The organism is Massilia mucilaginosa, from assembly GCF_011682145.1.
In the GTDB taxonomy this organism is placed as follows: domain Bacteria; phylum Pseudomonadota; class Gammaproteobacteria; order Burkholderiales; family Burkholderiaceae_D; genus Telluria_A; species Telluria_A mucilaginosa.
In genome coordinates, this window is sequence record NZ_WHJH01000017.1 from 56,537 (window position 1) to 114,207 (window position 57,671).

Annotated in this window: 49 protein-coding genes (2 of these 49 running past the window's edge); 17 read left to right on the forward strand and 32 right to left on the reverse strand. The window is 64.9% G+C overall.

Annotated features, from left to right (window positions below; translation table 11 throughout):
* From F2P45_RS15940 to fghA, 3 genes are all read left to right on the forward strand, one after another.
* Window positions 1-152 carry the 3' portion of a chromate transporter gene (locus F2P45_RS15940; protein ID WP_166876874.1) on the forward strand. It extends 424 nt beyond the left edge of the window, so 152 of the gene's 576 nt are visible here — the last part of the coding sequence; the start codon falls outside the window, past its left edge; it ends in the stop codon at window positions 150-152.
* Window positions 149-742, forward strand: coding sequence for a chromate transporter (locus F2P45_RS15945; RefSeq protein ID WP_166876877.1), 594 nt, complete (start codon window positions 149-151; stop codon window positions 740-742). The genes F2P45_RS15940 and F2P45_RS15945 overlap by 4 nt, the downstream gene beginning before the upstream one ends.
* 93 nt (window positions 743-835) lie before the next feature.
* Window positions 836-1,675 carry an S-formylglutathione hydrolase gene (gene fghA, locus F2P45_RS15950; RefSeq protein ID WP_166876879.1) on the forward strand — a complete coding sequence of 280 codons (840 nt, stop codon included), beginning with the start codon at window positions 836-838 and terminating at the stop codon, window positions 1,673-1,675.
* Window positions 1,676-1,756: 81 nt separating this feature from the next.
* Here fghA and F2P45_RS15955 read toward each other — a convergent pair whose 3' ends face one another.
* Complete coding sequence (locus F2P45_RS15955; RefSeq protein ID WP_166876883.1) at window positions 1,757-2,335, reverse strand: HdeD family acid-resistance protein; 579 nt, start codon at window positions 2,333-2,335, stop codon at window positions 1,757-1,759.
* Between the two features lie 198 nt (window positions 2,336-2,533).
* Between F2P45_RS15955 and F2P45_RS15960 the strand changes: the two genes are divergently transcribed.
* Window positions 2,534-3,247 carry a phosphoribosyltransferase gene (locus F2P45_RS15960; protein ID WP_166876886.1) on the forward strand — a complete coding sequence of 238 codons (714 nt, stop codon included), beginning with the start codon at window positions 2,534-2,536 and terminating at the stop codon, window positions 3,245-3,247.
* A 113-nt stretch (window positions 3,248-3,360) separates the two neighbouring features.
* Window positions 3,361-4,347 (forward strand): SRPBCC family protein, encoded by a 987-nt coding sequence (locus F2P45_RS15965; protein ID WP_166876888.1) that lies wholly within the window; start codon window positions 3,361-3,363, stop codon window positions 4,345-4,347.
* 453 nt (window positions 4,348-4,800) lie between these two features.
* Here the strand turns inward: F2P45_RS15965 and F2P45_RS15970 are convergent, their stop codons facing one another.
* The 3 genes from F2P45_RS15970 to F2P45_RS15980 form a co-directional block, all read right to left on the reverse strand.
* Window positions 4,801-5,160, reverse strand: a complete 360-nt coding sequence (locus F2P45_RS15970; RefSeq protein WP_166876891.1) for a hypothetical protein — start codon at window positions 5,158-5,160, stop codon at window positions 4,801-4,803.
* A gap of 56 nt (window positions 5,161-5,216) precedes the next feature.
* Window positions 5,217-8,195: a putative bifunctional diguanylate cyclase/phosphodiesterase gene (locus F2P45_RS15975; RefSeq protein ID WP_229505107.1), complete on the reverse strand. Its 2,979-nt coding sequence runs from the start codon at window positions 8,193-8,195 to the stop codon at window positions 5,217-5,219.
* A gap of 103 nt (window positions 8,196-8,298) precedes the next feature.
* Complete coding sequence (locus F2P45_RS15980; protein ID WP_166876895.1) at window positions 8,299-9,096, reverse strand: hypothetical protein; 798 nt, start codon at window positions 9,094-9,096, stop codon at window positions 8,299-8,301.
* A gap of 200 nt (window positions 9,097-9,296) precedes the next feature.
* On the opposite strand from F2P45_RS15980, the gene F2P45_RS15985 reads away from it, so the two are divergent.
* On the forward strand, window positions 9,297-9,641 hold the full coding sequence (locus F2P45_RS15985; protein WP_166876897.1) for a zinc ribbon domain-containing protein YjdM: 345 nt from the start codon (window positions 9,297-9,299) through the stop codon (window positions 9,639-9,641).
* Between the two features lie 68 nt (window positions 9,642-9,709).
* Here F2P45_RS15985 and F2P45_RS15990 read toward each other — a convergent pair whose 3' ends face one another.
* The 8 genes from F2P45_RS15990 to F2P45_RS16025 all read right to left on the reverse strand — a co-directional run bounded on the left by F2P45_RS15990 (window position 9,710) and on the right by F2P45_RS16025 (window position 21,090).
* A complete protein-coding gene (locus F2P45_RS15990; protein ID WP_166876902.1) occupies window positions 9,710-10,738 on the reverse strand; it encodes a DUF3667 domain-containing protein in 1,029 nt (342 codons plus the stop codon).
* Window positions 10,739-10,812: 74 nt separating this feature from the next.
* A complete protein-coding gene (locus F2P45_RS15995) occupies window positions 10,813-13,515 on the reverse strand; it encodes a nitrate reductase (protein ID WP_166876905.1) in 2,703 nt (900 codons plus the stop codon).
* A 14-nt stretch (window positions 13,516-13,529) separates the two neighbouring features.
* Window positions 13,530-14,780, reverse strand: a complete 1,251-nt coding sequence (locus F2P45_RS16000) for an NAD(P)/FAD-dependent oxidoreductase (protein WP_166876907.1) — start codon at window positions 14,778-14,780, stop codon at window positions 13,530-13,532.
* Window positions 14,777-15,124, reverse strand: coding sequence for a nitrite reductase small subunit NirD (nirD, locus tag F2P45_RS16005; protein WP_166876910.1), 348 nt, complete (start codon window positions 15,122-15,124; stop codon window positions 14,777-14,779). Before nirD ends, F2P45_RS16000 begins: the two co-directional genes overlap by 4 nt.
* Window positions 15,125-15,134: 10 nt before the next feature.
* Window positions 15,135-17,669 (reverse strand): nitrite reductase large subunit NirB, encoded by a 2,535-nt coding sequence (gene nirB, locus F2P45_RS16010; protein WP_166876913.1) that lies wholly within the window; start codon window positions 17,667-17,669, stop codon window positions 15,135-15,137.
* An 11-nt stretch (window positions 17,670-17,680) separates the two neighbouring features.
* Entirely contained in the window at window positions 17,681-19,000 is a 1,320-nt protein-coding gene (locus tag F2P45_RS16015; protein WP_166876916.1) for an MFS transporter, read from the reverse strand.
* Between the two features lie 269 nt (window positions 19,001-19,269).
* Window positions 19,270-20,412, reverse strand: a complete 1,143-nt coding sequence (locus tag F2P45_RS16020; RefSeq protein ID WP_166876918.1) for a CmpA/NrtA family ABC transporter substrate-binding protein — start codon at window positions 20,410-20,412, stop codon at window positions 19,270-19,272.
* Between the two features lie 30 nt (window positions 20,413-20,442).
* Window positions 20,443-21,090 carry an ANTAR domain-containing response regulator gene (locus F2P45_RS16025; RefSeq protein ID WP_166876921.1) on the reverse strand — a complete coding sequence of 216 codons (648 nt, stop codon included), beginning with the start codon at window positions 21,088-21,090 and terminating at the stop codon, window positions 20,443-20,445.
* 171 nt (window positions 21,091-21,261) lie between these two features.
* Here F2P45_RS16025 and F2P45_RS16030 point away from each other — a divergent pair, with 171 nt between their 5' ends.
* Window positions 21,262-21,768 (forward strand): SixA phosphatase family protein, encoded by a 507-nt coding sequence (locus tag F2P45_RS16030; RefSeq protein ID WP_166876924.1) that lies wholly within the window; start codon window positions 21,262-21,264, stop codon window positions 21,766-21,768.
* Window positions 21,769-21,820: 52 nt separating this feature from the next.
* Here F2P45_RS16030 and F2P45_RS16035 read toward each other — a convergent pair whose 3' ends face one another.
* From F2P45_RS16035 to F2P45_RS16050, 4 genes are all read right to left on the reverse strand, one after another.
* A complete protein-coding gene (locus tag F2P45_RS16035; RefSeq protein WP_223164759.1) occupies window positions 21,821-22,276 on the reverse strand; it encodes a hypothetical protein in 456 nt (151 codons plus the stop codon).
* 496 nt (window positions 22,277-22,772) lie between these two features.
* Window positions 22,773-23,675 carry an AraC family transcriptional regulator gene (locus tag F2P45_RS16040; RefSeq protein WP_166876930.1) on the reverse strand — a complete coding sequence of 301 codons (903 nt, stop codon included), beginning with the start codon at window positions 23,673-23,675 and terminating at the stop codon, window positions 22,773-22,775.
* 154 nt (window positions 23,676-23,829) lie between these two features.
* Window positions 23,830-24,672, reverse strand: a complete 843-nt coding sequence (locus F2P45_RS16045; RefSeq protein WP_166876933.1) for a universal stress protein — start codon at window positions 24,670-24,672, stop codon at window positions 23,830-23,832.
* Between the two features lie 143 nt (window positions 24,673-24,815).
* The gene (locus tag F2P45_RS16050; RefSeq protein WP_166876936.1) at window positions 24,816-25,925 is read right to left on the reverse strand and encodes a porin; all 1,110 of its coding nucleotides are present in this window, start codon (window positions 25,923-25,925) and stop codon (window positions 24,816-24,818) included.
* A gap of 47 nt (window positions 25,926-25,972) precedes the next feature.
* Between F2P45_RS16050 and F2P45_RS16055 the strand changes: the two genes are divergently transcribed.
* The 4 genes from F2P45_RS16055 (at window position 25,973) to eutC (ending at window position 30,333) form a co-directional block, all read left to right on the forward strand.
* Complete coding sequence (locus tag F2P45_RS16055) at window positions 25,973-26,806, forward strand: DUF2059 domain-containing protein (RefSeq protein WP_166876939.1); 834 nt, start codon at window positions 25,973-25,975, stop codon at window positions 26,804-26,806.
* 60 nt (window positions 26,807-26,866) lie between these two features.
* A complete protein-coding gene (locus F2P45_RS16060) occupies window positions 26,867-28,084 on the forward strand; it encodes a metal-dependent hydrolase (protein ID WP_166876942.1) in 1,218 nt (405 codons plus the stop codon).
* Window positions 28,085-28,159: 75 nt separating this feature from the next.
* Complete coding sequence (locus tag F2P45_RS16065; RefSeq protein ID WP_166877023.1) at window positions 28,160-29,530, forward strand: ethanolamine ammonia-lyase subunit EutB; 1,371 nt, start codon at window positions 28,160-28,162, stop codon at window positions 29,528-29,530.
* Window positions 29,527-30,333: an ethanolamine ammonia-lyase subunit EutC gene (gene eutC / locus F2P45_RS16070; protein ID WP_166876945.1), complete on the forward strand. Its 807-nt coding sequence runs from the start codon at window positions 29,527-29,529 to the stop codon at window positions 30,331-30,333. Before F2P45_RS16065 ends, eutC begins: the two co-directional genes overlap by 4 nt.
* Window positions 30,334-30,453: 120 nt before the next feature.
* Here the strand turns inward: eutC and F2P45_RS16075 are convergent, their stop codons facing one another.
* Window positions 30,454-31,791, reverse strand: a complete 1,338-nt coding sequence (locus tag F2P45_RS16075) for a trypsin-like peptidase domain-containing protein (RefSeq protein ID WP_166876948.1) — start codon at window positions 31,789-31,791, stop codon at window positions 30,454-30,456.
* Between the two features lie 127 nt (window positions 31,792-31,918).
* The gene (locus tag F2P45_RS16080) at window positions 31,919-34,342 is read right to left on the reverse strand and encodes a transglycosylase domain-containing protein (RefSeq protein WP_370663264.1); all 2,424 of its coding nucleotides are present in this window, start codon (window positions 34,340-34,342) and stop codon (window positions 31,919-31,921) included.
* Window positions 34,343-34,612: 270 nt separating this feature from the next.
* Here F2P45_RS16080 and F2P45_RS16085 point away from each other — a divergent pair, with 270 nt between their 5' ends.
* Window positions 34,613-35,113 carry a hemerythrin domain-containing protein gene (locus tag F2P45_RS16085; protein ID WP_166876951.1) on the forward strand — a complete coding sequence of 167 codons (501 nt, stop codon included), beginning with the start codon at window positions 34,613-34,615 and terminating at the stop codon, window positions 35,111-35,113.
* Window positions 35,114-35,229: 116 nt separating this feature from the next.
* On the opposite strand, the gene F2P45_RS16090 is transcribed toward F2P45_RS16085, so the two are convergent.
* Window positions 35,230-37,326 carry a carbohydrate-binding protein gene (locus tag F2P45_RS16090; protein ID WP_229505108.1) on the reverse strand — a complete coding sequence of 699 codons (2,097 nt, stop codon included), beginning with the start codon at window positions 37,324-37,326 and terminating at the stop codon, window positions 35,230-35,232.
* Between the two features lie 419 nt (window positions 37,327-37,745).
* Between F2P45_RS16090 and F2P45_RS16095 the strand changes: the two genes are divergently transcribed.
* Window positions 37,746-38,273: a KGG domain-containing protein gene (locus F2P45_RS16095; RefSeq protein ID WP_166876954.1), complete on the forward strand. Its 528-nt coding sequence runs from the start codon at window positions 37,746-37,748 to the stop codon at window positions 38,271-38,273.
* Between the two features lie 151 nt (window positions 38,274-38,424).
* Here F2P45_RS16095 and F2P45_RS16100 read toward each other — a convergent pair whose 3' ends face one another.
* From F2P45_RS16100 to modA, 5 genes are all read right to left on the reverse strand, one after another.
* Window positions 38,425-40,401: a helicase-related protein gene (locus F2P45_RS16100; RefSeq protein ID WP_166876956.1), complete on the reverse strand. Its 1,977-nt coding sequence runs from the start codon at window positions 40,399-40,401 to the stop codon at window positions 38,425-38,427.
* A 146-nt stretch (window positions 40,402-40,547) separates the two neighbouring features.
* Window positions 40,548-40,934, reverse strand: a complete 387-nt coding sequence (locus F2P45_RS16105) for a winged helix-turn-helix domain-containing protein (RefSeq protein WP_166876959.1) — start codon at window positions 40,932-40,934, stop codon at window positions 40,548-40,550.
* A gap of 14 nt (window positions 40,935-40,948) precedes the next feature.
* On the reverse strand, window positions 40,949-42,019 hold the full coding sequence (gene modC, locus F2P45_RS16110) for a molybdenum ABC transporter ATP-binding protein (RefSeq protein WP_166876961.1): 1,071 nt from the start codon (window positions 42,017-42,019) through the stop codon (window positions 40,949-40,951).
* Window positions 42,020-42,051: 32 nt separating this feature from the next.
* Window positions 42,052-42,726 (reverse strand): molybdate ABC transporter permease subunit, encoded by a 675-nt coding sequence (gene modB / locus F2P45_RS16115; protein ID WP_166876963.1) that lies wholly within the window; start codon window positions 42,724-42,726, stop codon window positions 42,052-42,054.
* A 6-nt stretch (window positions 42,727-42,732) separates the two neighbouring features.
* The gene (modA, locus tag F2P45_RS16120; protein ID WP_166876966.1) at window positions 42,733-43,476 is read right to left on the reverse strand and encodes a molybdate ABC transporter substrate-binding protein; all 744 of its coding nucleotides are present in this window, start codon (window positions 43,474-43,476) and stop codon (window positions 42,733-42,735) included.
* Between the two features lie 272 nt (window positions 43,477-43,748).
* Here modA and F2P45_RS16125 point away from each other — a divergent pair, with 272 nt between their 5' ends.
* Window positions 43,749-45,419 carry a methyl-accepting chemotaxis protein gene (locus tag F2P45_RS16125; protein ID WP_166876969.1) on the forward strand — a complete coding sequence of 557 codons (1,671 nt, stop codon included), beginning with the start codon at window positions 43,749-43,751 and terminating at the stop codon, window positions 45,417-45,419.
* A 41-nt stretch (window positions 45,420-45,460) separates the two neighbouring features.
* Here F2P45_RS16125 and F2P45_RS16130 read toward each other — a convergent pair whose 3' ends face one another.
* The 5 genes from F2P45_RS16130 to F2P45_RS16150 all read right to left on the reverse strand — a co-directional run bounded on the left by F2P45_RS16130 (window position 45,461) and on the right by F2P45_RS16150 (window position 50,516).
* Window positions 45,461-45,877: a DUF1801 domain-containing protein gene (locus F2P45_RS16130; RefSeq protein WP_166876972.1), complete on the reverse strand. Its 417-nt coding sequence runs from the start codon at window positions 45,875-45,877 to the stop codon at window positions 45,461-45,463.
* A gap of 42 nt (window positions 45,878-45,919) precedes the next feature.
* Window positions 45,920-46,501 carry a hemerythrin domain-containing protein gene (locus F2P45_RS16135; RefSeq protein ID WP_229505109.1) on the reverse strand — a complete coding sequence of 194 codons (582 nt, stop codon included), beginning with the start codon at window positions 46,499-46,501 and terminating at the stop codon, window positions 45,920-45,922.
* 109 nt (window positions 46,502-46,610) lie between these two features.
* Window positions 46,611-47,996 carry a GH1 family beta-glucosidase gene (locus F2P45_RS16140; RefSeq protein WP_166876975.1) on the reverse strand — a complete coding sequence of 462 codons (1,386 nt, stop codon included), beginning with the start codon at window positions 47,994-47,996 and terminating at the stop codon, window positions 46,611-46,613.
* 182 nt (window positions 47,997-48,178) lie between these two features.
* Complete coding sequence (locus F2P45_RS16145; protein WP_166876978.1) at window positions 48,179-49,201, reverse strand: LacI family DNA-binding transcriptional regulator; 1,023 nt, start codon at window positions 49,199-49,201, stop codon at window positions 48,179-48,181.
* A gap of 82 nt (window positions 49,202-49,283) precedes the next feature.
* Window positions 49,284-50,516 (reverse strand): ABC transporter substrate-binding protein, encoded by a 1,233-nt coding sequence (locus F2P45_RS16150; RefSeq protein WP_188130161.1) that lies wholly within the window; start codon window positions 50,514-50,516, stop codon window positions 49,284-49,286.
* Between the two features lie 159 nt (window positions 50,517-50,675).
* Between F2P45_RS16150 and F2P45_RS16155 the strand changes: the two genes are divergently transcribed.
* Together F2P45_RS16155 and F2P45_RS16160 are read left to right on the forward strand one after the other, a co-directional pair.
* Window positions 50,676-51,368 carry a DUF6445 family protein gene (locus F2P45_RS16155; protein WP_166876981.1) on the forward strand — a complete coding sequence of 231 codons (693 nt, stop codon included), beginning with the start codon at window positions 50,676-50,678 and terminating at the stop codon, window positions 51,366-51,368.
* A 181-nt stretch (window positions 51,369-51,549) separates the two neighbouring features.
* A complete protein-coding gene (locus F2P45_RS16160; protein WP_166876984.1) occupies window positions 51,550-52,095 on the forward strand; it encodes an outer membrane beta-barrel protein in 546 nt (181 codons plus the stop codon).
* A 53-nt stretch (window positions 52,096-52,148) separates the two neighbouring features.
* On the opposite strand, the gene F2P45_RS16165 is transcribed toward F2P45_RS16160, so the two are convergent.
* Complete coding sequence (locus F2P45_RS16165; protein WP_166876987.1) at window positions 52,149-53,669, reverse strand: tryptophan halogenase family protein; 1,521 nt, start codon at window positions 53,667-53,669, stop codon at window positions 52,149-52,151.
* Between the two features lie 149 nt (window positions 53,670-53,818).
* Window positions 53,819-56,470 (reverse strand): TonB-dependent receptor, encoded by a 2,652-nt coding sequence (locus F2P45_RS16170; protein WP_166876990.1) that lies wholly within the window; start codon window positions 56,468-56,470, stop codon window positions 53,819-53,821.
* Window positions 56,471-56,871: 401 nt separating this feature from the next.
* On the opposite strand from F2P45_RS16170, the gene F2P45_RS16175 reads away from it, so the two are divergent.
* Window positions 56,872-57,483, forward strand: a complete 612-nt coding sequence (locus F2P45_RS16175; RefSeq protein ID WP_166876993.1) for a DUF2314 domain-containing protein — start codon at window positions 56,872-56,874, stop codon at window positions 57,481-57,483.
* Here F2P45_RS16175 and F2P45_RS16180 read toward each other — a convergent pair.
* Window positions 57,446-57,671, reverse strand: the 3' portion of a protein-coding gene (locus tag F2P45_RS16180; RefSeq protein ID WP_166876996.1) for a hypothetical protein. The gene runs 1,013 nt beyond the window's last position; only the last 226 of its 1,239 coding nucleotides appear in the window; its start codon lies off the right edge, out of view — the gene reads right to left on this strand; the stop codon is at window positions 57,446-57,448. The genes F2P45_RS16175 and F2P45_RS16180 overlap by 38 nt on opposite strands.

The following is a 57,671-nucleotide window of genomic DNA, read 5'->3' on the forward strand; positions in this document are numbered from 1 at the left end:
TGTCCAAAAATCCGATGCCGCAACTGTGGTGCTGGACCCTGTGCGCCATCGGCTTCGTGCTGGTGGCGCTGGTGCGGGTGCCGCTGATGTTTGTGCTGTTCGGCGTGGGCGGGCTCGCCTGCTTTCTGACCTACCGCCGGATCCGGCCATGAGCGCGCCGGAGATCGTGCCGCAGATCGTGCTCAGCTGGAGCGACTGGCTCAGCCTGTTCGGACACTACCTGATGCTCTCGCTGATGTCGGTCGGCGGCGCCATTTCGACCACCTCGGAGATGCATCGCTACCTGGTCGAACAGCATCACTGGCTGACCCAGGCGCAATTCAACAATGCCATCGCACTGGCCCAGGCCGCGCCGGGGCCGAACGTGCTGTTCGTCGCCCTGATGGGCTGGCAAGTCGGCATGAACGCCGGCAGCACCGGCGCCGCCTTCCTGGGCGTGGCGGTGACCATGTTCGGCATCTTGCTGCCGTCAACCGTGCTGACCTGGTTCGCGGCGCAATGGGGCCATCGCAACCGCGACTTGCGGGCCGTGCGCGCGTTCAAGCAAGGCATGGCGCCGGTCGTCATCGCGCTGTTGCTGTCGACCAGCTGGATCCTCGGCAGCGCCAGCCAGCGCTTCGCCACCGACTGGCCGCTGTGGCTGCTCACCGTGGCGAGCGGGCTGCTGATCTGGCGCACCAGGCTCCATTTGCTGTGGATTCTGGCCGGCGGCGCCGTGCTCGGCTGGCTGCAAGTGGTGTAAGGCCATTCAAGCGGGCCAGCCAGAGCCGCCGGCGCGGCAAACTTGCACGCAACAAGGCATACTTGCGCCATCATTCACCACTTGGACGGACCGATGCTCGAACTTTTATCAGAACACGCCTGTTTTGGCGGCGTACAACGCTTTTACCGCCACGAATCGACGGCGACCGGCCTGCCGATGCGTTTTTCCGCCTTCATCCCGGCGCTACCGAACGGCCAGAAACTGCCCGCACTGTTTTACCTGGCCGGCCTCACGTGCACCGAAGAGACCCTTGCGACCAAGGCCGGCGCCCAGCGCGTGGCGGCGCAGGAAGGCCTGATCCTGATCGGGCCGGACACCAGTCCGCGCGGCGCCAACATTGCCGGCGAAACCGATGCGTGGGACTTCGGGGCCGGCGCAGGTTTCTACCTGGACGCCACCGAAGCACCGTGGAGCAAGCATTACCGCATGTTCAGCTACCTGCTCGAACTGCACGCGCTGGTGGTCGCCGAACTGCCGGTCAACCCGGCCAAGGTCGGCATCTTCGGGCACTCGATGGGCGGCCACGGCGCCCTGGTCACGGCGCTGAAACGCCCGGACCTGTTTCGCTCGGTCTCGGCATTCGCACCGATTGCCGCCCCCACCCTCTGCCCGTGGGGCGAAAAAGCGTTCAGCGGCTATCTCGGCGCCGACCGCGACAGCTGGAAGCAATACGATGCCAGCGAACTGATGCTGGCGATGGAAGCGCCCTTCCCCGGCGGCATTCTGATTGACCAGGGCCTGGCCGACAAGTTCCTGGAACAGCAACTGCATCCGGACGCCTTTGAGGCAGCCTGCGCCAAAGCACGCCAGCCGCTCGAACTGCGCCGGCACGCCGGCTACGATCATGGCTACTACTTCATCTCCACCTTCATGGAAGACCATCTGCGCTTCCATCGGGCGCAGTTGGGCTAAAGGCCAGGGCCACCCGCAGCGAGGCTTTGCGCGCGCGACGATTGGCAGGGCGCGCGCCATGCCTGCCGCGTACGTTCATCGCTAGACCGTTCCCGCCGCCGGGCTGCTGCGTCCCGCATTGTTGCGCGACCAGGTGCGCACGCGCACGGACAAGGCTACCAGCAACACACCGGTAAAGATGGCATACACCCCGATCATGGTGGCCAGCATGAGGGCGCCGGCACCGAGCGGAAACAACAGGACGATCAGGCCGAACGCGATCGACACCACGCCGCTGAGCAGCAACAGCCACTCGCCGCGCATGTACTTGCGCACGCGAATGGCGATGACGATGTCGATCACGCCGCTGACCACGGCATGGGCCCCCATCAGGAGGATCAGCGTGAGCACGGTGATGGCCGGGTTGAACGTGGCGAGCACGCCGACGGCCAGGCTGACGACGCCGAGCAGAAACAGCATCCACCAGTGCCGATCGTCGCTGCGGTATTTAATGGCGCCGAATATCCAGACCGCGCCGCCCAGCAGCGCAAACGCGGCGAACAGGGCTGTCAGGGTCAGCAGCGTGAGCGCCGGCCACGCGATGGCAAGCACGCCGAACACCATCGCGATGGCGCCGCGCGCAGCGAGCAGCCACCAGTTGCGCAGTAAGGTTTCTTTCATGAGATCTCTCCTCCCTGCTGAATCAGACAGCGTGTGCACGGTTTTGATCTGCGCGCAGGTGCATGCCTTGCGCCAGATCAATCGTGCGCCATAAAAGACTCAGGAAATGCGCACGGTCGCTGTCACCGGCCTTCAAAAAGAACGTCATCTTTTGTCGAAATTCGTGCAACCGAAACGCCGTCCATCTGTCGAAGAAGTATGGCTACCTTCCGACGCTTCAAAAACCGCATGCAGGCCGGCAAGCTTCTGTCACAGGCGCTGACGCGCTACGCCGCTTGCGACGACGCGCTGGTGCTGGCCTTGCCGCGCGGCGGCGTTCCGGTCGGTTTTGCCGTTGCGCGCGCACTCGGCATTGCGCTCGACGTGCTGCTGGTTCGCAAGCTCGGCCTGCCCGGCCACGAAGAATATGCCATGGGCGCGGTGGCCAGCGGCGGCATCCGCGTACTCAATATGGCGGCCATCCGGACGCACCGGGTCGGCACGGCGCAGGTCGACGCCGTCTGCGAACGCGAACTGCGCGAGATCGCGCGGCGCTCCCGCCAGTACCGTGGCGGGCGTGCCGAACCCGATCTGGCGGCCCGGACCGTCATCCTGGTCGACGATGGCCTGGCCACCGGCGCCACCATGCGCGCAGCGGCCCGGGCGGCGCGCCTGCGCGTGGCGCGGCGCATCGTGGTCGCCGTGCCGGTCGGCGCGCCGGACAGCTGCGCCGCGCTCGCTGCGCAGGTCGACCAACTTGTCTGCCTGAGCCAGCCGTCCGATTTCCGCGCGGTCGGCCAGTGGTACCGCGAATTCGACCAGACCGGCGACGAGGAAGTGCAAGACCTGCTGGCCATCGCCTGGGACCTCGAAAAACCGCAGCGAGCGGCGTCAGTTTCGTCCGAGACGCGGAGCCGTACGGAGGTACGGTGAGCATCGGAGGGCGAAAATGACGCCGCGCAGTAGGTTTTTCGAGGTCCCCGCCTGGCGCGACCAGGCGCGCGAGCTCAGCTTTCATCCACCAACGCAAGCGAACGGAGAACACCATGAAACAGACGTCCGAACACGATCTTCACCTCGTTAAATGGCTGGGCGGCGCGGCGCTCGGCGCGCTCGCCATGTACATGATGGACCCGGACCGGGGCGCGCCGCGGCGGGCGCTCTCGGGGGCGAAGCTGCGCGACCTGGGCCGGCAGAGCGGCGACATGCTCGAAAAAGTCGTGCACGGCGTCAGCGAGCGCATGGGCGCCGGCAATACCGCGCCGGGCGGCGCCGATGGCGCGGGAACTGCGGATACCGGCCAGCGCCAGACGGAGTCCGCCACGGCAATGACGAGCGACAAGGACAGCCGCCGTTCCTTCACCACGCAGTCGCTGTGGCCGTCGTCGCCGCGCAATGCCGCCATGCTCGGTGGCGGCACGCTCGGCCTGGCCGGCATGCTGACCCGGCGCATGCCGCTTGCCATGGTCATGGGCATCGCTGGCGCGGCGCTGCTGATGCGTTCCATGAGCAAGGGCGCCCTGCCCGGGCTGTCGCGCCAGCAAGGGGGCAGCGGCATGGTCGATATCGTCAAGACCGTCAGCATCGACGCCGCCCCCGAGCAGGTGTACGACCTGTGGGCGAGCTACGACAACTTCCCGCGCTTCATGGCGAATGTGGCCGAGGTGCGCGACCTCGGCAACCGGCGCTCGCACTGGGTGGTCAAGGGTCCGGCGGGCAGCCAGTTCAGCTTTGATGCCGTGCTGACCGAGCAGGTGCGGCCACGCCGCCTGGCCTGGCGCAGCGAGCCCGGCGCGCAAGTCGGGCAAACGGGCTCGGTCCAGTTCGAACCGTCGCGCGGCGGCACGCTGGCCACGGTGCGCCTGTCGTACCGCCCCCCGGCCGGGGCTGTTGGCCAGGCGGTGGCAACGCTGTTCGGCGGCGACCCGGAACACGAGCTTGAAGAAGACCTCGGCCGCATGAAGCAACTGCTGGAAGGCACGCCAATGTCGCGCACGGGCGATTCGTCCGCAACGATGTCGACGGCTCGGTAGCGCCGCCGGTGAACGGGCGCCGCCATCCGGGAAATCGGATGCGGCGTTCCGGCCGTCGCGCCGATGCGGGAACGATCGTCATCGTCGAGCCACGCACGCCTGCTCCGTACGTCAGGAGAGCAGGCGTGGCGGGAACGAACCCGCAAGCAGCGCGAGCGGGATGATGAGCTTTTTGATTCGAAATTTCTTTTCACTTCAGGGTAGAAAATCAGACGGCGCCGACCACGGCCATCAGCAACGGTATGGCGATCAGGGTTCCGTAAATTCTCGCGTGGATGGCTGAAACAAAGGCAGGTGTGCATGCCGTTTCGAAGCACGACAGTGTGACGATCGATGCGATACTTGACTAGGTAATGAATCCTTCATTACCTTATTACAACCCTCGCCAGCATTGTCGCTGGTGATGCAGGCGCTGCGCGTCAGCCAGCCTGGACGCCGGAATAGCGGCGCGCGCTAAAGACCAGGCTGATGCGGCCTGGTCGGATCCGCAGCGGACAAGCGATTCGGATCGCGCGCGCCGAAACCGGCCATGATGGCGCACGCGCGCGCCGCCGTGGCCGCGTCGTTCGCATCGACCACCAGCATGCATTGCGCGCGCTGGACCGGGTTGGCGTCGTTGCTGTCGTAGACGTGCTGTTCGCTTTCGCTCGGCGTATTGCCAACGTAAAAATTGCCTTCCACCGGCCCCGCTTCGTCGTTATGCACCTTGAGCTCCAGCGCACTGGCGTCGAAGCCGTCGGCCAGCAAGGCGGCGCGTGCCTCCTCCGCCCTGTCGACGTCGTCAAATATTCCCAATACCGCATGTTCGAACATCGCGCGTTCCTCCTTGTGGATGTTGATCGGGTTCGACCCGCGCGCGGCCGGACAGTTCAGTGCAAACCGGTCACTTGCGCTTTCTCGGCTATTGCCGCCTGCGCGGGCGCCTTGCTTGGCGTGCCCAGCGCGCCGACAAGCAGGTTCAATTCTTCGTCGACGATAAAGCCGGCGGCCGAGCTGACGGTGAGCAAGATATCCGGCGCCATCGACGATGCGATCACAAAACCTTGCACGTAGTCCACTCCAATATCGGCCAGGGTCTGCACCGTGGCGCGATCTTCGGCCCATTCGGCAATCGTCTTCATGCCCAGGTTGACCGCCAGCTTGACGATCGCCTCGACAATGGCCACATCGGCCGGATGCGCATTCATATTGACGATAAAGTTGCCATCGATCTTGAGGATGTCTGCCGGCAGCTCCTTGAGGTAGGCGAAGGAAGTATAGCCCGCCCCGAAATCGTCGAGCGCCACCTTGACGCCGAAGTTGCGCACCTGCTCGATGAAACGGCGCGTGTTGTTCAGGTCGTGCAAGGCGACGCTTTCGGTGATTTCCATGCACAGCCGGCTGGCGGCGTCGCGGTGGCGGCGCAGGATGTCGATGGTGTCCTGGATGAAGCGTTCGTCGTTGAGCGAGGCGCCCGACAGGTTCATGCACACGAACTGGGTATTGACCAGCATGTCGGCATTGCGCTCAATCCAGCTCAAGGTGGTCGACAGCACCCAGCGGTCGATCGTGCCCATGCGCCCGCTCTTCTCGGCGGCGGCGATGATGGGTCCGGCCGCCAGCAAGGTACCGTCCGCTTCGCGCATGCGCAGCAAGACCTCGAAGTTCATGGAATCGTAGGGCATCTTGAGCGACATGATCGGCTGCATTTCGAGCACCATGCAGGCGGTCACGTAGTTGGCCGAGAGGCGCTCGACCAGGTTCAGCTCGGCCTCGCGCTCGATGAAGGCGGACGAGTTGCGTTCGTACACCACCAAGCCGTCGCGGTGGCCGCTCTTGGCTTCGCGGCAGGCGCGGTCGGCGGTCGAAACGGCGTCTTTCATTTGCATGCCGGGCTGCACCTCGATCAGCCCGATCGAGCCGCGCACATGAAAAGCCTTGTCGCCCACGCGGTACGGCGTGTTGCCGATGCGCCCGACCAGGCAGCGGCAGATCAGCGCGGCCACGCGAATCGAGGTTTCCGGCATGATGATCACGAATTCGTCGCCGCCCACGCGGCCGATGCGCTGGTCGCCGCTGAGCACGGCGCCGATGCGTTCGCACACTTGCTTGAGGACTTCATCTCCGGCCACGTGGCCGAACAGGTCGTTGATCAGCTTGAAACGGTCGAGGTCGAGATACGCCAGGGTCATCGGCTTGAAGCAGGCTTGCTCGAACACGCGCTCGATGCCGCGCCGGTTGTAGACCTTGGTCAGCGCATCGTTGTTGGCCATGAAGCGCAATTGCTCGGTGGCTTTGTGCTGCTCGGTCGTATCCTGCAGCACGCCTTCGATCTTGCCGCGCGCCAGGGTCGCGCGCACCAGGAAGCAATGCGCGCCGCTGCGGTCTTCGATGCGCAGCTCGGCATCGGGCTGATCCTGTACCAGGCCGAACAAGGTGCCCCAGACGCCGTCGGCGAAGAATTGCTGGAAGTTCTTGCCGGCGATGATGGCCGCGTCGGTGCCGAGCATGCGGTGCATGGTGGGGTTGGCGCTGAGGAACTGCCCGTCCAGGTCGAGCGTGAACAGGCCGACCGGCATGGCTTCGTAGGTATGCTGCAATTCGGCCTGGGCGGCGATGCGCTGTTCGGTTTCCTGGCGCATCTGTTCGGCCACCGCCAGCGCGGCCAGCAGGCTAGACGCGAGCGCGGCCGTGACGCTGTTGACCAGGCCGGTCAAATCGCGTACGCCGAGCGCGGCCGCGATTACTTCCGCCAGGCCCGACAGCATGGTCACCGCGAACGAGGCGGCGAACCAGAACGCCACCCGCATGTGCGACTGCCCCATCACGTTGACCAGGCCGAACGTCATCAGCACCAGTCCATACGCCACGAAGCCCCACATGACGGGCAGAAAAATATGGTAAGGCAAGAGCAGCGACAGCGCCAGCAGCGGCAGGCAGCACCATTCGGCAAAGCGCAGCGGCGTGCGGTAGCGGGTGTTGGCCAGCCGCTCGCGGAACAGGGTCTGGTACAGGGTCAGGGTCGAGATCGCATACAGGGCGATGGTCAGGGCACGGCTCGGCAACAGCCAGCGGTCCGGCACGACCTGCCCCAGCCATTGGATATCCCAGCCGGCCGAGAGCGCACCCATGCGCAGGTTCAGGATCAGCCAGCCGGCCAGCAGCACGTACAGGGCCTGGCGGTTGATCAGCGCGGTCGTGAGCACGAACAGGGTCAGCACGATCATGCCGCCGTCGAGCAGGCCCGACTTGCGGTGAAATTGCTGCACCGCCAGGGCCAGGTTGTCCGCCTGCCATTGCGTCGCGGACAGCCGGGCCGGGCCGATCAGCACGGCGCGGCACAGCAGGCGCGCAGGTCCCTGTGCCTGCGGCAATGCGGCTTGCGAGGCAGCGGGCGCCGCCGCCAGGGTCAGCGCAAACCCGGCCCGCAGCGGCGCCACGGTGCCGGTCGATGCGGAACGGGTGGAACTTCCCAGCGAACCCAGGGTCGCGCCATCCCAGCAAGCGATCTCGGTCATGTGACGCGAAGGAAATTCGATCACCGTTCCCGCCTGCGGGTCGGCAAGCATGCTGAACCAGAGCGGATCGGGCGACATGCGCGTTTCGCGCGCGAGCACTTCCGGCAAGCCGGTCACCTGCGCCAGCGCCTGCCGCGGCGCGAGCGTGGCGTCGGCGTGCGCCATGACGCGCAGCGCCAGCGGCCGGCCCTCGACGCTGCGGTACTGGTTGTTCCAGAACACCAGCGCCAGCAGCGACAGCAGCGCGATGGCGAGCGGAACCAGGTAGAAAGACAGCACGCGCAAGGACGCTTCGAGAGCGTGCTGGACGCGGTCGCGTGGCGCTTGGGACAGGGAAGTCGGCATTGACATGGGCGGCATCCGGCTACACAACTGGCGCCGCCATGCAATGCTCTTGGGCGGCAATTATGTCAAAGCATACATCGTTACTCTCGCGCCGTCACAGTTTGATTGACTACGCGGCGAGCCCAACAACAACCGCACCTGCGGCCTGCTGACTGCGCGGCAAGCCATGTTTCCAAGCAGCAGGAACATGGCGGCCGAGATCGATATCCGGGTGGCGCGTATGGCAAAAGAAATCGAGCAAGGGATGGCGTGCCGCTTCCCAGCGTTCCTGGCCGCTCGCGATGTCGAAGTACATGATTCGGTGCGGCATGTTGCCGACGTGGCGCAGGAGCACCGGGTCGCGGCTGGCGAACACATCGGTGAACAGCAGTTGTTCGTACTGGCGGTCGATGGGGGCGCGGCCGCTGACTACCGCCGTGTCCACGCCGTTGTGCTCGCAATGCTCGAAGCAAGCCTTGATCAGCGCCAGTTTCACCTGGCGCCCGATGCGTCCTTCCACGATGCCGAGGCGGGTCACTTCGGCCAGCCGCTGCGACGCCAGCCACAGCGGCAGGTCGACCGATTCTTCCACATGCAGCGCCTGGCGGAAATTGGTCTGGATGCGCACACTGCCCAGCGCGCTGCCGTCTTGCTTCGATTCGGCCAGCAGGATCACGGTGTCGTCGTCATGGTCGGCCGCTTCGGGCTGCTCCAGCGAACGGGCGAACTCCGGCAGATGGCGCGCGTAAGCGGCCTGGCGCACGGCCACCGCCTTGCGCAGGTCGGCCTCGGTGCGCACCGGGCGCACGGTAAAAGGCAGCAACTCGATCGTCACTGGCGCGCCCACGCCGGCCCGGTCGGCAACCATCCTCGCCGGACGGCGGGTGCTGTTCAGGTGCATGCTGCTCAGAGAGATATTCGGTACCATGTGATGCTCCTCGTTCTATCGGGAATTTTTCAATGCTCTGAGGCAATTATCAGAGTATTCATCCGAATTGAAACCTTAAGAAGAACCATGTTTGCACCACTGTTTACCAAGAGCATTGTTTCTACTCAACATGCAACTGTTCGTACAGCTAGGCCAGCCTGTATACTCATCGTCTTTCAAGCAACTTCAGGACGATTCCTATGAGCGCACTTCCCCCCTGCCCTAAATGCAATTCAGAATTTACTTATGAAGACGGCAGCAATCTCGTCTGCCCGGAGTGCGCCCACGAATGGAGCGCGCAGGAAGGTGCGGCGGCGGCCGATGAGGGGCCGAAGGTTTATCGCGATGCTGCGGGTAATGTGTTGCAGGACGGCGACACTGTGAGCGTCATCAAGGATTTGAAGCTCAAGGGATCGGGCGGCACGGTCAAGATGGGCACCAAGGTCAAGAATATCCGCCTGGTCGACAGCGACCACGACATCGACTGCAAGATCGACGGTTTCGGCGCCATGAGCCTGAAGTCGGAGTTCGTCAAGAAGGTGTAACTCAGGCTGCCGGTCGCCGCCGCATATCACGCCGGCGACATTGTCTCACTCGATGCTTGCGGCCTTGTTCATGCGACACTCAACAGCAGAATCAAGGCCATGTAAAGCAAGAACACCACGCCCGCCATGCACAACAGCGCCACGGTACGCCACAAGGCCTCGCCACGGCTGAGCGCATAGGCGCCGCGTAGTTGCAGGAACATGTGGACCGGCGGCACGAAAAACAGGACGGCGCCCGCCACAACGCCCGAACCGGCAGCCCCGATCACGAACACCAGCGCAAACATGAGCGCCATGAACGACAGCGAGTACAGCGAAAACACCGCATGGTCGTACATCGTCACGCCGCGCCGCCAGAAGAACAGCAGCCACAGGAAGGGCAGCGAGATCGGCACCAGCAGGAACGAAAACTTGGCGCCGCTGCTTTTGAGCTTATACATCGTCAACGCCGGATTCTCGGCTGCATGCTTGACGGCGGCGTCAAGCGCCGGCCAAGGGGTTTTAATGGTGAACTTGTTTGATGAAAACCAGCGACGTTCGCTTCCGGCACCGCCGGTTTGGTCGAATAGCTCCAGCAGTTTCTCCGCGCCGGCCAACTCGGCTTTGGCTTCCGCCTGCCCGCCTTCGCCGACAGCGCGCAGCGCCGCCTTTGCCTGCTCCACCTCGCGAACGAACTCGGCACGCGCTTCGGCCTTCGATGCGGGGTCCGAGATGTTCACGCGCGTCGGCCCGCTGCTGAGCGATGCCACAAAAAACAGGAAGAACACCAGGAACAAGAACAAGGCCAGCGGCGACACGAAGCGGGTGCGCTGGCCATCGATGTAGCGACGCGTCAGCTCGCCCGGCCTGGCGACCAGCATGGGCAGCGTGCGCCAGCCCTTGGCATCGAAGTGCAAAATGCCGTGCAACACCTCTTCGCCCAGATGCAGCAAGGACTTGTGCACGTGCGAATGCTGCCCGCACAGATGGCAGAACGGGCCTGTCAGCGCAGCGCGGCAGTTGGCGCACGTACTCGCATGCGCATCGTGTCCGCCGTGCCCGTGCTTGCCCGTTCCCGCCACGCCCAAGGCGCTTGCCGCTTCCATTTCCATCGCCATCGTGGTGTTCCCGCAGGTAAATTTGTTTTATGCGGGCAATAATATCATTCACATCACAAGCGCAGACAAGAATTTCAGGCAGCCTCTCGTGCCCTCGTCTGCATTAACAACACTTTGATTTCAGGCACGCACGAGCCGCAATTGCCGCCCGCTTTCAGGCAGGCCGTCACTTCCGGCACCGTCTTCAGGTCGCGCGCGACGATCGCCTCGCAAATCGTATTGCGCCCGACGCCAAAGCAGGAACACACGGTCGGCCCGGTGTCCGCGCGCATGCCGAGCGCCTGCCCGGCCAGCAGCCCGGCCCGGTCCAGCTGGGTGAGCGACTCGCTGGCGAACAGGCTGGCCAGCCAGGCGCGCGCCGGCAGGTCGGTACGCGGCGACAGGAAAATGCACTGTTCGATGCGCTCGCCCACCACGTGCACGGCGCGGTACACGCCATCGCTGGCGTCTTCGTAATCGAGCCAGTCGGCATCGTCAGTCACGCCGAGCAGCGCGCGTGCCCAGGCGGCGCGCTCGCGCAACTGGCCGCGCCCTGCCATTTCGTAGCGCGCAAAGCCGCGTCCCTGCACCCGCGTCCAGTGCGCGACCTGGTCCAGCGCCAGCTCGCCGCGGCTCAACACGAAGGCGTGCCACGCCACCCCGAAGCGCTCCACCTGCACCGGCGTATGTTTGAATTCCGGCTCGCCCGACACCGGATCGACTGCCGGATTGACCAGGGTGCCCACGCGCGCGTCGGACGCGGTCTGGCCGTTCCAGTGAATCGGCACGAACACCGATCCACGCGCGATGCCGCCGCCGTGCTGCACGCGCGCCACCATCGCGCCCCACTGGCTCGATACGCGCGCCAGCTCCCCTTCGCGCACGCCGTACAGCAGCGCGTCCTGCGGATGCATGTCGATGAAGGCTTCGGCCGTATGGTCGGCCAGGCGCGGCGCGCGGCCGGTGCGGCTCATGGTGTGCCACTGGTCGCGCACCCGGCCCGTGTTGAGCACCAGCGGATATTCGGGATCGACCGCGTTGACCGGCGCGCGCGGCGCGGTGGCGATGAAGCGCGCCTTGCCGTCGGCGTGGGCGAAACGGCGGTCGGCGAACAGGCGCGCGCTGCCCTCGAACGCGCCATCGACGCCGCGCCGCACCGGCCACTGCACCGCTTCGAGCGTGTCGTATTCCTGGGCCTTCAAGCTGCACAGGCCGGCCAGGTTGAACATGCGCGTACCCTCGTTGCGGAACACGCTCAAACGCGCATGTTCGTCGAAGACCGCATGCGAACTGCCGAAGTCGAAACCGTCGAAGCCCATGCGCCGCGCCACGTCGGCCAGAATACGCCAGTCGGCGCGCGCTTCGCCGGGCGCCGGCAAAAACGCGCGCTGGCGCGAAATCAGGCGCTCTGAATTGGTGACCGTGCCATCCTTCTCGCCCCAGCCCAGCGCCGGTAGCAGCACGTCGGCAAAGGCATTCGTGTCGGTATTGGCGATAATGTCGGACACCACCACCAGCTCGCACTTTTCCAGCGCGCGCTGGACCTGGTTCGCGTCCGGCATGCTGACCATCGGATTGGTGGCGATCACCCACACCGCCTTGACCGTGCCCGCCTCGATCGCCTTGAACAGGTCGACCGCCTTCAAACCGCCCTTGTCGGCGATGCGCGGCGACGACCAGAAGGTTTGCACAGTGTCGCGGTGCCCGGGATTGTCCAGGTCCATGTGCGCGGCCAGCATGTTGGCCAGCCCGCCCACTTCGCGTCCGCCCATGGCGTTCGGCTGGCCGGTGATCGAAAACGGCCCCATGCCCGGCTGGCCGATGCGGCCGGTGAGCAGGTGGCAGTTGATGATGCTGTTGACTTTGTCGGTGCCCGCCGACGACTGGTTCACCCCTTGCGAGAAGGCCGTGATCACTTTCGTGGTCGCCGCAAAGCCGCCGTAAAACGCCATCAGGTCATCGGGGTCGACGCGGCAGTGGCGCGCCACCGCCAGCGGATCGGCGCAATCGACCTGCGCCGCGTCCAGCGCCTGTGCCAGGCCGTTGGTGTGCGCTTCGATGAAGGCCGTGTCGTGCGCGCCGCTTTTCGCCAGGTAGCTCAGCAGGCCGTTGAACAGCCACACGTCGGTGCCGGGTTTGACCGGCAGGTGCAGATCGGCCAGTTCGCAGGTGGCGGTGCGGCGCGGATCGATGACGACGATCCGCACTTCGGGGCGCGCATCCTTCAGGCGCGCGATGCGCTGGAACAGGATCGGATGGCACCACGCCGTGTTCGAGCCGACCAGCACCACCATGTCGGCCAGGTCGAAGTCCTCATAGCAGCCCGGCACCAGGTCGGCGCCGAAGGCGCGTTTGTGGCCCGCCACGGCCGACGACATGCACAGGCGCGAGTTGGTGTCGATGTTGGCGCTGCCGATATACCCTTTCATCAGCTTGTTGGCGACGTAATAGTCTTCGGTCAGCAACTGGCCCGAGACATACAGCGCCACCGCATCCGGCCCGTGTTGGTCGATGATGGCGCGCAGGCCGCCGGCGACGCGCTCAAGCGCTTCATCCCACGATGCCTGGCGCAGCGCGCCGTCCTCGCGCAGCGCCGGGTGCAGCAGTCGGCCTTCGAGACCGATGGTTTCGCCCAAGGCCGCTCCCTTGACGCACAGGCGGCCGCGATTGGCGGCGTGGCTGGCATCGCCCGCAATGGCAATGGCGCCGTCGGGCAAGGGCGTGGCGGTGATACCGCAGCCTACGCCGCAGTAGGGACAGGTGCTGCGCACAGCAAGGGGTATGGGAGAGAGATTCAAAGTACGGCTCCGTGTCAGGCTGCTTGGGCGCACAAGGCTTCGCCGAACAGCAGGCGGCTGCGCATGGCCGATATGTCGGTGCGGTTCTGGATCAGGCCGAAGTACCACGGGCCGTCCTGCACGTCGCCGTACAGGACCGCGCCCGCGATGCGGTTACCGGCCAGCACCAGTCGTTTGTAAATGCCGCGGCGCGGGTCGCGCAGCACCAGGTCTTCGCTGCCCTCGCCGCCGATAAAGTCGCCGACCGAGTACAGATCGACGCCGGTTACTTTCAGCTTGGTCGGCGTGGCTTGCTGGACGTAGCGGCGATGCCCGTTACGCGCCAGGTGCGCGCCGCAGACCTTGGCCTGGTCCCAGATCGGGGCCACCAGTCCGAAGGTGGCGCTGCGGTGCTGCACGCATTCGCCCACGGCGTACACGCGCGGATCGTAGGTCTGCAAGGTGTCGTCGACGACGATGGCGCGCTCGCAGTGCAGGCCGGCCGCCTTGGCCAGTTCGATGTTCGGGCGCACGCCGGCGGCCATGACCACCAGGTCGGCCGGGATTTCGTTGCCGTCCTTGAAGCGGACGGCTTTTACGCGCGCATTGTCCGCACTGCCCACGATCTCGCTGGTGTGCGCTTCGAGCAGGAAGCGCAGGCCTTTGAGTTCTAGCGCGGTTTTCAGCAGCAGCGCGGCCGGTTTGTCGAGCTGCTGGTTCATCAGGCTGTCCATCACGTGCACCACGGTGACCTGCATGCCGCGCCGCAGCAGGCCGTTGGCCGCTTCCAGCCCGAGCAGGCCACCGCCGATGACGACCGCGTGGCCGCCGCTGCGGGCCGCTTCCAGCATGGTATCGACATCCTGGATGTCGCGAAAGCCGATCACGCCCGCCAGCTTGTGGCCCGGCACCGGCACGATGAAGGGCTTGGAGCCGGTCGCCAGCAGCAGCCGGTCGTACCAGACTTCGCGCCCCGATTGCGAGCGCACCATGCGCTTGCGGCGGTCGATGTGCACCACCGGGTCGCCCGCGTGCAGGGTGATGCCGTTGGCGGCGTACCATTCGCGGGTGTGCAGCATGATGTCGTCGATGTTCTTTTCGCCGGCCAGCAGCGGCGAGAGCAGGATGCGGTTGTAGTTACCATGCGGCTCGGCGCCGAACACCGTGATGTCGTACAGCTCCGGCGCCAGCTTGAGCATTTCCTCGACCGTGCGCATGCCGGCCATGCCGTTGCCGATGACGACCAGCGATTGCCTGGCGACGGGCGCAGTCGTGGAGTTTGTCATGCGCAGATCCACACCTTGCCGTCTTCGACCCGTGCGCGGAAGCTCGGCACCGAGTGTTCCGGCGCTTCCAGGCATTCGCCGGTGAACAGGTCGAAGTGCTGTTTGTAGATGGGCGAGGCCACCACGATCCGTTCGCCCAGGCTGCCCACCAGCCCGCGCGAGAGCACCGATACGCCGCTGTTCGGATCGTAGTTGCCGATGGCGAAGACGCGTTCTTCGGCATCAAGCACATGGAACACGGCGACCTGTTCGCCGTTCAGGAGCGCGCAGACGCCGGTATTGGGGACAATCTCGTCGAGCGAGCAGACGGCGGTCCAGTTGGTCAGTTCGATATCGCGGTGCATGAGCTTGTCCTTAGGCGGTTTTGACGATGAGGGGGATGACGCGCTTGCGTTCTTCGATCGTGGCCGGGCGAATCTGGCCGCGTTCTGGCATGAAGACCACGTTCTGGTCGGCCTGGTCGCTGTTGACGAAATGGCGGAAGCGCTGGCGCGTGGCCGGATCGTTGACGGCGTTCTTCCACTCGCAGGCGTAGGTGTCGACCACATGCTGCATGTCCGCTTCGAGTTCGGCGGCCAGGTGCAGCTTGTCGTCGATGACGACCGATTTGAGGTAATCGAGGCCGCCTTCGAGGTTGTCGCGCCAGACGCTGGTGCGCTGCAGGCGGTCGGCTGTGCGTACATAGAACATCAGGAAGCGGTCGATGTAGCGCACCACGGTTTCCTGGTCCAGGTCCGAGGCAATCAGCTCCGCGTGGCGCGGCTTCATGCCGCCGTTACCGCACACGTACAGGTTCCAGCCTTTTTCGGTGGCGATCAGGCCCACGTCCTTGCCCTGCGCTTCGGCGCATTCGCGCGTGCAGCCGGACACGCCGAACTTGATCTTGTGCGGCGTGCGCAAGCCCTTGTAGCGGTTTTCGAGTTCGATGGCGAAACCGACGCTGTCGGCCACGCCGTAGCGGCACCAGGTCGAGCCGACACACGATTTGACGGTGCGCAGCGACTTGCCGTAGGCGTGCCCCGATTCGAAGCCGGCCTCGATCAATTCTTCCCAGATCAAAGGCAGCTGCTCGACGCGCGCGCCGAACAGGTCGACCCGCTGGCCGCCGGTGATCTTGGTGTACAGGCCGTACTTTTTGGCGACCATGCCGACCGCGATCAGGCCATCGGCCGTCACTTCGCCGCCCGGCATGCGCGGCACCACCGAATAGGTGCCGTCCTTCTGGATGTTACCGAGGAAGTAGTCGTTCGAATCCTGCAGGCTGGCGTGTTCGGGTTTGAGCACGAAGTCGTTCCAGGTCGATGCCAGCACGTTGGCCGCCACCGGTTTGCACACATCGCAGCCGCGCCCCGTGCCGTGCTGCGCCAGCAGGTCTTCAAAAGACGTGATCTTGCCGACCTTGACCAGGTGGTAGATCTCCTGGCGCGAGTACGGGAAGTGTTCGCAGACGTGGTTGTTGACCGCCATGCCCTGCTTCTTCATCTCGGCCTTCATCACCTGCGTGACCAGCGCCACGCAGCCGCCGCAGGTGGAACCGGCCTTGGTGCAGCTTTTCAGCGCGCCGATGGTGGTGGCCCCGCCGCACACGGCGGCGCACAGATCGCCCTTCGATACGTCGTTGCAGGAGCAGATCTGGGCCGTGTCGGGCAGCGCGTCCACGCCCAGGCCAGGGCGCGCCTTGCCGTCGCTTTGCGGCAGGATCAGGAATTCGGGCGATTCGGGCAGTTCGATCTTGTTCAACATCATCTGCAGCAGGGTGCCGTACTCGCTGGCGTCGCCCACCATCACGCCGCCGAGCAGGAATTTGCCGCAGTCGGAGACCACGATTTTCTTGTAGACCTGTTTGCGTTCGTCGGTGAACTGATACGAACGGCTGCCCGGGCTGGCCGCGTGCGGGTCGCCGATGCTGGCCACATCCACGCCCATCAGTTTGAGCTTGGTGCTCATGTCGGCACCGGTGAAGGCTGCGGCTTGTTCACCGAGCAGGTGGCGCGCCGCGACTCTAGCCATGTCGTAGCCCGGTGCGACAAGGCCGAACAGCTGGCCGTTCCACAGCGCGCATTCGCCGATGGCGTAGACGTCCGGGTCGGAGGTGAGGCAGCTGTTGTCGATGGCGATGCCGCCGCGCGGGCCGATCGCCAGGCCGCACAGGCGCGCCAGGTCGTCGCGCGGGCGAATGCCGGCCGAGAAGACGATCATGTCGGTGTCCAGATGGCTGCCGTCGGCAAAGTTCATGCGGTGCGTACCGTCTTCGCCGTCGATGATTTCCAGCGTGTTCTTCTGGGTGTGGACGGTCACGCCCAGGTCTTCGATTTTGGCGCGCAGCACGCGCGCGCCGCCATCGTCGACCTGCACCGCCATCAGGCGCGGGGCGAATTCCACCACGTGGGTTTGCAGCCGCATGTCGCGCAGGGCCTTGGCGCATTCCAGCCCAAGCAGGCCGCCGCCGATCACCACGCCGGTTTTCGAGCGCTTGCCGCATTCGAGCATCGCTTCCAGGTCTTCGATGGTGCGGTAGACGAAGCAGTCCTTGCGGTCCTTGCCGGCCAGCGGCGGCACGAACGGGTACGAGCCGGTGGCGAATACCAGTTTGTCGTAGGCCAGCACTTCGCCGCTGCCGACGGTGACGGTTTTCGCTGCGCGGTCGACCGCAACGGCCCTCGCGTTCAGCTTGAGCAGCATATTGCCGCCCTCGAAGAAGCCGGCCGGCACCAGCGACAGGTCGTCGGCCGATTTACCGGAAAAGAATTCGGACAGGTGCACGCGGTCGTAGGCGGCGCGCGGTTCTTCGCACAGGACCGTCACTTCCAGCCCCGGCGCGGCGGCGGCGCCGAGCGATTCGAGGAATTTGTGGCCTACCATGCCGTGGCCGATGACGATGATCTTCATGCTGATTCTCCCTAAGCGACTGCATTGTTGACGGCGGCCGGACGGTCGTCCACGGCGGCGCTAAGCCGGACCGCGATGGCGCACAGCGCCGACAGCAGCACCAGGCCGCTGAGGATGGTGAGGGTTTGCGAGATGTCCCCGGTGCCCTTCATCAGAAAGCCCGCGGCGACCGCGCCCACGTTGCCGCCGGCGCCGATGATGCCGGCCACGCCGCCCAGCGCGCGGCTGTCGATGAAGGGCACCAGCGCGTAGGTGGCACCGCAGGCCATGTGGGTGAACAGGCCGAAGACCAGCATGGCGATGACGGCAAAGGCGACGCCGTCGGCCTTGGCGAACCACAGCAGGCCCGCGCCTTCGCCGATCATCAGCACGAACAGCAAGGTGACGCGGCTGTTGATGGTGCCGCGAATGGCCATCTTGTCCGATACCCAGCCGCCGAGCGCGCGGGCGAACAGCGCCAGCAGGCCGAAGCTGCCGGCTGCCATGCCGGCTTCTTTCAGGCTTAGTTTGAAGTGGTCGACGTAGTAGACGGCGGCGATGTTGTGGATGAAGATCTCGATGCCGAAGCAGGCGCCGTAGGTGACGAACAGCAGCCATACGCGGTGATTGGCGCTGGCGGCCTTGAAACTCTCCCAGCCACCGGCGGGGGCATGCCCCGCCTTGCCGCCTTCGATAGGGATGCCGGCGGCGCGCATCTGGTCGTAGTTACCTTGCGGGCAGTCCTGGGTGAATTTCCAGTACAGGCCGGCCATGACGATCATCAGCACGCCGGGGACCAGCAGGGCCACGCGCCAGCCGAGGGCTTCGCTCACGCCCAGCATCAGCAGCGCGCCCACCAGCAGTGGCATCAGCGCCTGGGCTGCGCCGCCGCCGGCGTTGCCCCAGCCGGCGGCGGCCGCGTTGGCGGTGCCGACCACTTTGGGGCCGAACATGACCGAGGTGTGGTACTGGGTGATGACGAAGCTGGCGCCCACGGCGCCGATGCCGAGGCGGAAGAACAGGAAGCTCTCGTAGCTTTGCGAGGCGGCCACGCCCAGCACCGGGATGGCGCCGAGCAGCAGCAGGCCGGTGTAGGCCTTGCGCGGGCCGAAGCGGTCGCACATCGGGCCGACGATCAGGCGGACCAGGATGGTGATGGCGACGGCGGCGATGTTGATGTTGGCGACCTGGGCCAGGGTCAGGCCGAATTCGCCTTTGATGATGGGCATCAGCGGCGCGCAGGCGAACCAGGCGAAGAAGCAGACGAAGAAAGCCATCCAGGTCAGGTGGAAGGCGCGCATCTGCGGTGTGCCGATACTAAAGAGTGCGATGGTGTTTGCTTTGGTGGCCATTTTTCTATCCCGTTAAAAACAAAAAGGCGTCCGACCAGACCCGGTTGTCAAAACCAGGTTGGACGGACGCCGTTGTCCTGCCGATCCGTCGTTAGATCAGCGCAAGTTGTTCAGGGGATCGCCATTGATCCGATAGGTATTGATTAGCAAACGCCGTGCCAGCGAGGGCACGGGGCGGGATGGAAGGGTTCGGGGGTGGAATTCAGGCGAACGCTACATTGCGGTGCAACAATGCCCGAAAATGATGCGTCGCTGCGTGCGTCCTTCTTTCATTGATGAATCGAAAACGACTCGGCATAGCCGCGCGGATCGCTGCCATCCCAGCGCACGCCGTCGGTCAGGGTCGCGCTGCGCATGCTTGATGCCGGCAACTGGGTTCCGGTCATCTCGGCCGCGCCTCTATACAGGTCGATCCGGTTGACCGCCTGCGCCGCCCCCAGGTAATCCGGTTCCTCGCGCAACAGGCCCCACCTTTTGTGCTGGGTCATGAACCACATGCCATCCGACAGATACGGAAAATTGACCTCGCCGTCGCCATGAAAACTCAGCGCCCGCTCATCCGTCCAGCGGGCGCCGGCGCCGTTGTCGTACTGCCCCGCCAGGCGCGCCGCGATGGCGTCCCTGCCCGTGTTGAGGTACGCCGACCCGGCCAGCACCGTGGCCGTCCGCTCCTTGTTGGCCGTTGACGCCTCGATCCAGCGGCTGGCGTCGAGCACCGCCGCGATCATGGCGCGGCAGGTACCCGGTTCGCTCGCCGCAAACGCCGCCGTGGCGCCCAGCACCTTGCCCGGATGATCGGGCCAGATTTGCTGGCTGGTCACCGCCGTCACGCCCACGCCCTCGTCGATGGCGTGCTGGCCCCACGGCTCGCCCGCGCAGAAACCGTCGATCATCCCGGCCCGCAGGCTGCCCACCATCTGGTTGGGCGGCACCGTCAGCGCGCGCGCCTGGCGCATGGGGTCGATGCCGTGCGCCGCCAGCCAGTAGTACAGCAGCATCGCGTGATTGCCGGTCGGGAATGTATGGGCGAAGGTGGCGCTGCGCGGCATGTCGCGCAGGTGCCGCGCCAGGCTCGGCCCATCGAGCGCGCCCTGCTCCGCCAAGGTGCGCGACAGGGTGACCGCCTGGCCGTTGCGGCTCAGGTTCATCAGCACCGCCATGGCCTGCCGCTGGCAGCCGATACCCAGCTGCACGCCGTACATCAGGCCGTACAGCACGTGGGCGGCGTCGAGCGCGCCCGATTTCATCTTGTCGCGCACATTGGCCCATGAGGTCTCGCGGCTGAGCATGATCCGGATGCCGTACTGGCGGTCGAAGCCGCACTCGGCGGCCATGACCAGCGAAGCGCAGTCGGTCAGGGGCATGAAACCGATCCTGACCGTGCGCAATTGATTGTTGATGATCCCTGCCATACCGCTCCTTGTGTTCCCGCCGGCGCCGACTCAACCGAGCAGATCCTCGACATCGAGGATGCGCTGGGCAATTTCCGCCAGCTTCAGATTCTTGTTCATCGCCATGCTGCGCAGCTTCTGGTAGGCCTGGTCCTCGGTCAGCCGGTGATGCGTCATCAAGATGCCCTTGGCGCGGTCGATCACCTTGCGCTCGGCCAGCTTGTGGCGCGTCTCGCTCAGTTCGGCCAGCAGTTTCTGCTCCTGGCGGAAACGGGCCAGCGCCACGTTCAGCACCGGTTTGATGCGCTCGGCCTGCAAGCCGGCCACGATATAGGCCGACACGCCGGCCGCCATCGCCGCGTCCATGCTGCTGGTGGTGTCGTCCTCGGTAAACAGCACGATCGGGCGGCGCTCGTCGCGGGTGGCGATGACGATGTGTTCGAGCACGTCGCGCGCGTCCGATTCGGCATCGATGATGATCATGTCGGGCTGGAGCTGGGCGATCCTTTCGGGCAGGTAGATATCGGCGGGCAGCGAAGCGACGATGTCGTAGCCCGATTCGAGCAGGCCGATGCGCAGCGCATTGCCGCGCATGACCTGGACGGCCAGGGCGGCATCGTGCTCGCCGCCGTCCGGCACGATCGTGTTGACGACGACAATGCGCAGCTTGCGTGGGGGTTGCGCGGGAGTTCTGGACATTTTATTGGTTGAGAGTGTGGCCATGTACTTACCATACAAGCAAGATACGCGCCAAGCACGGCCTACAGCCCGCCGGTCTTGAACCGGCGGCGGCGCCGGTAACGGTTGCGTCATGCGGGCAGGCTGCGCTACATTGCCGATCTTACATCCCGACCATTCTGAAAGCCGAGCATGCGCATCCGTTCTTCCCTCCTTGGCGGCATCGTCCTCGCCGCAGCCCTGCTGGCGCCCGGCCTGGCGGCGGCCGATCCGTCCATCATCTACCTGGTCCGGCACGGCGAAAAGGGATCGGTCGAGAAAGATCCGGATCTGACGATGCAGGGCAAGGCCCGCGCCGGCAATATTGCCGCCATTCTCAAGTCGACCGGCATCACGCATATTTACAGCAGCACGACGCAGCGCACACGGCAGACGGCGCAGCCGCTGGCCAGCACGCTGGGCCTGGAGGTGCAGGTGTACGACCCGGCGCAGGGCGCCAAGCTGGCCGGGCAGGTCAAGGCGGCCGGCGGGACGGCGCTGGTGGTGGGCCACTCGAATACGGTGCCCGATCTGGTGCGCCTGTTCGGCGGAAAACCAGGCGCCGATATTGGCGATGATGAATTCGACCGGCTGTATCAGCTGATCGTCGATAAAGATGGTTCCGTGATGACGGTGTTGCTGCATTCGGTGGCGAATTGAGCGTGCAGGGGGTAGCGCGCGCGGTGCGCCGTTCTCCCCATGTAGCCGCCAGCTAACGCTCCGTCGCCGTGTCGGCCAGGTCGGGCGCTTGCTCCCCCGGGTCGCCATCCCACTTGTTTTCGCTCAGAAGGTGCTCGCTGATGAATTGAAGGACATCATGGACCCGTTGTCGTTTTTCGGGGAACAGGTAGCCGGTGGACGAGTTGAGTAATTCGGTTCCCATCTCCATGAAAAAATCGATGCTCTGCATTTGGGGGCCGACCACCAGCCTGGTGATCGATTCGCGCAGTTCCACGTCGAACAGGGCAATCGCGCTGGACAAGGTCTCGGGTGCAGCGAAAGGATCTTCGTTTTCCAGGATGTTCCGATTGAGGAAATGAATAGCGGAGAAAAAAGACGAACAAATTTCTGTTGAGGTCAGGGCGCGGCCGCCAGACGAATCGGCCGGCCTCAGCGTGGTGATCGGCACCTCGACTTTTGCCACGAAGCTGCCCTCGGCGGTCTGCAAAAACCGGCATTGCCGGACAAAACGCTCGGCAGTTGCCTTGCACGCATCGCGCGTTTGCGCTACCGTGCAACAAACTCGCTGCGCTCGGAGCCGAGACATCCTCCGGTAGCGCGACAGTATAGTTGCCTTGAATCCCGAGCGACTTCGGCGCCGCATGAAAAACTGCGCCACGGAAGCGACGTTCCTCATGCCAGCCGGCCTCAACCAAAAACGCCGTCAATTCATTGGCGAGTAACGATAGGTCGTCGAGCTTGTCTTTCATAGGGCGATTCCGAGTTGGACGAATCGATCGCGTATGAATCCTGCTCCAATTTTGTTCGTCTTTGGAATCGCCATCCTGACCCGCCGACGATTCGCGCTGGCCTGGGCATCTGGCTCCGGAACAAAGCAATACGCAGTACTCGCCAAACACAGTTTTCCACCATTCAATGTAACGCACTGTGGCGGCGCGAATTCAAGCGCGGTAACTCGGCAGGCGAACAACCATCCTGCGCAATCAATGCGCCGTCACATATCCAGGCGGCTCGCTTGGCGCCTGGCTCAGGATCGTTTTCATCACCGCCGCTTCCTGCACCGGACTGCGGCCGAAGAAGCGCTTGAATTCGCGGCTGAACTGCGAACTGCTTTCGTAGCCGACCCGGTTCGAGGCGGTCGAGGCGCTCAGGCCTTCCTGCACCATCAACAGCCGCGCCTTGTGCAGGCGCGTGCTCTTGAGATACTGGATTGGCGAGGTCTGCGTGACCGCCTTGAAGTTGGCGTGAAAGGCGGCCACGCTCATCCCCGCTTCATGTGCCAGGGTCGGCACGTCCAGCTCGCCGCTGAAACCGGCGTGAATGCGGCGCAGTGCCTTGCCGATCTTGCCGAACTGGCTGTGCTGGGCCAGGGCCGCGCGCACCGCCCCGCCCTGTTCGCCGGTCAGCACGCGATACAAAATCTCGCGCAGGATGCCCTTGGCCAGCAGGTGCGCCTCCACCGGACATAGCAAGGCTTCGAGCAAGCGCACCACGGCGTCGCCAAGCGTGTCGTCCATTGCCGTCGAACACATGCTGACCGGGGCGTTATTGGTCGGCGCCGCCGGACCAAGCACCAGCGCCAGTTCGGCCGCCACCGCCAGGTCAATGTCCATTTTGACGGCCAGTAAAGGTTGGGCTTCGCTGGCCTCGGTCTCGCTTTCGAACGGCAAGGGTACCGACAGCACCAGGTACTGCTGGGCATCGTAGATAAAGCGCCGCTCGCCCAGATACCCGCGCTTGCGCCCCTGGCAAACGATCACGATACACGGCTCGTACAGCACCGGCGTGCGCGGCACGCTCTGGTTGACGCGCATGAAACCCACACCGTCGAGGGCCGAGATCGTGTAGCCCTCCGATGGCGCCAGCCTGCTCATCAAGGCGATCATCTTGTCTTCTCTGCTTGGCGGCCTAGGCATCGATTCCTCTGGTGGCGGGTTGGTCGACCACCAGTGTATGCCGCAACCGCCCTGTGCGCCAAGACCGAATCCTCGCGCATGCTTGCCTGATTGTCTTGCCGCGCCCTGCCGACGGGCCGCGCGGCTAGTGCATCATCCAGAGCGGCAATGTGGACGACCTGAGCACGGTCCTGGTCGCACCGCCGAGCAAGACTTCGCGAAAGCGCGAGCGCCCGTACGCGCCCATCACGATCAGGTCGGCGCCGGCCTCGCCCGCCGCCGCCAGCAAGGCACGCCCTGGATCGGCGCGACTGTCGATGTCGCGCACATTGACACGGATCTCGTGCCGCGCCAGATACAAGGCAAGGTCCGCACCCGGCATGGCGCCGTGCAAATCCCCCTGCGCGCGCGCATCGACCACCACGATATCGACCTGGCGCGCTCGCCGCATGAGCGGAATCGCACTGGTGATGGCGCGGCTGGCCGGGGCACTGCCGTTCCAGCCGACCACGATCCGCTGCCCCAGCGGCGCCCCCTGCGGGGCCGTGGCGGGAATGACGAGCACGGGCTTGGCTGAATTGAGCAAGACATACTCGGGGAAATCGGCCCGCACACCCGGCACGGGATGGGCGGCATTGTGCTGGCCGATCACGACCAGGTCGCAATAGCGCGCCTGCAGGCTCATGCCGAGCCCCATCTCTTCTTCCAGCCGGCGCCGCTCGACCGATAGCACGCCGAGCGCCGCAGCCCGCTGGTCGAAGACATCGAGCGCGCTGTCGGCCAGTTGCCGCAGTTCCAGAAGCGGCGCCTGCATCGGCGGCAGGCTGGGGTCGAGGCCGCTCAGCGCCAGCAAGCGTGGCGGCAGGTTGGTCAGCGCCGTGCCGATCAGATGTGCGTTGTGCTCGATGGCAAGCCGTGCCGCCGCATCAATGCGTGCGGCGGCCTGCGCCGACTCATCGACGTGCACGAGAATCGTTTTGTATTCCATGTTGCTCTCCTTGAGTCTGGCAACGCGCGGGCAGCGCAAAAACCAGCGTAGCCCTGCCCGCTTCCACGCACTTGCGCCCGCTCAAACGTGCTCGCCCGCCCACGCGCCACCGTAAAAACCCACGCACTGCGCGCTGTCCTCCGTCAGAACACATGACGCACGCCCAGGTTGAACGCGCTGTCGCCACTGCCGGGCTCGGTGTTATTCCCCACCGTGTAGCCGGCGCCATGCTTGTTCTTGATGCGCGCATAGGCCGTGTACAGGCTGGTGCGCCGCGACAGTGCATGGCTCAGCCCCACGCCCCACTGGTGCGCATCCTGGTCGTACGCCGTCCGGTCGTTCTTGCGGATATACGAGGCCATCAGCGTCGTCATGCCGAACGGGACCGAGGCGCCGATCAGCATGTCGCGGCTGTCGGTGGATGCGGTCGGGCGCACGCCGCCGTACGGATTGCCGCTATTGGGCAGCAATGCGCTGTTGCTGCCCTTGTCCACGCCGTACGCCACGTAGGCGCGGGCGAGGCCGACGTTATAGTTGGCCGCCAGCAGCGTGTTGCGCCCGATGTCGCGGTCGGCGGCGGGCACCGGCGGCGCGGCGGCGGCGCCGGCGGCCGCCGTGACATCATTGTTACGGTGGTTGTAGGCCAGGCGCGCATTGAGCGGACCCTGGCTGTAGCCGACCGCCAAACCGAACTGGCGCCCGGCCGTGCTGCTGCCGGGCTGCTCGCCAAGCGCATACGAGACCTCGGCCGTCACGCCCATCATCTCGGGCATGGCATACACGATGGCATTGCTGGTGCGGGTATTCTGGCCGCCCGCCGGGAACAGGTTCTTGGCCGTGCCCGCGTAAGCGCCGCCGAAAGGGTCGCCCACGCTGGTGAGCGCATTATAGTAAGGCGTGTACTGGCGCCCCAGGGTGGCCGCGCCGTACTCGCGATGGCGCGCACCCACGTAGGCCTGGCGGTGGAACAGCGCGCCGGACGCTTCTTGCTCGCCGCTATCGAGCCGCACGCCCGCCTCCAGCAAAAAATTGGCGCTCCAGCCATATCCAAGGTCTTCCGACCCGCGCAAACCGATGCGCGACGCCGAGCCGACGCCGCTGCTGACCCGGCTGAGATTGCCGCCGGCGCCGCCGTGCTCACGCACGAGGCCGGCATCAGCAACGCCGTAGATGGTCACGGCCGACTGCGCCCACGCCCCACTGCCGACACAAGCAAGCACTGCCGCTGCCACGAACGAGATAAGTAATGTCATTGCCGGCTTCCTTTGGACACGGATATCGGTGGAAAGTGACTTGATCGTTGGACCAGCCTCCCGCCGAAGTGGTTCACCGAATTTTGCGGGCCAAGGACGATTTCTTCGGTGAGTGCACTGGAGCAAGCGCTAAACTCCGCTATCATGTTGCCTTACGGATATTTGGAGGCACGATCTTGAAACCCATCCTCGTTGTGGCGCTCGCGTTCAGCTGCCTCTGGTCCACGGCACAGGCGGCCGAGCCGGGCGCGGAGGCGAAAACCGCCCTGCACGCCATCGTCAAGGCGCAACACATCGAAGAAAGGTGGCGCAGCTACCTCGACAGCGCCGCACAGCGCAATGCCAATGTCATGCAACAAACCGTGAAAGACAAGGTCAATGCGGCACCGCAGCTTTCGCAAGCCCAACGCAAACAAGCGCTGGCGCTGCTTCCCGAATGGACTGCCGCCGTCGCCCAGGACTTGAAGACGCTGGACCGGTCGATGGATATGAGCGCGCTGATCGGCGAGATGGCGCACACGGTCTACCCGCGTTTTTTCACCGACCGCGAAATCACGGCGCTGGCGGCGTTTTACAGCAGCAGCGCCTATCGGAAGACCATCGATGTCGGCGCCAGGATCAAGGAAGAACAGCGCCGCACCGGCGTGAGCGATCCGGCGGCCTGGGACAAGTACAAGCACCTGTTTACGGAGCAGGAAAACGATGTGATCCTCGCCCACGGCAGATCGGACGTGGGCAAGAAACTGGACCGGGTGGGCGCGGCCATGAACCAGGACGTCCTGAGGTTTTTCGGCGCGAAAACCAGCGCCAGCATCAGCGCGATCGCCGAGCGCCATATGAAACTGTTTGTCGCGGAAATGAACGCGATCACCGCGCAATAGCGCACACGGCAGCGCCTGCCGGCTCAGCACGAACACAGCCGGCACGGTAAGATCGCCGCCATGGATAATTTAAGTCACTCGCTCGTTGGACTGGCCGCCGGCGAACTGGTTCAGCGTATTTTGCCGGCCGAAGCCGATCCGGCCCGCCAGCGTACCCGGCGCCGCCTGATGCTGGTGTCGTGCTGGGCCGCCAGCAATTTCCCCGACCTCGACCTGGTGCTCAGCGGCCTTCTGCCCAGTCCGCTGGGCTACCTGCTGCATCACCGCGGCCACACCCACACCTTGCTGTTCGAAATCCCCCAGGCGCTGCTGTTGATCGCCCTGCTGTGGCTGCTGTGGCCGGGCGCGCGTTCCCTGCTGCGCGCCAGCAAGCCGGCCCGCGCCGGACTGCTGGCGGCCGTCGGCGCCGGTTTCCTGCTGCACCTGGGCATGGATGCCTTGAATTCCTACGGCGTGCATCCGTTTTACCCGTTCGCCACGCGCTGGGTGTACGGCGACATGGTGTTCATCCTGGAACCGGTGTTCTGGGTGGCCGGTGCGGTCCCGTTGGCGATGATGCTGGGCAAGCGCTTCTGGCGTGCGCTGCCGCTGCTCGCGCTGGCCGGCATGCTGGCCTATTTCACCGTGCGCGGTTTCCTGCACTGGGGCTCGCTGGCTGCCCTGCTCGCCTTCGGCGCCGGGCTGGCCATGCTGCAACAGCGCGCCGGCCGGGCCGGCAAGCAAGCCTTGTCGGTGGCGCTGCTGGCCGTGCTCGGCTTCGTGGCGGTCCAGGGCGCCGCCAGCCGGCACGGCAAAACCATCGTGGCCGACCACCTGCGCCAGCTCGACCCGGCCAGCACCCTGCTCGATATCTCGATGACGGCGTTTCCCGCCAATCCGCTGTGCTGGATCTTCGTGTCGGCCGAACGCGACAAGGTGGCCGGCAGCTACCGCTTGCGGCGCGGCATGCTCAGCATCGCGCCGAACCTGCTCGGGCTCGACGCCTGCCCGGCCGCCCTGTCCGAAGGCGCGCCCGGGCCAGGCACGCAGCTGCTCGTCAACTGGAGCCTGGATGGATCGCTGGCCCGCTTGCGCACGCTGCAGGCGGGCAACTGCCGCTTCGATGCCTGGATGCGCTTTGCGCGCATGCCCGCGCTGGGCACGGACAACGCCTCCGACGCGCGCTTCAGCACCACGCCACGGGGCAACTTCACCACCTTGCCGCTGGACCAGAACAACGGCCAGCCCTGTCCCGCCGGTGTACCGGGCTGGGGCTATCCGCGCGCGGACCTGCTGTAAGCGGGTCCGTGCTATGCTGGCTGCACGCTAACCACCGCCCCTGGAGCCCCCGTGACAACATCGCGGTTTTCGCACATGGTCGGGCCGCGCACCTACGGGTTTCGCGACCTCAAGGACTTGATGGCGCGCGCTTCGCCGGCCCGCTCGGGCGATCTGCTGGCGGGCGTGGCGGCGGCCAGCGCCGAAGAGCGGGTGGCGGCCCAGATGGCCCTGGCCGACTTGCCACTGCGCACCATCCTCGACAATCCCCCGGTTCCCTACGACGACGATGAAGTCACGCGCCTGATCGTCGACAGCCACGACGCGGCCGCGTTCGCGCCCATCGCGCACCTGACCGTCGGCGACCTGCGCAACTGGCTGCTGGGCGACGCCGCCGACAGCGCGCTGCTGGCCTTTGTCGCGCCCGGCATCACGCCCGAGATGGCGGCCGCCGTGTCGAAAATCATGCGCATCCAGGACCTGGTGCTGGTGGCGCGCAAATGCCGCGTGCTCACGGCCTTTCGCAACACGCTCGGGCTGGAGGGCCGCATGGCCACGCGCCTGCAGCCGAACCACCCGACCGACGACGCCAGCGGCATCGCGGCCAGCATGCTCGACGGCCTCATGTACGGCAGCGGCGACGCCGTGATCGGCATCAACCCGGCCACCGACAACGTGGCCCAGGTCGTCAACCTGGTCGGCATGCTCGACGCCGTCATTGCCCAGTACCAGATTCCGACCCAGTCGTGCGTGCTGACCCACGTCACCAACACCATCGAGGCGATCGGGCGCGGCGCCCCGGTCGACCTGGTATTCCAGTCGGTGGCCGGGACCGAGGCCGCCAACCGCAGCTTCGGCATCGATCTCGCGCTGCTGGCCGAAGCGCGCAGCGCCGCCCTGTCGCTCGGGCGCGGCACGGTGGGCGACAACGTCATGTATTTCGAAACCGGCCAGGGCAGCGCGCTGTCGGCCGGCGCTCATCACGGGCTCGACCAGCAAACCTGCGAAGCGCGTGCCTACGCGGTCGCGCGCGCCTTCAAGCCGCTGCTGGTGAACTCGGTGGTCGGCTTCATCGGGCCGGAATACCTGTATGACGGCAAGCAGATCATTCGTGCCGGGCTGGAAGACCACTTCTGCGCCAAGCTGCTCGGCTTGCCGATGGGATGCGACGTCTGCTACACCAACCATGCCGAAGCCGACCAGGACGATATGGACGTGCTGCTGACCATGCTCGGCGCGGCCGGCTGCAACTTCGTGATGGGCGTGCCGGGCTCGGACGACATCATGCTCAATTACCAGAGCACCTCCTTCCACGACGCCCTGTACGCGCGCCGCGTGCTGGGCCTGCGCGCCGCGCCCGAATTCGAAGCCTGGCTGCAGCGCATGCAAATTTTTTGCGGCGACGGCGCCGCGCAACTGCCGGACGCGCTGCCGCCCGTTTTTCAACAAGCCTTGCGACGCTTATGAACCAATCGACGCACATCGTGTCCAATCCCTGGCAAGCCTTGCGCGAACTGACCCAGGCGCGCATTGCGCTCGGGCGCAGCGGCGTGAGCGTCCCGACGTCGGCGCAGCTCGATTTCCAGCTGGCGCATGCGCGCGCGCGCGATGCGGTCCACATGGCGCTCGATGCCCGTGCGCTGGCGGCGGCACTGGCCGGGGATGGGCACGCCTGCCTCACCGTGCACAGCGCCTGCCCGGACCGCGCCAGCTACCTGCAGCGCCCGGATCTGGGCCGCGTGCTCGATGCGCCGTCGCGCGCGGCGCTGCTGGCGGCCGCGCCGGCGGCGTGCGACCTGGCGCTGGTCATTGGCGACGGCTTGTCGGCGCTGGCCATCGAGCAGAACGCGCAGGCCTTCGCGGCGGTGCTGCTGGCGCGCTTGCGCAAGGATACCGGCGCCGCACAGTGGCGCCTGGGGCCGATTGTCATCGCCAGCCAGGCGCGGGTGGCAATCGGCGACGAGATCGGCGCCTTGCTGAACGCGCGCGCGGTGGCGGTGCTGATCGGCGAGCGGCCGGGGCTCAGTTCGCCGGACAGCATGGGCGTCTACCTGAGCTGGGCGCCGCGCGTGGGCTTGACCGATGCCGACCGTAACTGCATTTCGAATGTGCGGCCGGCCGGGTTGAGCTATGACGAGGCGGCATACCGTCTGCATTATTTGTTGACGCAGGCAAGGCAGCGCGGGCTGTCGGGGGTGTTGCTCAAGGATGATACGGTTGCGGAAGGGGGATTGCCGGAGGCGGGGAAAGGAAATTTTTTGCTGCGGTGATGAGCAGCAAGCGACGTATCGCATGGTTTGCCATGACCGTGTCGAATGCGGCGGTAAAAACGGCTTTTACCGCCCACGCAAGCACCTGCGCCATGATGGCCTGCCCGGCCAGCGCTGCGCTTAACTGCGTGCGCACACCAGTCGCTGGCCAACATTCAACTTCAAAATCATCTTGTCGCGCGACAGTTCTTCCACCCGCAAGGTGTCGTTCACGTTCGAAAACTGAATCGACAGCTGGCTCTCGCGATACATCCAGCGCCCTGGCGACACGCGGTTCGCATAACGCATCTGCAGGGTGCGGTCGTCGCTGAAGGAAATCATGATCGACGTCCCGCCGATCGGGTCGTTGCAATGCCACTCGCCCACCACCAGGTCGCCATTCTGCGCGCTCTGCGCCGGGTTCTCCTGGGCGCGCTCGGCGCTCATCTTGGCGATCAGGCCGCCGCCGCGGCGGGTGCGCATGCTGCCGATCCATTCGGCCGGCGCGGCGAAATTCAGGTTCTGCCCGGTGCGCATCTGGAACGTGACAATCCCGACCAGCCGGCCCGCACTGTCGAACAGTCCGCCGCCGCTCGACCCGGGCGAGACCGGTGCCGTGGTCTGGATCAGGGTGCCGCCGTCGAGCGGGCGCAGCGACGAGACGATGCCGTCGCTGATGGTCAGATCGAGCCCGTGCGGAGCGCCGATGGCAATCACGCGCTGGCCGGTACGCAACTCGCCCGAGGCCCCGATCACAGCGGCCGGGGCATTGAGGCCCTTGACCGACAGCTTGCACAGGTCGCGCTCTTCGTCGGCCACCGATACCGTGGCCTCGTAGCTGTCCTGCCCGAGCTTGACCTGGAGGCGCGAACCGGCCAGCGCCACGTGGCAATTGGTGATGATTTCGTTGCCGCCAAGAGCGACCCCGCTGCCGGTGCCGACCATGCTGGCGCCGTTGTACATATTGATACGGGCCACAAACGGCGACAGCTTGGCGAACAGGTCTTCCATGCCCATGGCACCCGACCCGCTGGCGGCGACCGGCGCCGACACGGCCTGGGGCTGGGACTCGGCGGCAAAACCACCGGCCGGCGCGCCGCTGTCCTGCATGAGCTGCGCCGTGCCTTGCACCGCAACAACGGGCGGCGCGGCCGGCGCGCGGCCCTTGGACCAGTACACCAGCCCGGCCACGAGCAGGCCGGCGGCCAGGCCATAGCGCCAGTCGAGATTGAAACCCGACGAGGGCGAGGCGGCGGCCTCGACACGGCGCGTGAGCGGCGGCGCGATCTGGCTGCGGTCATAGTGGCCGCGTTTATCCTTGTTCGACAGCACGGCGTAGGCTTCACGCACCAGCACCCAGTCGTTGCGGTCGTACGACCCGCTCTGAAATGCAGCATGCAAACGCGCGTACGCTGCGGCAATCTCTTCAGAGGTGGCGAGTGGATCGACACCCAGAATGGTGTACAGCGTTCGTTTCATTTGCAGCGTCTCCGGTGGGAAACGTCGATGATAGCGTAAATATCATTACTTATCATAGCCTACCGGAAATATTGCTTTTTCTTAGTGGCAGGCTTGACACAGCCGGCATGCGTGTCGGCTGTGCCGCTTACTGTTCGAACGGGGCCGGCGGCGGGTTCTGCTCGGGCTCCGACGGCGGCGCTGGCGGATCGGCGCGCTCGCCCTCCATCGGGATCTCTTCCTCGCTCTCGAAGTCGTCCGGATCGGGCTCCGGCGGCGCTGGCGGAGCGACGCCTTCCTGCTGCATGTCGCCCGCTTCTTCGCTGATATCGCCCGGATCTTCTTCCTGGCGCACCGGTTCCGGACGGCGTCCGTCGGGGAACAGCGCGGCCGTATCGACCTTGCCCTCGGCAATCGCCGCCTTGAAGAAGTCGCCCACCACCAGGATCGCATTATGGCCGCCCTGCCCCCAGTAATTGCTGCGCATGGTGACGCGGTTGTCGTTAAAGCCGACCCAGGCGCCGGCCACCAGTTTTGGATGCATCATGATGAACCAGCCATCGGTGTTGTTCTGGGTGGTGCCAGTCTTGCCGGCCACGTCGGCGTTGATGCCGAAGCGGTAGCGGATGGCCGTACCCGTGCCGCGGTTGATGACGCCACGCATCATATCGATCAGGTCGGCCGCGTTCTGCGACGACATGGCGCGCTCGGGCGCCGGGTTGCCGAATTCGGCCACGACCTTGCCGGAACGGTCGGTGATGCGCGTGACGAACACGGGTTTGCGGTACTCGCCCTGGGCCGCGATGCTGCTGTAGGCGTTGACCATTTCGAGCAGGGTCACCGGGCTGGTGCCCAGCGCCAGCGAAGGCACCGATTCGAGCTTGCTGGTGCGGATGCCGAGTCCGCGCGCCAGGTCGATGATGCCGGGCAAGCCGACATCCTGCATGACCTGGGCCGTGATCGTGTTCTTGGAAAACACCAGGCCATCGCGCATGCTGATCATGTTGCCACTCGATCCGCTCATGTCGGTCGGGCGCCAGATGGTGCCGTCGCCGGCCTTGATGTTGGTCACCGCGTCGCGGTAGGGACGATTCGGCGCGAAGCCTTTTTCCAGCGCGGCGCCGTAGACGATCGGCTTGAAGGTCGAGCCGGGCTGGCGCGCGGCCTGCACCACGTGGTCGTACTGTTCCTTATGGAAGTCGCGGCTGCCGACCCAGGCCTTGATGTGGCCGGTCTCCGGGTCCATCGCGACGAAGCCGGTTTCCAGGCGCGTCTTGGCCGCGCGCAAGCGCGCGATGAAGGGGCGGTCGGCCCGCAGGCGCTTGAGCGCAACCGCTCCGGTATCGCCGCTCTCGATGGCCTTCTTGTACTCGGGCGTTTCGCGAATGAAGCTGTTGACCAGCGCTCCTTTCGAGCGCCAGAAATACTCGAACGGCGTGATCGATCCGTGCATGCCGGCATACCCGCCGGCCGAGCCGGAGCCGCTGTCGGGCTGCGCCCATTCGACGTCGGCGATGATCTGCAAGGCCTTGCCCTGGCGCTCGACCGCCTTTTCGGCCGCCTCCTGCATGGCGGAGTCGAGCGTGGTGTGCACCACCAGGCCGTCGCGCTCGACGTTGTAGTCGTTTTCGTCGGCCCATTCGATCAGCCACTTGCGCACATAGGCGGTGAAATGGGTATCGGTCGGGTTGCGCTCGGCCTGGCGCGCGAAGGAGACGCGCAGCGGTTTCTTGCGCAAGCTGTCGTAGCGCTTGTCGTCGAGCATGCCGTGCTTGCGCATTTGCGACAGCACCACATTGCGGCGCTGCACCGAGCGCTCCGGATTGCTGACCGGGTTGTAGTAATTGGTGCCTTTCAGCATACCCACCAGGGTCGCGCTTTCCAGAATGTCGAGCTTGGCGGCGCTCGTGTTGAAATACGTGCGCGCCGCCATCTCGACGCCGAAGGTGTTGTACAGGAACGGTACCGTATTCAGGTAGGATTCCAGGATCTCATCCTTGCTGTAGGCCGATTCGATCTTGACGGCCGTGATCATTTCCTTGAGCTTGCGGTTGATGTTGCGCGAACGGCCTATTTCTTCCGGAAACATATTGCGCGCCAGCTGCTGGCTGATGGTCGAGCCGCCCTGCGGATCGCCGAGCAGGGTGTGCAGCACCGACGCGAAGGTGCGCTTGACATCGATGCCGTGATGGTCCCTGAAGCGGTGGTCTTCGGTGGCGATCAGCGCGGCGATCATGTGCGGCGAAATCTGCGCCAGGGTCACGCGCTCCTGCAAGCCTTCTTCGAAGCTGGCCAGTTCCTTGCCGTCGGCCGACACCAGGATCGAGGCCTTGGCCGCACGCGTTTGCTTAAGATCGGCAACCCCCGGCGTGAACGGCAGCAAGATCAGCACCCAGACCAGCAGCACCGCGAGCGGCACCCCGATGCACCACAGCAGCGGCAGTCCGAATCGTTTGTAGGGCGGCTGCGCCATCAGGTAGCTGCGTACACGGCGCATGCGCTCGCCCGCCACGCTGCCTGCCGCGCGCAAGCCTTGTCCCAGTCGTCCCATCAGATTGCGGTCGTCTCCCACGTTTGCTTCCTTGCTTAATAGTCATTAACTTGCCTCACAGTATATCCGAGGGTGTGCGCACGCACGCGCGCATTGGCGTGACCGGTACAGGCCAGCGTGGTTCCTGATAGGCGCAGGTGGTTTTGTCCTACGCGAGTGTTGCCAGTGCGCCTACTCCATGCACGAATGAGGCCGCCTATCATGACCTTTCTGCTACAAGACAGGCAGCCAGGAAATATCCCAGCCACCCGGTAGCGCAATAGTTACCACAGAAAATATCAGGAGCACACCATGAGAACCTCATCGTCGACCACCCGTAACACGCCGAAACCCATGCCAGGCGGCCAGGAAGCACAGGACGCGATCGCGCTGCTGACCGAAGACCACGAGAACGTGAAGCAGATGTTCGAACAGTTCGAGGGTCTGGGCGACCGCGCGCATGCGACCAAGAAAAAACTGTCCATGCAGATTTGCACGGAACTGACCAAGCACGCGACGGCCGAGGAAGAAATTTTCTACCCAGCAGTACGCGCCGCGACCAAGAAGAATGAAGACCTGGTGGACGAAGCCACGGTCGAGCATGCATCGGCCAAAGACTTGATCGCGCAGATCATGGAGATGGAAGCGACCGACGAGCTGTTCGATGCCAAGGTCAAAGTGTTGTCCGAGATGATCGAGCACCACGTCGAGGAGGAAGAGAACGAGATGTTTCCGAAGGCGCGAGACGCCGGCTTGGATCTGGAAGCGCTGGGGCAGCAGATTGCCGAGCGCAAAGCACAGATCACGGTGTAATCGACAGTACGGTCCCGCCCGGACGGGACGGCAAACGGTTCCTCCTCAGTCCGCTGACATGCAGCGCGGGTTGACGGGGAATCGTTTGCATTGGGGGCAAGCAAACGTCGTGGCCGCTACTGCGCGTTCATCTGCCACCAGTTCATATTCCATCCGCCCACCCGCGCATAGATGGCCAGGTCCTGCTGCCCGGCTTCCAGATAGGCGCTTGCCGTCACCGTCTGCCAGTTCTGCCATCCACCCGTGTTGGGCACGTTCACCGTCGCCAGATCGGCGCCATTCTTGCTCAACGCGAACTGTCCGCCGTTGTAGATGGTGGCAACCCGGAATTGCAAGTTGTACCAGCCGGCCTTCGGCACATTGACCGGATAGCTCATCCAGTCATTATTGTCGACATTGCTGACGTTAAAGCCGCCGCCCGCATCGCTGCTCGTCTCCATGCGCATGCCGCTGTGCGTGGTGAACATTTCCGCTTCGATTTTCGCGCCCACCGCCGGCTTCCAGTTCATCCAGTACGCGATGCTTTCGTTGCGCACCAGCGGCTGCGTGGCGAATCCGCGGAAATAGCTTTCGATCTGCGCGCTCGATGCCGTGCTGACGTTCAAACTGCCCAGCCCGCCTCCATTGCTGCTGTTGCTTACCATGCCCCAGCCCCAGGAATTGGTGTCGCCATTCGAGCCGCCGTAGCTGACGGTCTTGTAAGCCCAGTTGGTCGCCGCCCAGCCATACATATTGTAGGCGTCGTAGGTCTTCCGGGTGATCTGTCCGCCGTAGCTGCCCAGCAAGGTCCACGGCTGGAATTCGCCGATCAGAAATGGCGTGTTCAGTCCGGTCAGCCTGGCATTCCAGTCGCAGCTCTCGCCACTGCCGTTGACGTTGCAGTGCAGCCAGTTGGCGTGCATATTGGCCTGGTTGGCCGCACCCTGCACTTCGTTCCAACCCCACAGCCCCGGATAGAAGTGCATCCAGAACGCCACATTGGTCAAGCCGCGCGTGTTCGGGTTGCCATAGGCATCGATGCCGCTGTTGTGGCCCGGCAGCAGGATCACGTGTTCCGGGTCCTTGGCCCGCACCACGTTGAACAGTTCATACGCGTAATTGGCCAGGGTGGTCGCATCCGTCCCCCAGGGCTCGTTCAGCAAGTCGTAGGCGGCCACGGCAGTGCGGCCACGATAGCGCTCGGCGATCTTGTCCCACAGCCATTTGGTGCGGTCGCGGTAGGCCGCGTTCGACCACAGCTGCGCCGGTCCCACGCAGCCATCGTGCTGCTCGGTCGCCGCCGCCTGCCCGCCCACGGTGCCGTGCAGGTCGAGAATCACGTACATGCCGCGCTTTTCCGCTTCGTTGATGGCGAAGTCCAGGTGCTTCCAGGCATCGGCGCGCAGCTTGTATGGGCTGTACTCGTTCTCCACCAGGCTGAAGTAGAAAGGCACGCGCACCACGTTCATGCCCATGCCCTTGATCAGGTCGAAGTCGCGCGCGGTGATCCAGCTGTCGCGGTACACACCCATCAGGCGCTCTTTCTCGGCGTTGCCGAAGCGCTGCGCCAGGGTGGCTTCGAGCGTGCACTGGTCGTTGACCGGGCCGTTGCTGGTGGACATGCTGTTGTTCATCATCCAGAACTCCAGCTGCAGCCAGTTACCCAGGTTGACGCCGCGCAGGTTGACGCGCTTGCCGCCGCTGTCGACCCAGTAGCGTCCGTTCTGGCGGATCGCCGGCAGTTTGGCCGACGTGCTTTCGGCACTGAAGTTGATCCAGTTCAGGTTGAAACCGCCGCCTTTGGCGAACACGGCCAGGCTCTGCGGACCGGCGTTGAGAAACACCCGCGAGCTGATGGTCTGCCAGGTCTGCCAGCCGCCGGTGTTGGGCACGCCGACGGCCTCGCTGATGTCCCTGGCGTTCTGGCTCAGCACCAGCTGGCCGCTGGTGCCGCCGGAGGCCACCCGGTACTGCACCGTGTACCAGCCGGCGGCGGACGGATTGACCGAGTAGCTCATCCAGTCGTTGGTCTCGATCCAGCCGACATTGGCGCCGCCGCCCGCGTCCGCCGTCGCCTCGGTGGCGACGCCCTGCATCGACGCGTACGACTCGGCTTCGAGTTTGCCGGGCAAGGCGGTCTGCGCGGCGCAGGCGACGCTGAGCACACTGCCCGCCAGCGCGCACATCAATTGCGGCAAGGGATGCCGGCATTCCCTGTCAAGGGTGAGTTTCATGGAAAGTCTCCTGTTGTGATAAGGAGCAGCTGGTCGTTGCCGCGCTGCTGGAAGACACGGGTGCGGTACACGCGATTGGAAACGTTCCCAATCTCGTGTAATTGATGGTATTGATTTCGGATGGCGGCGTCAACGTAAATATATAAAGCCGCTTGGAAACTAGCCTTGATGTACGAACAGGACGGTGCGTGGACGGGAAAATGTACGTGGGCATACAGCCATTTCCGATTGCAAATTTCGTCAGTGATTTTCGGCGGACTCTGCCCACATTTGTCCTACACCACGGTTGCGAGTGATCCTACTCAAAGGCTCGGCCCGCTGGCCTAAGATGTCTCTACTCGCTTCCGAACGATCAGTTTGAAAGTGAAACCAAGTAGTTCCTGCAGTACATTTCAATTAAAACATTAGGAGAAATCATCATGGCATCGAACAACAATCAAGGTGGTAACAAAGACAACAACGCGTCGAACAGCGCGTCCAATAGCGGCTCGAAATCGGGTTCGCAAAGCGGCAGCAAAGGCAGCCAGGGCAACAACCAGAGCGACACCAGCAACCGCGGTTTCGCTTCGATGGATCCTGAACAGCAGCGCGAGATTGCAGCCGAAGGTGGCCGTGCAGCCCACGCCTCCGGCAACGCCCATGAGTTCACCTCCGAAGAAGCACGCGAAGCAGGCAAGCTGAGCCACAGTGGCGGCGGCAACCAGCAAAGCGGTTCGGGCAACAGCAAGCAAAGCGATTCGGACAGCGGTTCGTCGCGCGGCTCATCGGCCAGCAACAAGAGCGATTCCGACAGCGGCACCGCGCGCGGCGGTAACAAGCAAAGCGGTTCCTCGGACGACGATTCTGGGTCCGGCGGCAAGTCCGGCGGTTCGAACAACGCCAGCTCGGGCGGCTCCAAATCGGGTTCCGGTTCGGCCTCCAGTTCGGGCAGCAAAGGCGGCAAATAAGCCGGCGTGACCCCTGCCCCGCTGTTGCGGGGTAGTCAGATACGACAATAGCCAGCTACACGCGGGCTATTGTCGTTTTCAGGCGTAGAGACTATCTGGCAAGCATCGTTGCCACTGTCGCGGGCGAGCCAGGCGGCGCGCCCACCCGTGACTAGCGAAACTTTTTCGGGTGACGCTGTCGCGCCGCCGCATTCTGCGATTGCAGCATCGAATCGACCCGCTCCGACGCGCTGCGCGCCAGCTCCTGCGCCAGCGCCACGCTCGGGAAGAATTCCGGCTCGCGGTACGCCAGCCAGGCGTAGGCCGAATACAGGCGGCAACTATCTTCCACCTCCTGCAGGTTCTGCCACGCCAGCTGGCTGTTATCCTCATGCAGCTTGCACACCTTTTTCTTGGCCAGCGACTGCGCCCACATTTCCCAGGCCCGGTGCAGCGACGGCACTTTGGTCGAGACCGGCACCAGCGAGAGCATGAACTTCTCCGCCACCGACAAGGGCAAGGTATCGAGCCACTCGGCGCGCTCGGACTGCTCCTCGGTAATACGCGGATAGAAAAAGCCATCCGGCACATCGATATTGTGGACGAAGCGCTTGAGCAGGCGCACCAGCGAGGTTTCGTTGGTCACGGCCGCGATGCGGTGCAGGTGTTCGAGCGACGGCGCGACCGGAAAGCCGGTGGCGTTGAGCGGCGCCAGCTTTTCCTTGAGCAAGGCGCGCATCACTTCATGCGTCTCGTCATCGTAACCGGCCACCTTGCCCTCCTCGTGCACGCCGTAGCGGCCGGCGCGGCCGGCGATCTGGCGCGCCAGCGAGGCTGAAATCTCTTCTTCGTCAACCCCGTTGAATTTGACGGTGGTAGTCATCACGATGCGCTCGATCGGCATGTTCAGGCCCATCGCCAGCGCATCGGTGCCAACCACGATATCGGCCGAGCCATCGCGGAAGCGCTCGGCCTGGGCGCGCCGCACCTCGGGCGCCAGGTTGCCGTACACGGTCGCCACCGACAAGCCCATCTCGGTGATCATGTCGCGCCACATCAGCACCTCGCGCCGCGAAAAGCAGATGACCGCATCGCCGCGCTTGAGGTTGCGCAATTTGCGCACCGCGCCCGGCTCCATCGACAGCGGCGCCATGCGCTTGAGCAGATGCACTTCGAGCGGGCATTCGAGGCGCGCGGCCAGCGCCTCGATTGCGCGCCGCGCTTCGGGTGCGCCGACCAGGTACACCACCGAGGCCGGCGCGCCGCACACGGCCGCGGTCCAGGCGGCGCCACGGTCGCGGTCGGCCAGCATCTGGATCTCGTCGATGACGGCCACCTCGACCGGGGTGCGGGAGTCGAGCATCTCGACCGTGCTGGCCACGTGGGTGCCGTTCTCGGCGATGCGGCGCTCCTCGCCCGTCACCAGGCTCACCGCCAGCGGCTCGCCGTGTGGACGCGCCGCTTGCAGGCGCTCGAAGTTTTCCAGCGCCAGCAGGCGCAGCGGGGCAAGATACACGCCGCTCCCGGCCTTGCCCAGCGCTTCCATCGCGCGGTGCGTCTTGCCCGAATTGGTCGGGCCGAGCAAGGCGATGAACTTGCGCGGCATGCGGCGCGCCACCTCGAAGGACGCCGGATACTCGGCCAGGTTGATGCTGGCACGGGTGCGCTCGGCGTAGCGCTCCTCCTGGGCGCGCTCGACCGCGTGGGCCACGCGCTGCTCGATGCGCTCGAACAGATAGCTGGCCGGCTCCGAGGTTTCCATTTCGAACAGCGGGCCGAGGAAGGCGGCCGCGTCCAGATTGTGATCCTCGCACTCGCCGGAAATATCGCGCACGAACACGCGCACGCTCTGGTGCAGTTCATCGATGGTGCGTTCGGACACGCGTTCGCGCAGCAGGTTGCGCTTGGCATCCGGGTCCATCTTGCGCCACTTGCTGGCGCGCGCCAGCACGCCCTGGGCCGGGACCAGGTGATACGGCACATTCAGGCCGCCCTCGTCGACCTCGCCGGAAAATTGCAGGAAGACCCGGCCTTCCAGCTTGACCAGCCGCACGGCCTGGAGATCGAAGCCCAGTTCGGCGACAAGCGTATCGCCGTCGCTCTTCTCGTTGGCGGAAGGGGGTAATTGCTGAGTTGAAGATGCTGTCATTGGTGCTATTCAAAATTATCTACGTGATGAACGTTCACTATATCGTGTCTGCGCCGCTTGCGTAATAGGAAACATTTCTTAACCGGGGTCAGAGCTCTAAATAGAAATGTTTCGAATTAGAGCTCTGACCCCGGTTGCAGGAATCTTTACCGGGGGGCGGTGTCGTCTTGGGGGCGCAGGAGGTGGTTCAGGGCGGCGGCGTGGCTGGCGGTCGCTTCCGCCGCGGCCGCTTGCATGGCGCGGTAGCGCGTCAGCACCTCGTTGCCCATCTCGGTCACGCCGGCGCCGCCACCCTGGCTGCCGCCAGCCGCGCTGCGCACCAGCGGCGCGCCGAAGCTGGTGTTCATGACGTCCACCAGCAGCCAGGCGCGCCGGTATGACATCCCCATCGCGCGCGCCGCCGCACTGATCGATCCGGTCCGCCCGATCGCGTCGAGCAGGTCGGCCTTGCCGGGACCCATGGCAATCTCGTCACCATGCATCAGTCGCAGCTTGACGTCGATGCGCCCTGCCCGCTTCTGCTTGTCATCCATGTTCGCCATCCTCCTCACCCTCCCGACAGCAGCGCCGCCGCCTTGACCTGCGCCCATACCGGCTTCCCCACCGCCAGCCCCAGCTGGTCGCAGGAGCGCCGCGTGATGCGCGCCAGCAGCGCCGTGCCGCCCGCGTCGAGCCGCAGCATGACGTGCGCCGGATCGATTCCCGGCGCGATCTGCACCACCGTCGCGCGCAGCTGGTTGAGGATCGAACTGCCCGCCTGCGCCACCAGCGCCACGCTGACGTCGCGCGCCAGCACGCGCAGCCGCAAGCGCGTCCCCGCCGCCAGCGCGGCGTGCGCGATGTACATGACCCCGCCCGCCGCCTTCAGGCTCAGCAGGCCGTAGCCGCTGTCGACGCTGTCGACCACGCCATCGACCAGCGCACCGGCCTCGTCGAGCATGGCGCGCGTCACTTCCGGCAACACCAGGGTCTCGGCCGCCGGCCCGCTGGCAACGATGCGCCCGCCGTCGAGCAGGACGATGTGCTCGGCCAGGCGCGCCACTTCCTGCACCGAGTGGCTCACGTACAGCATGGGAATGGCCAGCTCGGCCTGCACCCGCTCCAGATAGGGCAGTACCTCATCCTTGCGCCTGGAGTCGAGCGAGGCCAGCGGTTCATCCAGCAGCAGCAGGCGCGGCGCGCCCAGCATGGCGCGCGCGATCGCCACCCGCTGCCGCTCGCCGCCGGACAGGCCGTCGGGCCGGCGTTCGAGCAGATGGCCGATGCCCAGCAGCGCCACCGCGTGCGCCATGACCCTGGCGCCATCGGCGGCGCGCGCCCGCTTGCGGGCAAAATCGAGGTTGCCCTGGACCGACAGGTGCGCAAACAGGCTCGCTTCCTGGAACACATAGCCGAGCGCGCGCTGGTGCGTGGGCAGGAATACCCCGGCGGCGTCATCCTGCCACACCTGGCCGTTGACTTCGAGATAGCCGCCGGCATGGCGTTCCAGCCCGGCAATCGCGCGCAGCAAGGTGGTCTTGCCGGAGCCGGAGTGGCCGAACAGCGCGCTTACGCCGCGCCCCGGCAAGTCGAGCCTGACCTGCATGGCAAAACCGCTGCGCCGGATGTCGAAGCGCATGCGGATCGCTTCCCCCCCCACCCCGGCGCCGCTCACAGCGTCCTGCGCGGTGGATTGAAGCGGTACAGCAGCAGCAAGGCGACGAAGCTGATCAAGAGCATGCCGCCGGACAGCCAGTGCGCCTGGGCATATTCGATCGCTTCCACATGCCCGTAAATCTGCACCGAGACCACCCGCGTTTGCTGCGGAATATTCCCACCGATCATCATCACGACGCCGAATTCACCGACCGTATGGGCGAACCCGAGCGTGCCGGCGGTGATGAAGCCCGGCCTGGCCAGCGGCAGCACGACCGAAAAGAAGGTGTCGAGCGGACTGGCGCGCAGGGTGGCCGCCACTTCGAGCGGACGCGGGCCGATGGCTTCGAAGGCATTTTGCAGCGGTTGGATCACAAAGGGCATCGAGTACAGCAGCGAGCCGATCACCAACCCGGTAAAGGTGAACGGCAGCAGCCCGAGGCCGAGCGCTTGCGTGAGGTGCCCGAGCGGGCCGTTCGACCCCATCGCCACCAGCAGGTAAAAGCCGAGCACGGACGGCGGCAGCACCAGCGGCAGCGCGACGATGGCCCCGACCACGCTCTTGGCGCGCGAGCGCGTTTGCGACAGCCACCAGGCCAGCGGCGTACCGAACAGCAGCAGCAGCAAGGTGACGATGCTGGCCAGTTTCAGGGTCAGCCGGATGGCGCCCCAGTCGTCCGCGCTGAGCATGCCGCCCTACAGCGCGTAGCCGTAGGCGCGGATCAGCGCGCGCGCCGGCTCGCCCCGCAGATGGCGCAGGAAGGCCAGCGCGGCCGGCTTGTCCCTGCCCGCCGCCAGCAGCAGCGCATCTTGCCGGATCGGTGCGTACATTGCGGACGGCACCACCCAGGCCGAGCCCGATTGCAGTTTGCCGCCGTCCATCACTTGCGACATGGCCACAAAGCCGAGCGGCGCCGCGCCCGAGACCACAAATTGATGGGCTTGAGCAATGCTGTCGCCCTGCACCAGCCGGGGCGCCAGGCGCTGCTGCAGGCCGAGCTTGTCGAGGGTTTGCATGGCGGCCGCGCCGTACGGGGCCAGCTTGGGGTTGGCGATGGCCAGGTGCGTGAACGTGCCCTGGCCGAGCACGGCGCCGTGCTGGTCGACCAGGCCCGCCTGCGGACTCCACAAGACCAGCTTGCCGATGGCGTAGGTAAACCGGGTGCCCGGCGCAGCGCTGCCCTCCCGCTCCAGCCGCGCCGGGGTGTCGTCATCGGCCGCCAGCAGCACCTGGAACGGCGCGCCGTTCTTGATCTGGGCGTAGAACTTGCCGGTGGCGCCGATGGTCGTGAGCACCTTGTGCCCGCTCTCGCGCTCGAAAGCGGCCGCGATCTCTTTCATTGGTGCGGTGAAGTTGGCGGCCACGGCCACGTGCACCTCGTCGGCGCTGGCAATCCCGGCCGCCGTCAGGGCGAGCCACAAGCTGGCAAGTCGAAACATGTTGCTTCCAATTATGGTAAGTGCGTACGCGCCGCGCATGGCGCTATATCCGATTATATACGACGGCATTTTGCAGGCCGAAAAAGCATACCGATGGTGCTTTTCCAGGGTGCTCCCCCCAGTCGCAGGGGTGTGGCGAATATGCGACCAATGAACGAATTTTCGTCACGTGCCGACAGCGCCAAACGCATAATGATTGCGACGATGGCGCGCGGAAATGTCACAAGCTTGCGCGGCGATAACGATGTTTCACTCTCCACAAGGAAACGCTGATGACTCTGTCAAATATGAAAATTGGAACGCGCCTGTACCTCGGTTTCGCCGCCGTGCTTGTGCTGCTGGTACTGCTGGTCACCGTGGCGTACGCCAACTTCAAAAAACTGAGCGCAGCGAACGATATCAACGTGCACACCTATCAGGTGACGGCCGAAGTCAACGGCGCCCTGGAGCAACTGATTAACATCGAAACCGGCCAGCGCGGCTTTCTCCTGACCGGCAATCCGGCATCGCTCGAACCCTACAATGCCGGCAAGGCCTCCTTCCTCCAGCACGTGGCGAAGGCGACGGCGCTGACCTCCGACAATCCGGTTCAGCAGGAACGCCTGCAACGCCTGCAGCGCGAACAGGTGGCATGGCTGGCAAGCGCGATCGACCCGGCCATCGCCCTGCGCAAGGCGGCGACGGACGGCGACATGGCGGGCGTGGTCGCGGCCGAGAAGGAAGGCAAGGGCAAGAAAGGCATGGACGCCATGCGTGGCCTCGTCGCCGAGATCGATGCCGCCGAAGAGGGATTGCTGGCCCAGCGCGCCACGGACGCCAAGGCGCTCGATACGCAGACGGCCGGCATGCTGGTCGGTGGCGGCGTGCTGGCGGCCGTGCTGGCCGCTGTGATCGCAGTCTGGCTCGCCCGCAACATCACCGTGCCGCTGGGCCGCGCCGTGGCGTTTGCCCAGCAGGTGGCCGAGGGCGACCTGAGCGCCCGGGTCGAGGCCGATTCCAAGGATGAAATCGGCGAATTGCTGGCGGCGCTCAAGAGCATGAACAGCTCGCTGGCGCGCATCGTCGGCGAGGTGCGCACCGGCACCGATACGATCGCCACGGCATCGGCGGAAATTTCGTCCGGCAACTTCGACCTGTCGTCCCGCACCGAACAGCAAGCCGGCTCGCTGGAAGAAACCGCCTCGTCCATGGAAGAGCTGACCGCCACCGTCAAGCAAAACGCCGACAACGCGCGCCAGGCCAACCAGTTGGCCACCGAAGCGTCCGAAGTCGCGGTGCGCGGCGGCGCCGCCGTGTCGCAAGTGGTGGACACCATGGGCGCGATCAACGATTCGGCCAAGAAGATTGTCGACATCATCGGCGTGATCGACGGCATCGCCTTCCAGACCAATATCCTGGCGCTCAACGCCGCCGTGGAAGCGGCGCGCGCTGGCGAACAGGGGCGCGGCTTCGCGGTCGTGGCCTCGGAGGTGCGCAACCTGGCCCAGCGCTCGGCCGGTGCGGCCAAGGAAATCAAGGCGCTGATCGACAATTCGGTCGAAAAAGTCGAGCTCGGCACGCGCCTGGTGGACCAGGCTGGCGTCACGATGGGCGAAGTGGTCGGCAGCGTGCGCCGCGTGAATGAGATCATCAGCGAAATCGCCAACGCCAGCGACGAGCAGAGCGCCGGCATCGAGCAGGTCAACGCGGCCATTACCCAAATGGACGAGGCGACCCAGCAAAACGCGGCACTGGTCGAACAGGCCGCCGCCGCCTCGGCGTCGATGCAGGAGCAAGCCGCGCAACTGGCCGAGGTGGTCAGCGTGTTCAAGCTCGATGGCGCCGCCGCCCTGGCGCGCAAGCCGGCAGCGGCGCTGGCGCGCGCCCCCGCGCCACGAGCCGCCGCGCCGCGCAAGGCGATCGCCGCCGCCAGCGCTGGCGACGATGGCTGGGAAGAGTTTTAGCGCACGTGAAACTTCGCCGCATTGCCTCCCCGCAGGCTGCGTCAGCTGCGGTGATACGTGAGCGCGCTGGCAATGCAGTAAGCCAGCGCATCGGCCGGCGGCGTAGCCGATTGCTCGAAGACCAGCGCGCGGTTGCCTTCGAACACGAAGTCGTGCGGAAAGATGCTGCGAAACGTGTCCAGCAGCGTGGTTTTGCAGTTGAAATAGATGGCGTACTGCGCCGGCTCCGATTTTTTCCAGGCGAGCCGAATCGTGCTGCCGCTCTTGCTCCGGGTGGTGAGATAGGCGGGCTCGCCCCACTTGAGCGTTTCTTCGATCGGGCCGACGCCCTCGGTCGACGCCGCCGTGGCGAAAATCAGTTCGCGCAACACCAGCAGCCGCTCGCGGATCGGGGCGGGATAGCTGGCGTAGGTGCGCTGCACGGCGGCGTTACTGAATGGCGTGATGGGTGGCGTCATGCGTTTCCTGTCGGAGCACGGCGCCGGCGGGACACGTCCCGCCTACGCCGCGATTTTTTTCGATACGAAGCGCGCCGCCATCAGCGCGCTGGCCAGCCCCACCACGATGGCGGCGGTGCTGCCCGAAAATCCCAGCGCCGTGTTGGCCGCGATCTTGCCCACTTTGGGCTTGAGCAGTTCCAGCCGGCGTTTGCTCATCTGCACGCCCAGTTCCTCGAGGCGGTCCTTGTCCAGCATGCGCTCGGCTTCGGGCAGGAGCACCGTTTCTTCATCGGCCACGTGGTGCATGACGTCGCGCATCAGCTGGTGCAGCAGCTGGTCGTGGCGGCGCTCGGTCGGCGCGGTGGCGCGCAGCTGGCCGATCAGGCGCCGCATCTCATCATGCTCGGGCTGGCTTTTGCGGATCACCGGCTCGTCCCCGTTCAGGCGCCGCAGGACTGGATAAAACACTTCTTCTTCCAGTGTCGCATGGATCTCGAGCGCGTCGCACATGGTTTCGGCCAGCGCTTTCTTGACGCTCGGGCGCGAGGCGGTGGTGTACTGGTGGAACGTCACCAGCACGTGGGAGTGATCGAAGCGGATCATGTCGGTCACCGACGGGCTTAACTTATTCAAAGAAAACATGATTCTTCCTCCTGAAAGGTCATGTCGTCATGATAAATACACCAGCCGCTTGTTCGCGTAGGACCTTGCCTCCTTTTCGTGTCGGCTTGGTCCAACGATTAGCATCGATCTAGCGTTCGTTGCGTCCGTGCAGGAACTCGCCGTACCAGCGCCCGCTGCTTTTCACGGTGCGCACCTGGGTCTCGAAGTCGACGTGCACGATCCCGAAGCGGCGCAGATAGCCTTCCGACCATTCGAAATTGTCCAGCAGGCTCCAGGCGAAGTAGCCTTTCACCTCCACGCCCTGCTCCTGCGCCGCGCGCACGGCGGCCAGGTGGCGCACCAGGTAGTGGCGGCGCGCCTCGTCGTCGACGCTGCCGTCGGCCCGCACCACGTCGTCGTAGGAAGATCCGTTTTCGGTCACATACACGGGACCGGGCCGGTATTCGCGCGCGATGCGCAGCAGCAGTTCGGTCAGGCCGTCGGGCGCGACTTCCCAGCCGAAATCGGTGCGCTCGCGGTCCTGCGGCAAGGCCACCTCGGTGCGCAGGAAGTTGCCCACCGCGCCGTCGCCGGCAACGTCGCGCACCACCTCCGGGAAGTAGTAGTTCAGGCCGACGAAATCGGTGGGCGCGGCGATCGCCGCCATGTCGCCTTCGAGCACCGTTGGCGCGGCCGCGCCCAGCAGCGCCAGCGTCTCTTGCGGATAGCCGCGGCCATACAGCGGATCGAGGAACCAGCGGTTGCGAAAGCCGTCGTGGCGCGCCACGGCGTGCCGGTCCGCCTCGCTGTCGGACGCGGCCCGGATCGGGTGCAGGCTCAGGGCGATGCCGACCTGCGCATCGGGCACATTGGCGCGGATCACCGGCGTGGCCAGGCCGTGCGAAAGCAGCACGTGGTGGCACACCTGGAGCGCGGTCGGCGCGTCGCGCAGGCCCGGCGCGTGCATGCCGTCGAGGTTACCGTGCATGGCGGTGCACCATGGCTCGTTGTGGGTGATCCAGTGGCGCACCCGGTCGCCGAGGCGGCGCGTGACCACGTCGGCATACGCGACGAAGGCATCGACCGTGGCGCGCTTGGCCCAGCCGCCCTGGTCCTGCAGCGCTTGCGGCAGGTCCCAGTGGTACAGCGTGGCCCACGGTTGCAGGCCGCGTTCGAGCATCCCGTCCACCAGGCGCGAATAGAAGTCGAGCCCCGCTTCGTTGGGCGGCTGGCCCGCGCCGCTGAAAATGCGCGGCCAGGCGATCGAGAAGCGGTAGGCGTTCAGGCCGAGCGACTGGCCGATGTCGAGGTCCTCGGGCCAGCGGTGGTAATGGTCGCAGGCGATCCGGCCGTCGGCGCCGTCGCGGATCTTGCCGGGGGTGGCGCAGAAGCTGTCCCAGATCGACGCCACGCGCCCGTCGGTGCTGCCCGCGCCCTCGATCTGGAAGGCCGATGTCGAACAGCCCCACAGGAAGTCGGCGCCGAAACTGGCGCGTGCAAGGGGCTGGTGCGGGGCGTTTTTCTGGATGGTCATAGGAAGAATCGGTCAGTTTAAAGTTGCTCGATGAGAAATTGGAATCGCTTCCACTTTACCACAAAAAAAGCGCCGGCAAGGGCGATGGAAGACTATTTGTTGCGGTTGAGTTAATGTTTCCCTTGGCCTCGCGCCTTCCGTCCGCCGTTCCCGGCGGTGCCGGGAACGGCGCGCCAGCGGCGCTACCCAGCCTGGCCGCCCTTTGCACTGCCCAGCGACGCCCGTAGCGCAATCGTCACCGGATAATCATGCGTCACCGGGCGCTCCATGCCGTAGCAGCGATTGAGCAGGCAATTCAAGCCGTTCAAGGTCATCTCGGTCCACGGCATATGCACGGTGGTCAGGCGCGGCGCCGTGTATTCCGCGCTGTTGGTGTCGTCGTAGCCCAGCACCGACACCTGCTCCGGCACCGCGATGCCGGCCTGCTGGAAGTACGACAGCGCGCCCACCGCCATGTCGTCGTTGGCGCAAAAAACGGCGGTAAACGGATAGCCCGATTCGGCCAGCTCCCTGGCCGTCTCCCACCCGCCCTTGGGCGCGAAGTCGCTTTCGGCCACCCACAGGCCGTCGGTGTCGATGCCGGCCTGCGCCAGCTCGCTCAGGAAGCCGTCGATGCGCTCGACGTTATCGGGCGCGCCGCGCGGGCCGGCGATGACGGCGATATCGCGATGCCCCTCGCGCAGCAAGGCCTGCGCCGCCAGCCGCCCGCCGAGCAGGTGGTCGATGGTGAAGCTCTGGCTGGCGATCGACGGCACACTGTGATTGAGCAGCACCAGGCGCGATTTGCGCGGTCCGAGCGCGGCGATGTCTTCATCGCGCAGCACGTTACTCATCACCAGCACGCCGTCGCAGCCGCGCTCCTTGAGAAAATCGATGCCCTGCACCGCCTGCGTGCGCTCGTCGTCGCTGCCGATGCCGAAACCGACCACCATGTTCAGGCCCGCCGCGCGCAGTTCGGCGTAAATGAGCTTGAGGATCGGCGTATAGAAGGTGCCGCTCAGGTAAGGTATGTATACCCCGATCATCTGCGAGCTGCCCAGCATCAGCGAGCGCGCCGCGTACGAGGGATGGAATTCGAGTTCCTCGATCGCCTTCTGGACCCGCGCCAGCGTCTTGGGCGAAACCGCCCCCTTGCCGCTGACGACACGCGAGGCGGTTCCGAGGCCGACGCCGGCCCGCAATGCTACGTCTTTGAGAGTTGCCACGCGCGCTTGTTCCGTTCAAAAATAGGGACTAAAAAAAGCCAGCATACTGCATCCGGGTGCCCTCTCACAAGCGCGCGCCGCCTCACTGCTCGTTGCGCAGCGCCGCGGCGATCTGCTTTTGCGCCTTCTCGACCGGCATTCTGGTGTTCCAGAAGGCGGTCAGCACGTCCTGCATGGCGCCGTTCTGGTCGGGCGTCAGATATACCTCGCCGATGCCGACATGGCGCGTGCGGTCCTTCATGATGGCCATGCCGGCGCGCGCGCACGGGTCCATGCCCGATGCGTCGACATCGCCGCGGATCGGAATCGAGCCTTTGAGCTTGTTGAAGGCGACCTGGGTGCCAGGGGCCACCACCACGCTGGCCAGCAGCTTCTGGTACTTGACCTGCTGCGCATTGGCGGTCTTGGGGAAGACGAAGGCGTCGCCCTGGATCAGGTAGGGCGAGCGCGGACCGAAGCCGGCGATGCAGCCGTAATCCTTGCCGGCGCTCTGGCGCGCGGCGCCGAATTCGCCCTTGGCCCAGTCGCCCATCACCTGCACGCCGGCCTTGCCCGCGATGACCAGGGCGGTGGCGTCGTTCCAGTTGCGCCCTGGCGCGCCGGCGTCCACATACGATTGCAGGCGTTTGAAGTTGACCAGCACGCGGCGGAAGGCCTCGGAATTGATGGCCGCCGGATCGCGCTCGCGCAGCACCTTCAGGTACAGATCGGTGCCGCCCATGTGGGCCAGCATCGACAGGAACAGGATGTTTTCCTGCCACGGCTGGCCGCCGTGGGCCAGGGGAATGATGCCGGCGGCCTTGAGCTTGTCGAGCGCGGCGAACAGTTCGTCGACGCTGGCCGGCTCCTTGCCAATCCCGGCTTTCTGGAAGGCGGCCTTGGAATACCAGATCCAGGCCTGCATGTGGATATTCACCGGCACCGCGTAGTAATGGCCCTTGACGCGGATGACGTTCAGGACCGGCTCGGGCAGGAACTTGTCCCAGCCTTCCCGCAGGGCGACGTCGTCGACGTTATTGAGCATGCCCTGCTCGACCAGGTCGGTGAACTGCTTGGTGGTGTTGAACTGGGCCGCCATCGGGGCATTGCCGCCGACGATGCGATTGATCGCCACCGCACGCGCCTGGTCGGCGCCGGCGATGGCGGTGTCGGTCCAGGCGCCGCCGGCGGCGCGGTAGGCGTCGGCGATGGTGCGCACCGCGGCAGCTTCGCTGCTCGAGGTCCACCAGTGGATCACTTCGGGTTTGGGATCGGCGCCGAAGGCGGCGCCGGTGCTTGCCAGCGCCAGCGCGGCGCCCAGAATGCGTTGTTTCAACGTGGGTCTCCTGGTAGAGCGGGTCTGCGCCCGCTTCGGATTGGAAGGCTTTCCAATTTAGTCGGCTGACTATATCATTCAAAGAATTTCAATGTCAACGCGCAAACAAGCCGCCGCGCCGTGACAGCGTTTTCACCACCCTGTTCGCATGGAGAGCCCGTGTTCAATCCCCGTCCCACCGTCCGTTACGTCGCCATTGCCGGCCATGCGCCCTGCGCGGTGGTGGACGACTTCCTGCTCGACCCCGATGCGCTGGTGGCCCGGGCGGTCGCCGCGCAGGCGCGCTTCGCGGTCGATCCGGCCAACTATTATCCCGGCCCCGAGCTGGACCTGGGGCGCGAGGCGGCGCTGCGCCTCGACGACTTCTTCATCCAGCACATCCGGCGCGCACTGGGCGCGCAACGCACCATCAGCGTGGCGGCGCGCCTGGCGCTGGCCACCGTCGCCCCGTTCGAGCTGCATCCGCTGCAGCGCCTGTGCCATCGCGACTGCGCCGGCCTCGCCCCCGGCGTGGGCGCGGCGGCGGCCGTGGTGTACCTGTTCGACGATGCGCGCCTGGGCGGCACCAGCTTTTACCGCCCCACGCAGGGAGTCGACGCCACGGCCCGCGTGCTGCGCGAGGCCCACGCCGGCATCGCCTCCGAGGCGCACGCGCCCGGCTACCTGACGGCGTCGAACGCCGATTTCGAGCAACTGTGCACCATCCCGGCGCAATTTAACCGCGCCATTTTTTACGATGGCGAAATTTTCCATGCGGCCCAGATCGACAACCCCGCCCTGCTCCACCCCGACCCGGCGCGCGGCCGTCTGACCATGAACGGGTTTTTCCGCTTTCGCAAACGGATTGCCTGACACGCGCCACGCGAGCAGAACGTTGTTTTATAGCAAATTTGACCCGGTAAACCGGCTCAAAATCGTGCTTCACGGCATGTAACTACGTCGGTCGACGTATAATTTCGGCCGTATTTGCCACATTGCTACATTGCTACATTTGGCGACAGATTTCTACAAACAACACCATTCAGGATTACACGTGAAAAACAAACTCGTTATCGCTTTGCTCGCCGCCGCGGCCCCACTGGCAGCCCATGCCGAAGGCTACTACGCCGGTGCCGGCCTCGGCTACGCCGAACAAAAAATCAACATCGACAAATTCGGTGACTTCAAAGAAGGCGATGTCGCCTACAAGGTATTCACCGGCCACAATTTCGACAAGAATTTCGGCATCGAAGCTGGCTACACCGATTTCGGCACTGCGGAATATGCCAACAAGAGCGTCGGTTCCAAGGCGCGTTCGTTCTACGCCGCCGGTACCGCCACCCTGCCGCTGGGCGACAAATTCGCCCTGACCGCCAAGCTGGGAATTGCCAAGAACCGCGCCAAGGTCGTTCGCCCTGGCGAAGGCGATGTCAAGGACAAAAAAACCGATGCCTTGATCGGCATTGGCGGCACCCTCAAACTGACGCCAACCATTACCGCATTCATCGAATACGAAAATTACGGCAACGTCATGCAGCCGGCCAAGATCGCTTCGATCAAGGCAACCGTGCTCTCGACCGGCCTGCGTTTCTCGTTCTAAGCTGTTCCAGCATTCAAAAAAACCGGCTGCGCGCCGGTTTTTTTACGTCCGCGTCAAGCCGCGCGCCGCAGCGGCGCCGCCTGGCAGTTGGCCTTGATGAATTGCTCGTGGCTGTCCATGGCGTCGACGCATTTGCGGATCACCGCTTGCGTACCCTGCAGGAAGTCGGCAATCTCGTCGGGCGCGCGCTGGTCGACCACCGGGTTGTAGCCGCGCGCGCGCAAGCCCTGCCCGTGCATCACCTGCAGCCAGCTATCTTCGGGAAACAACTCCTCGTTCTCGCGCAGGATGCGCCCATGGCTGGCATACAGGTCGAGCTTGCGCCGCAGGTTCAGCGGCACATCCATGTCGCGGCAATAGCGCCAGAAGGCCGAATCGTCGCGCGCGCTCACCTTGTAGTGCAGGATCAGGAAGTCGCGGATCTGCTCGTATTCCTTGTCGCACAGGCGGTTGAAGGTGTCGATGTCGACCTGGTCGAAACCGCGGTCCGGGAAAAAGCTGATCAAGCGCATCAGCGCCGTCTTGACCATGTGGATGCTGGTCGATTCGAGCGGCTCCATGAAGCCGCCCGACAGGCCGATCGCCACGCAGTTCTTGTTCCAGGCGCGCTTGCGCTTGCCGGTAGTGAACTTGAGCAGGCGCGCTTCGGCCAGCGGCTGGCCATCGAGATTGTTCATCAGGATGGCCTGGGCTTCGTCGGCGCTCATGAATTTGCTTGAGAACACATGGCCATTGCCGGTGCGGTGCTGCAAGGGAATCCGCCATTGCCAGCCGGCCGTGTGCGCGGTCGAACGCGTGAGCGGCGCCAGCGGGCCGTGCGATTCGCAGGGCACGGCAATCGCGCGGTCGCACGGCAGCCAGTGACTCCAGTCGTCGAAGCCGGTGTGCAGCGCCTGCTCGATCAGCAGCCCCACCATGCCGGAGCAATCGATGAAGAAGTCGCCATCGATGCGTTCGCCGTTTTCCATCCGCAGCGCGGCGATCGATCCGTCCGGGTGCAGGACGGTCTCGACGATGCGGCCCTCGGTGCGCCGCACCCCGCGCGCTTCGCTGTAGCCGCGCAGGTAGCGCGCGTACAGGCCGGCATCGAAATGGAAGGCGTACGACAGGTCCGCCAGCGGCGAATTGGGCAGGTCCGGGCGCCCGCGGCTGAACTTGCCGAGGCGCGCGGCCATGCTGTTGATCGCGTACGGCTCCAGGCTGCCGGCCTGCCCGGCCTGGTGCATCTTGAGCCAGTAGTGGAAGAAATTGGCGGTCGGCTGGTCGCGCCCGACCGCGCCGAAACCGTGGATGTAGTTGCTGCCCTGCCGGCCCCAGTTGACGAATTCGATGCCGAGCTTGAAGGTGCCCTGGGTGGCGCGGATGAAGTCGTTCTCGTCGATGCCCAGGTGCAGGTTGAAATTGCGGATGCTGGGGATGGTGGCCTCCCCCACCCCGATGGTGGAAATCTGGTCCGACTCGATCAGCCGGTACCCATGGCCCACCGGCAGCAGCTGCGACAGCGCGGCGGCGCTCATCCAGCCGGCGGTGCCGCCGCCGACGATCACGATCTGTTTGATGCGATGCTCCGTCATCTGGTTCTCCGGTTGATACGCATATGACTATGCGGTTGACATACACGGCAAGCAAAAAAGCCGGCATGGCCTGGGGGACAGGGCCACGCCGGTCCACCGCGCGCCTTGCGGCACGCGGGGCTCGCCAAACGGTTGTCTCGTCCTTTTACTTAGTAGTTGATCCCGGCGCGCAAGCCGAACATGCGCGGTTCGATGTAGCCGGCGATCATCTGCCCGCCCAGTCCGGTGTTGCCGGAAGTCTTCACGCGCTTGTCCGATACGTTGCGCACATACAGTTCCGCGTGCCAGTTGCCGTTCGGCGCGTCGAGCCGCAACGAGGCGTCGCCGACCGCGTTGGCTTTCTGGAAGCGGCCGATATGCGCGAATTCGTCGTTGCGCACGTCGAAATACACCTTGTCGCGCCAGTTGACCTTGAAGTACGGGGTCAGCTTGTAGCCGCTGTCGAGCACGAAGGCTTGCGAGGCGTGCAGCATGAAGGTGTACTTCGGCGCGTTCGGCAGGCGCTTGTTGGTCACGTCGTACAGGCGCTTGCCGTTGTCGGTGCCGGGACCGGTGAACTGGGCCGGACAGCGTTCCTGGTTGAACTCGATGCGCTCGTCGCACAGGTAGTCGTCGTTGTAGGCGCCGTAGTCGCGGATCGAGGTGTTCAGGTTGGAGAACGCGCCGCCCACCTTGGCGCCCTTCCACGGCTTGTAATCCCACTCGACTTCGACGCCCGAGATGCGCGTGTTGCCGACGTTGATGGTGCGCCAGGTTTCGTACACATCGCACTTGGGCTGGTCGCTGGCGCAGGGCTTGCCGTCGTCCGGCATGACTTTCGAGACGAAATAGGTGTTGGTCAGTTGCTGGTCCTTGTAGCGCATCATGAAGGCGACGGCCGACACGCTCAGGCGGTTTTCCAGGAACTTGCCCTTGTAGCCCAGCTCCAGGTTGGTGACCAGTTCAGGCTTGTAAGGAAGGAAGGTTTCCACGCCTTTCTTGCCGTCGGCGCACAGTTTGTTATTGCAGCTGTCCACCTTGTCGCCGAAGCCGCCCGCCTTGTAGCCGGTCGACAGGGCGGTGTAGGCCATCTGGTTCTCGCTGACCTGCTTTTGCAGGCCGAGGCGCCAGGTGGTCTTTTTCCATTCTTCCTTGTGGTCGTTGGCGGTGGGTCGGGGGTAGCCGGAATACGCGTCGACACTGCCGCCCATGCCCGGTTTCAGGTCGTTCGCCTGCGGAAAGCGGTAGCCGGGCGTGTTCGGCGTGCCGCCGTTGTACTGGCCGCGATAGAACGCGGTATTGCCGGCCCAGCCGCCGAGGTTCAGGCCGTTCTTGTCTTCCTTGCTGTCGACGCTGTAGCGCGCGCCCGCCGTGGCGGTCCAGCTCGGGATGAACTTCCAGTCGGCTTGCGCGAACACGGCCTTGGCGTCGACCTGGCGGTCCGGCTGGGAGTAGAAGGCGCCGGAGGCGATGCCGTGCGGCTTGCGGAAGAAGTCGACGACTTCATAGTTGATCGCGTTCTTTTCGTGCATCCAGAACAGGCCCGCCACGTATTGCAGGGTGTCGAACTGCTGCTTGAGCTGGAGTTCCTGCACCGAAGACTTGTACTTGGAATCCCAGGTGGCCTGGTAGCGGTCGTCCAGCGGCCAGGTACTCCAGTTGGCCGCGTCCGGACGGTTCGGGTAGTCGGCCGTGACCTGGAACGGCAGCGCCGAGGTCAGGCCCTTGTCGGCGTCATAGAGCTGGGAGCGCTGCTGGTCGGCCAGCATGAAGCTGTAGTCGAGGCTGGTGTTCTTGTTGACGTTCCAGCTGAGCCCGGCGCGCAGCGACTTGATCGTCATGTCGGTCTTGCCCGGCACGTTGACCAGCAGGTCCCACTGGCCGCCGCTGCAGGCGTAGCGCGTGCCGGCGCCCTGCTCGCAGTCGCGGAAGCTGGTGTTGCCGGCCCCATTGTCCTGGAACAGCTCGTAGGCGGCGTTCAGGGTCAGGTCGGGAGTGATCTTGAACTTGGCCGCCAGGCGCGCCGCGTACTCGTCCTGGTTGGTATAGAAATCCTTGGCGCTGACCGGGTGGTTGTAGCGCTGGTCGACGTCCGGAATGCCGTCCGGAATCCAGCCCTTGGACGGCACGTTCGCTTCGCGCGTGTCCGACATCTGCTTGGCCCAGCCGTTGCGGGTGACCTTGGAGAACGCGGCGCGCAGCGCCAGCTGGTCGTTGATGGTGATGTTCTGGATCAGGTTGACCTGTTTCTTGCGGTAATTGCCGATGTCGACCTCGGCCTTGCCGTAGTTGCCGCTGAAGTCAGGCTTGGCCGAGATGACGTTGACGCTGCCGCCGGTGGAATTGCGTCCGAACAAGGTCCCTTGCGGACCGCGCAAGACTTCCACCTGCTCGACGTCGAACATGAGCGCCTGGGCGCCCTGCGGCCGCGGCGAATACAGGCCGTCGACGTGAAAGCCGACGGCCGGGTCGCCGATTTCGGTGGTGTTCGAGGAAGTGATGCCGCGGATGGTGATCTGCACCGCCGAGTCGCCGGTGGCCTGGAAGGTCACATTGGGTATTTCACTGGCCAGGTCCTTGGCGCTGGTGATGCCCATGCGGTTCAGGTTGTCCTGGCTGTAAGCGGTCACTGCGAGCGGGGTCTTGAGCAGCGAGGTCGAGTAGCGGGTCGCGGTGACCTTCACCTCGGGGATGACTTCCTTGTCGCTTTCGCTGCTGGGTGCCGGTGCGGGTGCCTGGGCATGGGCGGACATGCCGATCAGCCCGCAGGCGCTGGCAACGGCCAGGCTGACCAGGGTCCTTCTTGTCTTCGGATACAACATTGCGTCTCCTTGATTTTTCTGATTATCGTTTTTAGTACGCGGCCATGGACGGCACCACGTCTTGACTCCACTACTCCCTGCTGCGCAGACCTGGATAACACCGCCGCGATCTGCTCCCGCGGCACTTCCGCTTGATTGGAAACGCTCCCAATCGATGAGCAAAATATATCACTCAATGTTTTTCGATGTCAACGAGACTTTGTCGGGAGTTAAAAATGCAACAACGGCCGTGTGGGGCGCGGCAACATGCTGCCGCGCGGCACGGCGACCTTCGAAGAGCGTTCCACATAGCAATGAAATCCGCTGCGCGAGGATCTTTTGCGCGCGCCGCGCACCCCTTGCGGAACGATTTGGAACGGCGCCACTCCAATCAGGGTAGACCCATTGACAACAGGTGCCCCATGCATTCCATCGATACTGAACTTGCGATCATTGCCGTGCTCGCCCTCCTCCTGTGCCTGTGCCTGTTCATGCGCTGGCGCTACCCGGTTCCGGAATTTCCGCCCATGGCCACCCATGCGGACGACCCGCTCATGCAGGCGGCCAAGGAACAGGCGAAAGCCGGGCTGGACCGGTTCAAGGCGCTGCTCGGCAATCCGTACGAGAATGCGCTGGTCAAGCTGCGCTTCGTCAGCAGTTCGGCGCGGGTGGAATATTTATGGGCGGAAGTGCTGGAAGTACTCGGCCCCGACCAACTGGGCATCCGCCTGGTTACGCCGCCGCTGACCCACAGGGGGCGGCTCGAACGCATCTACCGCTGCCGCTACGATGAGCTGGTCGACTGGCAGGTGCGCGACCGCGCCGGCGGCCTGCATGGCGGCTTCACCGAGCGCGCGCTGTTCGCCGTGGCGCGCCGCGACGGCCTGCGGCTGCCCGACAGCCTGCTGCAGCGTGAGCAGGCTTACGTGGACAGCGACACGGGCTGGCGCCGCGGGCTGGCGACATGGGCCACGGCAAGCGGCGCGGGGCCACCGATCAGCGTCCGAACGGATATTCCAGGTTCTTGCCAATGACGATCGGCAGCGGAATATCCCTGCCAGAATCGAAAGCCCTGCTCATCAGCTTCAGGTCTTCCGCCGAAATGACCAGCGGCGAGGGATCCTTGTTCGCCGCGCTGCGCACCGGCACCCTCGAACGGTTCAGGTTTTGGATGCCCATGGCAATTTGCAGCGAGTAGTCAGTCGGGATGGCGCCGGCATCG

Coding starts and splice junctions, on each gene's coding strand:
- F2P45_RS15945 (WP_166876877.1), top strand. CDS start 149: ATGAGCGCGCCGGAGATCGTGCCGCAGATCGTGCTCAGCTGGAGCGAC.
- fghA (WP_166876879.1), top strand. CDS start 836: ATGCTCGAACTTTTATCAGAACACGCCTGTTTTGGCGGCGTACAACGC.
- F2P45_RS15955 (WP_166876883.1), bottom strand. CDS start 2,335: ATGAAAGAAACCTTACTGCGCAACTGGTGGCTGCTCGCTGCGCGCGGC.
- F2P45_RS15960 (WP_166876886.1), top strand. CDS start 2,534: ATGGCTACCTTCCGACGCTTCAAAAACCGCATGCAGGCCGGCAAGCTT.
- F2P45_RS15965 (WP_166876888.1), top strand. CDS start 3,361: ATGAAACAGACGTCCGAACACGATCTTCACCTCGTTAAATGGCTGGGC.
- F2P45_RS15970 (WP_166876891.1), bottom strand. CDS start 5,160: ATGTTCGAACATGCGGTATTGGGAATATTTGACGACGTCGACAGGGCG.
- F2P45_RS15975 (WP_229505107.1), bottom strand. CDS start 8,195: ATGTCAATGCCGACTTCCCTGTCCCAAGCGCCACGCGACCGCGTCCAG.
- F2P45_RS15980 (WP_166876895.1), bottom strand. CDS start 9,096: ATGGTACCGAATATCTCTCTGAGCAGCATGCACCTGAACAGCACCCGC.
- F2P45_RS15985 (WP_166876897.1), top strand. CDS start 9,297: ATGAGCGCACTTCCCCCCTGCCCTAAATGCAATTCAGAATTTACTTAT.
- F2P45_RS15990 (WP_166876902.1), bottom strand. CDS start 10,738: ATGGCGATGGAAATGGAAGCGGCAAGCGCCTTGGGCGTGGCGGGAACG.
- F2P45_RS16000 (WP_166876907.1), bottom strand. CDS start 14,780: ATGACAAACTCCACGACTGCGCCCGTCGCCAGGCAATCGCTGGTCGTC.
- nirD (WP_166876910.1), bottom strand. CDS start 15,124: ATGCACCGCGATATCGAACTGACCAACTGGACCGCCGTCTGCTCGCTC.
- nirB (WP_166876913.1), bottom strand. CDS start 17,669: ATGAAGATCATCGTCATCGGCCACGGCATGGTAGGCCACAAATTCCTC.
- F2P45_RS16015 (WP_166876916.1), bottom strand. CDS start 19,000: ATGGCCACCAAAGCAAACACCATCGCACTCTTTAGTATCGGCACACCG.
- F2P45_RS16020 (WP_166876918.1), bottom strand. CDS start 20,412: ATGGCAGGGATCATCAACAATCAATTGCGCACGGTCAGGATCGGTTTC.
- F2P45_RS16025 (WP_166876921.1), bottom strand. CDS start 21,090: ATGTCCAGAACTCCCGCGCAACCCCCACGCAAGCTGCGCATTGTCGTC.
- F2P45_RS16030 (WP_166876924.1), top strand. CDS start 21,262: ATGCGCATCCGTTCTTCCCTCCTTGGCGGCATCGTCCTCGCCGCAGCC.
- F2P45_RS16040 (WP_166876930.1), bottom strand. CDS start 23,675: ATGATCGCCTTGATGAGCAGGCTGGCGCCATCGGAGGGCTACACGATC.
- F2P45_RS16045 (WP_166876933.1), bottom strand. CDS start 24,672: ATGGAATACAAAACGATTCTCGTGCACGTCGATGAGTCGGCGCAGGCC.
- F2P45_RS16050 (WP_166876936.1), bottom strand. CDS start 25,925: ATGACATTACTTATCTCGTTCGTGGCAGCGGCAGTGCTTGCTTGTGTC.
- F2P45_RS16060 (WP_166876942.1), top strand. CDS start 26,867: ATGGATAATTTAAGTCACTCGCTCGTTGGACTGGCCGCCGGCGAACTG.
- F2P45_RS16065 (WP_166877023.1), top strand. CDS start 28,160: ATGGTCGGGCCGCGCACCTACGGGTTTCGCGACCTCAAGGACTTGATG.
- eutC (WP_166876945.1), top strand. CDS start 29,527: ATGAACCAATCGACGCACATCGTGTCCAATCCCTGGCAAGCCTTGCGC.
- F2P45_RS16075 (WP_166876948.1), bottom strand. CDS start 31,791: ATGAAACGAACGCTGTACACCATTCTGGGTGTCGATCCACTCGCCACC.
- F2P45_RS16085 (WP_166876951.1), top strand. CDS start 34,613: ATGAGAACCTCATCGTCGACCACCCGTAACACGCCGAAACCCATGCCA.
- F2P45_RS16090 (WP_229505108.1), bottom strand. CDS start 37,326: ATGAAACTCACCCTTGACAGGGAATGCCGGCATCCCTTGCCGCAATTG.
- F2P45_RS16095 (WP_166876954.1), top strand. CDS start 37,746: ATGGCATCGAACAACAATCAAGGTGGTAACAAAGACAACAACGCGTCG.
- F2P45_RS16100 (WP_166876956.1), bottom strand. CDS start 40,401: ATGACAGCATCTTCAACTCAGCAATTACCCCCTTCCGCCAACGAGAAG.
- F2P45_RS16105 (WP_166876959.1), bottom strand. CDS start 40,934: ATGGATGACAAGCAGAAGCGGGCAGGGCGCATCGACGTCAAGCTGCGA.
- modC (WP_166876961.1), bottom strand. CDS start 42,019: ATGCGCTTCGACATCCGGCGCAGCGGTTTTGCCATGCAGGTCAGGCTC.
- modB (WP_166876963.1), bottom strand. CDS start 42,726: ATGCTCAGCGCGGACGACTGGGGCGCCATCCGGCTGACCCTGAAACTG.
- modA (WP_166876966.1), bottom strand. CDS start 43,476: ATGTTTCGACTTGCCAGCTTGTGGCTCGCCCTGACGGCGGCCGGGATT.
- F2P45_RS16125 (WP_166876969.1), top strand. CDS start 43,749: ATGACTCTGTCAAATATGAAAATTGGAACGCGCCTGTACCTCGGTTTC.
- F2P45_RS16130 (WP_166876972.1), bottom strand. CDS start 45,877: ATGACGCCACCCATCACGCCATTCAGTAACGCCGCCGTGCAGCGCACC.
- F2P45_RS16135 (WP_229505109.1), bottom strand. CDS start 46,501: ATGTTTTCTTTGAATAAGTTAAGCCCGTCGGTGACCGACATGATCCGC.
- F2P45_RS16140 (WP_166876975.1), bottom strand. CDS start 47,996: ATGACCATCCAGAAAAACGCCCCGCACCAGCCCCTTGCACGCGCCAGT.
- F2P45_RS16165 (WP_166876987.1), bottom strand. CDS start 53,669: ATGACGGAGCATCGCATCAAACAGATCGTGATCGTCGGCGGCGGCACC.
- F2P45_RS16170 (WP_166876990.1), bottom strand. CDS start 56,470: ATGTTGTATCCGAAGACAAGAAGGACCCTGGTCAGCCTGGCCGTTGCC.
- F2P45_RS16175 (WP_166876993.1), top strand. CDS start 56,872: ATGCATTCCATCGATACTGAACTTGCGATCATTGCCGTGCTCGCCCTC.